The sequence below is a fragment of the Heyndrickxia shackletonii genome (assembly GCF_001420715.1).
GTDB lineage: Bacteria > Bacillota > Bacilli > Bacillales > Bacillaceae_C > Margalitia > Margalitia shackletonii.
Genome location: NZ_LJJC01000004.1, coordinates 3,553,740 through 3,611,410, shown reverse-complemented (window position 1 = coordinate 3,611,410; position 57,671 = coordinate 3,553,740). Strand labels below are relative to the sequence as shown.

Sequence of the window (57,671 nt, the reverse complement as noted above, 5' to 3'; positions counted from 1 at the left end):
TATTACTGAAAATGTAAATCGTTCCTTAATGCTGGTGACTGCACTTAACCCGCATATTGGTTATGAAAAAGCAGCTGAAATTGCAAAATTAGCGTTTAAAGAAGGGACCACCTTGAAGGAAGCTGCAATTAAAACAGGGTACTTAACAGAGGAACAATATAATCAATGGATTGATCCAAGTAAAATGGTAAACCTTAAATAAGGTAGAAAAGCGACACTTCTAGGCATATGGATTTCGTAGGCTTCCACTGAGATAATGGGAACACAGTTCACGAGCCGATGTTTTACCCTCAGGGAGAAGAAGGCATAAAAGTAGGTGCTGGTGCCAAAAATTAAAGGGAGACACTCACGGTGTCTCCCAAGCCATTACTATATTTATTTTTGATTATTGATGGAAGCCTCCGCCTAATTGTTGTTCAGCCATTTGAACAAGGCGTTTTGTAATTTCTCCTCCAACAGATCCATTAGCGCGAGAAGTTGTATCTGCACCAAGGTTAACACCAAATTCAGAAGCAATTTCATACTTCATTTGATCAATTGCTTGTTGTGCTCCAGGAGCTACTAATTGGTTAGAATTGTTGTTACGTGCCATAATTCTGTCATCTCCTCGTTGATTTTTTTTGGTTGGGTTAGCTGGACTTGCACCAGCACACAAATTACTTTGTGACCATCTATGGTATAACCCAATGTTGTTTGCTGCTTGTACTAGTATTATGTTTTTTTAAACATAAAATATACAACAAAATAATTAGGAAATTTATTCCGAATCCATGCCATTTGCAGAATGATTTTATAGAAGATTACACACCATAAAAGAAAAGTGGAAGCATCTCAGCTCTAGCATTCGGATGACGGAGAAAACCGCTAGCCGATAGGCGCTGGTGAAATTTGAAGTGCCAATTTCACTTGAAACTACACAGAGTCTTAAAATGGGGGGATTCCATGCAGTGGTGTGAATTATGTAATGGTGTTTCGGAACTGACGATTCCTTGTATTCAGTGCGGAAAGGAGATGGAGGATCAAGGAAGAATTTATGATTATTATGAAAACTACAGTCCGTATATGGAAATTGATTTGATAAAATTAGAGGATGGTGATCCAACAAGTTCAAAACGCCAGGAATGTGTGCATTTATTTAAATGCAGAGAATGCGGGTTTGATTTTCCAAAAACTATAGCTTATCAGCCCCCGAAATAAAAAAGCAATCGGAAAAACCGATTGCAAGAAATATATATAATAAAAGGGTGGTAGCAAATTAGGAATAATTTTATTAACCTAGATTAATTTCTGTTTCCGGATCAAAGAAATGCGCTTTGTTCATATCTAATGCCAGCTCCACTTTATCTCCAATTCGAATCTCTGTACGGGAATCAACTCTGGAGATAAACTCTTGCCCTTCGATTTGAGAATAAAGCATTGTTTCAGCACCAGTTAATTCGGAAACTTCAATTGTAGCAGTAATTTTAGATCCTGGAGATGCATTAAGGAAAATAGGCTCGTCATGGATGTCTTCAGGTCTGATTCCTAATACAATGTTTTTGCCCACAAAGCCTTTTTCACGAAGCACCTTCATTTTTCCATCTGGAACAGCAACTTTTACATTGCCCGAAATAACAAAGTTGCCATCTTCAAGTTTTCCTTTAAAGAAGTTCATTGCAGGGGATCCAATGAATCCAGCAACAAACATATTAACAGGATTATCATATACTTCTTTTGGAGTACCTACTTGTTGGATTACGCCATCTTTCATGATGACAATTCTAGTTGCCATTGTCATTGCTTCTGTTTGATCATGCGTAACGTAAATAGTAGTAGTGTTCAATCTTTGATGTAATTTTACAAGTTCAGCACGCATTTGCACCCTTAATTTTGCATCTAAGTTTGAAAGCGGCTCATCCATAAGGAATACCTTTGCATCACGTACGATTGCACGTCCTAATGCAACACGTTGACGCTGACCGCCTGATAATGCCTTAGGCTTACGAGATAAATATTCTTCAAGTCCAAGAATGCCTGCCGCTTCTTTTACTCGTTGATCAATTTCAGCTTTTGGTACTTTTCTTAGCTTAAGACCAAATGCCATATTATCGTAAACGCTCATATGTGGATATAGCGCATAGTTTTGGAATACCATCGCAATATCACGGTCTTTTGGTGCGACATCGTTTACCCGTTTCTCATCAATGTAAAAATCTCCATCAGAAATTTCCTCTAATCCCGCTATCATTCGAAGTGTAGTAGATTTTCCGCAGCCGGAAGGACCAACAAAAACAATAAATTCCTTATCTTTAATATGTAGATTGAAGTCTTTTACTGCTGTCACTTTATTGTCGTAAACTTTGTAGACATGATCTAATTTTAATTCTGCCAACTGTCATTCCCCCTCGTTCTTTATGTTAATTTTAAAATTTTTTTGCACCTAATATTGGTACAGTTTCATCTCTGTCTAGTTCCAAGTGAAATTGGCACTTCAAATTTCACCAGCGCCTATCGGCTAGCGGATTTCTCCGTCTCCTCCCTACGATAAGTCAACATCAGCTCGTGAACTAGCTCGCTGTGTTTCCTTTATCTCAGTTGAAGACTACGAAATCCGTACGCTAGAGCTGCGGCGCTTGCACTTTTCTTATTATCTTAAGGTAAGACCTTTCATTTAAAAATGGTCAGATTGCACAAAAATTCGGACTAATTTTTCGGCATCTTTTTATTTCCATGTTCCAACCCTTCATAATCTAAGCAAGCTAAGTAGGTGGTCAATGCACCTGAAAAGCTTTTTAAGTCACTTCCAGTCTTTTCAATAAATTTATCAATCTTATATTGCAAGCTGTTTCGGTGCAGGAACAGTTGTTTAGCTGTTTGGCTAGTATTAGAGTGATTTTCTAAATAAAGTTTAATGGTATTCCATAAATCCTTGTCTTCCTCAAATGCTTCAAAAATTCGTGTAAACAAAAGCTTTCTTGAGGTAGAATCAACATTTTTAAGTGAAAATAATGGAAAAACGTTTGCAAAAGTATGAATTCTTTCCTTCGTCATTTCCTGGAGTGCGAATTGAAATAAATTTTGTTCTAATTGGTACAGTCTTTTTAACTGATAATCCAAAGGTCGAAATTGGCCAAGGAAGAAGTGGATTTTAAAGTAAAAATCACTTTCAAACACTTGAATGGCAGAATATAGATCTTGAACCGACAATGAAAGGGGGTGATTTGTTTCTACTATTATCCCTTCTGTTTGGGAGATGAAAATCGGAATAACAGGGTGTGAAAAAATATTATGGAAAGCTTCTTCAATATCCTTTAATTCAAATGCTTCTTTGTACTCGGAAATAGAATATTGAATAATGCGAAACTCGTCATTTTTTGACTCTTCCGGTATCTCGGTATCTGAACCAAGCAGGAATTCATACCATTCCTGTGCCTTTATTCCTTGATTTAAATGTAACGTACGAGAAAATATCGGAAAAAGGGAGTTCAACAATTCTAATTCTGGTTGTGATATATCAGCTTCGGGAATAGCTATGTAAACATTTTCTGTGTCAATATAAAAGCAATAATAGTGATTTAGCTCTGGAAGTGTTGGCTGCACAATGGCATTTGGATAATGCTTTTTCAATTGTTTAATCATATCAATACCTCATTTTGCATGTCTTAAGAAATATTGTATTAGAAAAAGAAGAAGCTTTCAAAAAATTTAATTTACAGAACAAATCTGCCTGCCGATAAGCGATGGGAGTAAGACGTAGACCATTTTTAAATGGATTAATTGTAAAATTTCTCAATGATAAAAAAAACAACCCTGATTTCAGGATTGTTTCAATACCTTTCTTAGAAGACAAGAAAATATAAGTTAATATACTATAAATTATTTAACAAGTTTAATCCTGTCTAGCTCCAGCGCCTATCGGCTAGCGGATTTCTCCGTCTCCTCCCTACGATAAGTCAACATCAGTTCGTGAACTACCTCACTGTGTTTCCTTTATCTCAGTCGAAGACTACGAAATCCGTACGCCGATGAGCAAGGCGCTTCCGCTTTTCTTACTTTACTTCAGTAGGAGGATCTTCCTCGAATAAATCAACTGCTTCTTCAATATTTGTGGAGTCTTGGCGCATATGGACAGAACCGCCGGACATCCCTTCGTTTATCATCCTATCAACATCTAAATATGCTTTATCTTTTCCTTCATAATGTGTGTCCGGAAGAAACTCCGGGTCCTTAAACATTGACAATGCAACCACATCTCCTTATGAAATATTGTTCCTGCTTAGTTTAAGCATCGGACGGATGGTTGCATTCATCCATTATCATGGTAAATTAAGGACGACAGTAGCTAGCGTATTTCTGCGTTTTCTCCCTGATGGTTTGGGCATCGGAAAATCCTCTTCGCGTCTTCTGTATCTCCGGCTCAGACGAAGAAATTCGCACTTTTAGGCAAGGTGCTTGCGTTTTTCTTATTTATCATATACATGAAAAAGCATAATCTCATGGATTTGTTTTTTTATCTCATCTTCATTATCTGGACTAAATCCTTCTGTTTTCCACTCAATTCTTCCATCTGGGTGGTAAATACCGGTAATCATTTGTTTTTGATAATAAAACGAGAAGGACCATCCAGGTAAGTTCTCATTCATGTATAAGGATTTATATTGGAAATGTTGGATCAAAGATACCAGTCCTCCTATTAATTCTTTTATGATAGCTATATTATAACGTATTAAAAATTGGTCAGCTCATAAAAAAGTCGAATTAACTTTGTCATCTTATTTCTTTCTATTTCCAACTCATCAAACTTCATTGGTTTCGCATTTACCTCAAATATCCAAAGCTTTCCGTTCGTATCCATTCCTATATCCATCGAAAATTCTCCGAAAAATCCAAGATCATGCGAAAGTGACTTTCCGCATTCATCGACAATTCTTTTGAAGTCATGAATTAATCTTTTATGAGTCTTAGGCTGAAAGGGAAATATTTCTCCTCCCTTTGAAACATGGGTCGTGATTCCGTCTGTTTTGGCCATCCTAACTCCGATGCCTGTTATTTTGTACTTGTTTTTTTCAAAATGGGAGAGGATACGAAAATCATATTTTTTCCCGTTCATTAAATCACTGTCAATGGCTTCTTGTGCAATATAAGGTTGTTTCAAACAATGATTTTCTAAGTAACGTATGAGAACAGGCAGTGTTGTGAGATATTCAATCTTTGCATTCGTTCGTATTTGAAATCTGTTATCCTTTTCAACCGTTAATAGTTTTATGCCGTTTCCTTGAGAGCTTTTAGTGGGTTTTAAATACAGTCTTTTGTGGGTGTGTATAAACTGCTGGAAGGCATTGCTGTCTTCTCCAACGAAAATAGTGTCTGGCAGCAATGGTTTTAACTGAGTATTTTTCGAAAAAATTTGATGCATCAAAAATTTATCAATAAATCCAGGGTTGAACAAAATAATATCATTTTTCCTGATCCATTCCACGTGCTGAATAAACGATTCCTCTATCTCTTGTTTTCTATATGAAATTCGATTATAAACTAATTGCGGGTAGGGAAAGGCTGCTTGAATCCATCTTTCTTCCTCCGTGCAATAGCAAATGCCATTGATATAATCCTTTCTGCAATCCTCAAGACTATAGAGAAAGGAAAGACCACCCATTTTCTGTAATTCTTTTTGTATACCGATGTATAATTCACTGTCACCGATCACTTCATTGCGGCGATTTCGACTTATTAATATCCCAATTAGTGGTCCAATCCTCATTTTGTTTGTTTTCATTTTAAAAGAAAAGAAAGGTGGAACCTCATCTTCTAGACATGGAAGAAATTCATCATTTTTACCCCAAAAATATGGTCCATTCTCTTTATCTATATGAACAAATATGTTCTTTTTGGGATGAAAATAAATATTCATAGAAACAATTCCTCAGGTTTTTTCATCGCCTTTTCGGTTAAAAAGACTGCAAAGGATAAAGAAAGCTTTCTCGTTAATACATCAAATTCCTTTAAATGTGGATGCTTAAAGATAGATCTTCCTGGTTTAGAATTTGCTTCGAAGAGCCATATTTCCCCGCTTGTGTCGATTCCAAAGTCATACCCAATTTCCCCAATTATACCTTCCATTTGATTTTCAATAATCACAGCAAGATCTAATGCAGCTTTCTCCAGCTTTTGCTTATAGTTTTGGCATTCTTCAGCATTATCGAATACCTCTTCGATTGTTTTAATACTTCCACCGTTTTTTACATGTGTGGTAGGACTTCCGCTACCTGCAACCTTTGCGGCTATGGCGCTTAATTCCCACTCACCGTCCTTATTTTTATTGACATGGACTCGGAAATCAACCGGATGTTGATTATATCGCATAAGTGAGATTCCTTGCTGTACAACCATTCTTTCAAGATTTTTTTTGCCGAATACTTTTTTCATCAATGCCTCTAATGACTTAAATTTAATTAAATGATTCGTTTGATCATGATATCTGCAATAATATGCTTCTTCTTCGCGGTGATAAAGGATTTGATGTACTCCAAGACCTAAGCTGCCATTCATTGGTTTCATATAGACGTGACCATATTTAGAAAGCATTTGCTCAATTTGTGAGAAGGAAGAAAACGGGAATGTTTCTGGTAAATATTTTTCGGCAATATCGCTTTGTAATAATCTTTCATATACATCTAATTTATTGAAAAAACCGGGATTATACCAAGGAATTAAGTAATCTTGGCTCAGTTTTTCTTTTACCATTTTGGAGGCTTGCAGCCTTTCACTTCTTCGATTAGGTAATCGATCATAAACCACATTAGGGAAAGGTACTCTTCTTGTTTCCCAGCCATCTTTTGTGAAGAAATATCCATCAATCATTCCTTGGTCCCAGTCGATATGCTGTTCCCCAAACAAGAAAGGAACAACACCTACGGAAGATTGCACAGAAAGAAGTTTTTCAAATATAGAGGATCGATCCCCGATTGGCTTTATTTGATATGGTGTAAAGCCAGAAGAAAAAATGCCAATGAGGGGACCAAAAACGATGATATCCTCATTTTCAAATAGATAGATTGATTTTACAAATTCCGGAAGCTGGAGTTTTTGGGCTAATCCTTTACTCATGGAAATAACATTTCGTCCATTTGGCTGCTGTTCACATTTTGCTTCGATGATAGTTGAGCCAAATGCAATTCTCTGAGCTGGGTTGTTCAGGTTCATATTAATGGGAAAATAAACCTTTAAACTTGATTGGTCAAAAAATTCTATGTTGTAGCGGGCAGGCATCGTCATACCTCCTAGTAATCTTCAATAGGTGTTTTGATTTTTGAAGCTAAAAACTGACAATATGCAAGGGGAGCTTCATATAATGTTTCCATTCTATCCGGATTTGTTAAACTAATTATTTTTCTACCTGGCTTCGAATTAATATCTAATATCCATATGGATTGATTCTTCGCAATAATGACATCGATGCCAAGCTCAAACAAGGGATGGAACATGGTTTCTAATTGTTGAGGAAGGATGGATAGTAAATCATTTATTTCATTCTTTAAATAGCTGTGGTTGAACTCGGTTGCATTAGAGCACCATGATTCATAGGAATGTACACTGGCACCGGCAGAAATATTGGTCAATAAGCCATCTTTACTTCCGGTACGAATGGCTCTGCCCTTTTCAATCCACATGCCATTTTCGTCCTTTTGTAATAAAAGCCGAAGATCAAAAGGTGCTCCCGTCTTATTTCGATTATCTAATCTGGGCTGAATAAGGAATATTTGCTTTGTAAGTAACTTTTCCAGCCAAATTTTTGCTTGCTCAAAATTAGTAAATGTTTTTTCAATTACTTGCTCTTGCTTGGTCGTTTGGATTTTTATTGTATTATTGACAAGCTTCAAGGCGTAAACGGCATATCCATGTGCCCCGTTAATTGGTTTTAATATAATTTCATTATGCTGCTTGATTTCTGCAATTACCTTTTCCGGACTGGAGGCTTTCTTTGTAGCTGGTAAATAGGGGGCAATTTCCGGACATTTGATTAATGATTCATATAACCTCCATTTATTAGGAAGTCCGTAACCAAGAAACGTAATATCGCTTCTTGATTTTAACCATGAAACAATGGCTCCGGCTTCTGTTGATTTGCGATCTTCCCCGTAAAAGCAGCGATCATAGAGGAATTCGGGAATTGGATACTCTTTATTGCTCCATTTTTGCAGGTCATTGTCAAAATAAAGACCGCTAACAAGTAATGTATTTGGATTTATCGATAAAGGGGAAAATAGAAAAACGTCGATATTGTAGCGATTTGCTCTTTTGGCAATTTCATCGAAATACGAATTTTTTTCATGTGGAATCAGCGTTAAAATCCCCAATGTTATCATCATGGTTACTCCTTTCTTTCCAAGTGTTTTGACAAAATTGAATAATAGCCTTAGCGGAAGGACGGATCTGACTTTTTTCAGTGCTCAATTGTTTGGATGGTTTCGAGTTTACTTCAATTAGCCATGGATTTCCTGTTGAATCTACTCCGATATCAATCCCTAACTCTACAAATATTTCATCAAAGGCGAGATCGATTACTCTTGAAACTTCAAGCGCTAAGTCCTTCATCAACTGATATGTGAGGAGGGCTCTTTCGTATGTGAAGTGGTTGTGTAAAATATCCATAGGGCGCGACAGTTTTCCGCCTTGTGCAATATTAGAGACAAATTGATCTTCCCCCGATATTCTGCCGACTACAGAGGTAATTTTCCATTCATCATTGTTTATCTTATGGCATAAAAAGCGAAAATCAATTTTTTTATTCTCGAGAGTGATGAGGGGGAGGGATTCCTGGATAATAAAAATTTTTTTCTTAATCCACTTTTGAATGTCTGATGCAGCTTGGATAGCTGATGTATATTGCAATTTTGTTCTTTCAGGTGAATTTGAATTTTCGATAATAATATTGTTGTCTTTCTGAAATACATGAATGATTCCACGCCCTTGGCTTCCGTTAATAGGCTTGATAAATAGATCGTTGTATTGAGACAACCATTCTAGAAAGATTGATTTATCATATAAAGTTGTTTTCGGTAAAAATGCTTTAAGTTGTGTGGCATTTTCAAGTTTTTCATGAGCTTCCCATTTCGAAATAAAGCGGGAATTAAAGAGCATGGATTTGCTTTTTGTCCATTCCGTAAAGGTTTGTCTAAATAATTTTCCGTTTTCTGTCCTTCTTGAATGAATGCGATTATAGATAAAATCAGAATGCGGTAATCGCGCTTTCACCCATTCTCCTTCTTTCATGTAATATCCTTCGTGAGGATATTTTGAAAGGGAGGTAATGAAAACAACAGTACCAACTTGCCTGCCATATTGATGCAGCTCGTTGCTAAAGTCGTGAATAGATCCGAAAAAAGGCGGCAGATCCTTTTTAATCTTCATTTCAGTTAAAACAGTTAAGAAAGGGCCTAAACAAAGCTCATGATTTTTGTAGTATGCCTGTATTTCAAATGTTGCCGGAGGAAGTGCTAATTCTTGATATAGAGTTTGATTCATGATAAGGCTTCGTTCTTTCGTTTCTTTTGCCTGGATTGGTATTAAATCTGCTGAAATACATTTGTCTCCAACACGAATGGAAATGCTTTTTTCAATTGGAATATTAAAATGTTCAATGATATAGAAGGAAATTTGGATAATTGGTGTAAGTTCCTCAAAGTAATTCGATTCTTGCACGGAAACCTGTAATATCATCGCCATTACCTCTTACGCATTTGTTTTTTTGGGCTCTTGCTGATATCGTATGATTTTTAATACTAATTGGTTCATTTCTTTTTTATTGGATTGTGGTAGATTTTTAAAATAAAATTGTTGATTCGTATAGTCTATTTATTCATTTCGTTTCCTTATTTAGTCCTTTGTTTCAAATCGATGCCTAAATTGTTTGCGTGTATTGCACGTAAAAAATGGTAGCAGATTGGATAGAATGCCCATACTTTGTTATAGTGGTAAGAGATCTTAGAGGAGGTTTAATAAATGGCATCAAATATTTATGATCTTGCATATGAATTAGAAAACGCATTAAAGAATAGTCAGGAATACAAAACATTACAAGCAAAATATGAGGATATTCGAATGGATCCAGCAGCGAAAAAGTTATTCGATCAATTTCGCAATATTCAAATGAAGCTTCAGGAAAAACAAATGACAGGGCAAAATATATCGCAAAATGAAGTCCAAGAGGCGCAAAGTGTGGCAGCCATGGTACAGCAAAATCCAAAAATCGTTCAATTAATGGATGCAGAACAACATATGAGCATTGCAATTAACGAAGTAAATAAAATTGTTATGAAGCCGCTTGATGAATTATACGGAAAAATGAGTCAATAAACAACAAATGCGAAAAGCTCCTTGCTTATCGACGTACGGACAATTGTAATGGAAGTGCAAATTTCACCTGTTGGCGCTTTGACTGAGATAAAGGAAGCACAGGGAGGTAGTTCAGGAGAAATGCCCGATAGGCGCTGTAGCTAGACGTAAACAATATTGTAAGAAAGTTTCAGTGTTAATTTCTTGAACTTCTAAAACTTCAATCAATAAAGTAACTATAGACAATCGTTTTATGGTTACTTTTCTTTTTGTCCCCTTTTTTTGCATCTTAACTAATCCATTTCATAAAGTTCTATCCTCCTCTAAAAACACATAAGTTTATACAAACAAGTGTTAGTCATAAGTGGTGGATGCTGCAAACTAAGAGGGGGAACATCTATGATTTATAAACTGCTTGCGCTGAATATTGATAATACTATGTTGAACAGCAATGGGCGTTTAAATAAAGCAACAAAAGAAGCAATCGAATATGCGGTTGAAAAAGGTATTTATGTTTCTATTGTTACTTCGAAAAACTTTTCAACGGCAAGTAGACTGGGAAATGCTTTAAAAGTAAATGCACCATTAGTCACACATCAAGGAGCCTTTATTGCTAATGAAAAGAAAAACCCAATATTAGTAAAAAAAATTAGTGAGAATTCAACCATTGACTTGGTTCGCTTTTTAGAAGCATTTCATTGTCAAATCCGTTTAGTCCATGAAGACTTTACCCTTGGGAATAAAGGAAAAGTGCCCAGCAATTTAATGGGGAAAATTGTCTTTCAATCCTCTACCCGTTATTCCTACTCGGAGCAATATGTTGATTCATTGGTGGAAAAATTGAAAGAGTCACCTGTGTCCCCTCCAAAAATAGAAGTAATTTTCAATGATCTTGAAGATTTACACGATGCCAGGAAAGCAATCGGAGAAATGTTTCATGAAGTGGACTGCATTGTAAATGACGATACAAAGATGGAGATTGTTCCTGTAGGTGTTTCGAAACTGAAAGGGCTTTTGTATGTATGTGATCAATTAAATATCGGTCGTGAAGAAGTGGTTGCCATAGGGTCCGGCTTAGATGATAAGCCGTTAATAGAATGGGCAGGTCTCGGAGTTGTTATGGGAAATGCATCTGCAGAGCTGAAAAAATCAGCGGATTGGATTACACGCTCGAATAATGAAAATGGTGTATCCTATATGATAAAAGAACATTTTCGCAAACAACCGCCAATAGAATTTTTGAAGAAAATGAATGTAATTAAATAATTGTTTGCAGGTGAAGGTAGACAGGTGCCAGCGCGGGGACCTGTTTTTTTTTTTTGGTGGAGGAGTGCAAGTTATTTACGAGGGACAGTTTGATTGGAAATTATACAAACTGTGTTAAAGGTCAACTAACCCTGAAAATGCCAGAGAAAAGTCCCTAGCCCCCGTCAAAAGATTATTTCCCCTATTACAACAATTAAAGTGAATGTTTATTATCTACAGATTAATTACAGACTTTTATGAAAATAATATTTACGAATGAATACTCATTCAGTTATCCTATAATTAGGAGGGGATAAACATGGATGCAGTCTATGAAACCGTTGTTGTGAATTTCAACGAAGATACCGCAACGGTTACATTCAATCGTCCGGATTCATTAAATGCACTAAATTCGGTATTAATTAAAGAATTAAATGAAGCCTTAAAGGAACTATCATTAAATGAAGCTATTAAAATCGTAGTGTTAAAAGGGGAAGGACGAGCGTTTTCTTCTGGTGGAGACATCAAAGAAATGCTGCAGTTAAGTGGGAAAGACCAGTTCTTTTCGATTATGGAGCAGATAAATAGTCTTGTTACAACCGTTTACACCATGCCCAAGCTTACGATTGCAGCTGTAAATGGAGCAGCCGCAGGTCTCGGCTTAAGCTTAGCACTTGCTGCAGATTATGTCATTTGCCATGAAGATAGTAAACTAGCGATGAATTTTATTGGAATAGGTTTAGTTCCAGATGGTGGAGGTCATTTTCATCTGGAAAGACGGATTGGGGAAGAAAAGGCAAAGAAGTTAATTTGGGAAGGCAAAGTATTAAACAGCAATGAAGCGAAGAAAATCGACATCATAGATGAAGTGGCAAAGGACATGAATTCAGCAGTACAAAATCAAATCAAGGCTTGGAAAACAAAGCCTATCCTTGCCATGATCGAGACGAAAAAAATATTCACAGCATTAAACAATCAAAAACTAACAACCATTTTAGAATTAGAAACAAACGCCCAATGGAAAATGAGACAAACATATGATCATCAGGAAGGAATTAAGGCATTCGTAGAAAAAAGACAACCCAATTTTTTAGGAAAATAATAAAATCGACCATTAAGGCCGATTTTTAGCGATGGAATAATAACAGCTTTCCTGAAGGTGAGGTGCATCGATGTGTTTTATCGATTGCCCCTTTTTCAATTAAAATGGTTTCCCCAAGTTTTTTTGCTTCAGCATCATTTGCAGCTTCAAACGTTTCATCCAATAATTTTTCTCCATTTTCCTCAAATACTGTTAATTTGTAGTTAGGCATGGTTGCTCCTCCTAATTGGAAACTTTATCATCATTTTAACATAAATTTTATAATTTTTTACCAATTTAAATATTTCGGTTAAGATAGAATTAAATGGAACCTTTACTAGTTCATTACGTAAAGAACAAATGGATAGCTACATAAAGGAGGATTTTTGGTTTGTCATTAAATATAAATCATGTTACAAAAAAGTTTGGCAATTTTACGGCTGTTAATGATCTATCATTAACCATTCCGAAAGGAGAAATATATGGATTTTTAGGGGCCAATGGTGCGGGAAAAACAACAACTTTTCGTATGATATTGGGCATCCTTACTCCGATTAAAGGTGAGATTACATGGAACGGGAAGCAAATTGATGAAACGGCAAGCTCGCTTGTTGGATATTTACCGGAAGAGCGTGGTCTATACCCGAAACAAACAGTAAAAGATCAGCTTATTTATTTAGCTAGATTAAGAGGAATGGACAAACAAAGTGCGGAAAAAGAACTGAAAAATTGGTTGAATCGCTTCCATGTTCCGGAATATGAAAATAAAAAGGTAGAGGAGCTATCCAAAGGGAATCAGCAAAAAATCCAATTTATTGCCTCTGTCATCCATAAACCAAAGCTATTAATTCTGGATGAACCATTCAGCGGCTTAGATCCGGTAAATGTCGAGCTGCTAAAATCGGCTGTTAACGACCTTAAAAATGATGGAACGACCATTGTATTTTCCAGCCACAGAATGGAGCATGTTGAAGAATTATGTGAAAGTCTTTGTATCATGCACCACGGTAGTCCGGTCGTTCATGGCGGTTTAAAAGAAATAAAAAGGGCTTTTGGAAAGAAAAATGTGACTATCCATGCCGATTTTGATCTTAGCTTTTTGAAGGAACTTGACGGAGTCTTAAAATGGAAAAAGACATCACAAGGAGCCCATTTGCAAATAGCATCAGAAGAAGTATCCCAATCAATCTTTTCCGAAATAACTGGTAAAGGGTTTATCCGTAAATTTGAATTGGAGGAACCTTCATTAAACGATATTTTTATAGAAAAGGTAGGTGCTTCCTATGAATAAATTTTGGATTATGCTTTCCCACACCTATTTCACGAGATTAAAATCTAAATCCTTTATTATTACTTCTATTATTTTACTTGTAGGTGTTCTTTTGTTAGGAAATATGAGCAATATTATCAACTTGTTCACTAGCGGTGATATGGAGAAGAAGATTGCCGTTATAGACGAAACTAACGGTGTCTTTCAGCCATTTCAAGAGCAATTAAAAGCGGTGAATAAAGATATTCAATTGGACAAAGTACAAAAATCAGAAGATGCGCTCCAAAAAAATATTAAAAACGGTGAATTTGATGGATATATGGTTTTAACTCTTGATTCCAATCAAATGCCAAGTGCTGTTTACAAAGCAAAAACCATTACGGATTCCAGTACGATAAATGATGTCAAACAAGCGCTGCAAACCGTTAAAACGACGATGGCTGCAACAAGTTTAAAGTTGAACTCAGATAAGCTAGCACTATTAAATAGCCCAATCTCGTTTCAAAAGGTCAGTCTTGGAGATAATGCAAAATCAGAAAAAGAACTTGCACAAGCCCGAGGTCTTGTATATATTCTATTATTTGCAATCTATTTTTCCGTTCTTTTCTATGCCAATATGGTGGGAATGGAGGTAGCAACAGAGAAATCATCGCGAGTAATGGAAATTCTTATTTCAAGTGCATCGCCTACAAAGCAAATGTTTGCTAAAATTTTTGGCGTCGCGTTATTAGGATTAACGCAAATGGTAGTTTTACTTCTTGTAGGGTATTTTTTAATCAAACAAAATTTAAAAAACATGACGGGTGGATTTTTTGAAGCATTTGGATTTTCCAGTACACCAGTGTCGACTATCTTGTATGCAGTGATATTCTTCTTGTTAGGGTATTTACTTTTTGCTACATTGGCTGCTTTTCTCGGATCCCTTGTTAGTCGCATCGAGGATGCACAGCAAATGATGCTGCCGATGACATTTGTAGTCATGATAGGCTTTTTCATTGCAATGTTTGGATTAAACAATCCAGAATCAGGATTTGTTACGGTTACTTCCTTTATTCCATTTTTCACACCGATGATTATGTTCATGAGGGTTGGCATGCTGGATCTTCCTGTTTGGAATGGAATAGCAGGAATCGTTATTCTTGTCTTATCGATTGCTGTTTTAGGAATGATTGGAGCACGGATTTACCGAGGTGGGGTTCTGCTATATGGTAAATCAAACTCATTGAAAAATATCAAGAAAGCATTACAAATGTCTAAAAACCAATAAAATCAGGAAAAAACACCTTTTGTGGTGTTTTTTTTCTATTAATAACCTTTAATAATCTATAAATTTGTTTATAATAAAAAATAGAGAACATATATTCGAAGGAGGCGGACTATCTTGGAAAATATCTCATTTATCCATTGTGCAGACCTTCATTTGGATAGCCCATTTGTTGGTTTGCAATATATGCCGAAAGAAATTTTCAAAAGAATTCAAGAAAGTACTTTCCTTGCTTTTACCAAGGTAGTGGATGCTGCCATTTCGAAGAAGGTTGATTTTATCATCATAAGCGGAGACTTATATGATGGGGAAGACCGCAGTATTAAGGCTCAAGCAAGATTACGCAAACAGATGGAACGGCTTCAAAGTGAAAATATAGAAGTTTTTATTATTCATGGGAACCATGACCACCTAGGAGGTGCATGGACTACCATTGAGATGCCAGATAACGTCCATGTTTTTTCCTCTGATGTAGAGGTAAAGCATTACATAACAAATAAAGGTGTTAAGGTTCACTTATATGGATTTAGTTATCCGGAAAGACATGTAAGAGATAGGAAAGTGGATCTGTATAACAAAACTCCTGGTGCTCATTTGCACATTGGCATTCTACATGGCCATTGTGAGGGTGGGAGTACACATCATCAGCCATATGCCCCTTTTTCTATCCGTGATTTGCTCGAAAAGGAGATGGATTATTGGGCACTTGGCCATATTCATAAGCAGCAAATTTTACATCAGGATCCGTACATTGTTTATCCGGGAAATATTCAAGGTCGGAATTCAAAGGAACAATCCGTTAAAGGATGTTTTGCTGTCACTTTGTCAAAACATGAAACCACATTAGAATTTATTGAAACCTCTGATATTATTTGGGAATCCATCACCGTTTCAGCGAAAGAGTGCAGTTATTTTCATGAACTGTTTTTAAAATGTAAAGAGGCTATGGATAACATTCGCAAACTGAATCAGGCAATTTTGCTGTGCCTGGAAATCGTAGATACAGAGAATTTAGAGATAAATGCACTCGACAAAATCACAAACGGGGAGTTAATAGAAAGTCTTCAGGATGGAGAAGAACAGGAAGAAAATTTTGTTTGGACTTATCAGGTAAAACAAAATAGCGCCGAAAAGGATGCAATTTTTTTAAGTGAATATCAATCTTTTAAAAATGAATTAGATAGAGCATTAATTGTATTGGATGATAATGCTGTTTTTGAAGAAGCAATTGGGGAATTGTATACACATATCAGAAGCAGCAGGTATTTAGACAACTTTTCTGCGGCGGAGAAGACAGAGCTGTTAAACGAAGCGGGGCAAATGCTGTCACAATTGCTAAGTTCAAAATCATAACAAACAGGAGGTGAAAAACATGAAAATGAAAGAAATCTATATATATGGATATGGAAAGCTAATCGATTTTCATTTTCCTTCCGTTACCTCCCTGCAGGTGATATATGGTGAAAATGAGGCTGGTAAGTCAACGCTGATGTCCTTCATTCATAGTATTCTATTTGGGTTTCCGACAAAACAGCAGTCGGAGCTTCGATACGAACCGAAAAGTAGCGGGAAATATGGCGGAAAACTAGTATTGGAAACGAAAGATTACGGAGAGGTTACGATTGAACGGATTCGGGGAAAAGCTGTTGGAGATGTAACGGTTACCTTTGCGAATGGAACCGTTGGTAGTGATGAACTTTTAAGTCAAATTCTAAATGGGATGGACAGGCGTATGTACCAATCCATTTATTCCTTCAATATACACGGAATCCAAGATGTTGGAAGGATGAAGGGAGAGGACATTAGCAGGTATTTATTAGCGGCGGGTACTTTTGGGACAGATACGCTTATGAATTCGGAGCAGCAACTGCAAAAGGAACTGGATTCACTTTTTAAACCAAATGGACGCAAGCCGGAACTTAATCAATTGCTGGATCAGCTAAAGGAAAAGGACGGTGAACTAAAAAAAGGAAAGAAACAAAATGAATCCTATACCCTTTTAAAACAACAAGCTTGGCAAATGCAACAAGAGATAAAGCAGTTACAGGATCAAATACATACCTATCAACAAAATATTCAAACCTTGAATCAGCTTATTCAAGATTGGCCTCTTTATCAAGAAAGAGAACAAATCAATCAGCGTTTGCAAGAGATAGGGGAGGTAACGTTTCCGATTGATGGATTAAGCCGATTAGAGCATCTTGAAGACCAATTACGTTCCGTCACCAGTTATTTGACAACCATTCAGGAACGAAAGACGATGCTTGAAAACCAACTGGAAGCAGTCATTCCCGATTCTAGATTAATGGAAAATGAAACTGCCATACAGATGATCTTAGAGCAATGGCCGCAAGCACAGGAATGGCAAGAACAAATGCAAAGATTAACATTTGAAATAGAAAAAATGGATGAGCAGATGAAGAGACTGGCGAGGGATATTCATTTTACTGAAATGGATATTGATCAGATTGGTTCCATCGATTTGGGAATTGGAATGAAGGAGCGCATAAAAAAAGCAACAAAAGATTATTTCGCTTTAGGCACCCGTGAAAAGGAATTATCAAAGCAAGCTGAGGCAGAGGAAAAGGCTTTAGGGGATATTGAATGGAAAATGGAATCGCTTGAAAATAGGCTTATTCCGGAGGATGAGTTTCGCAGGCTTTTTGAAGAGCAAAAGAAACATAATCGCTTGGAACAATTACAGATTGAATATCAGCATGTGAAAGAACAAATCCACATGTTGAAAATGGCAAAGGGAAATAATCAATCGTTTGTTCGTGGAATTCGTCTAATAGGATTTATCATACTATTAGTATGCTTAATGGTTTACAGTTTTGTATCTAAACAAAGTTTTCTTGCGATTATCTCCTTAATAGGGATTGTCTTTCTATTGGTTTCTTCTTGGTTGGAGAAAGGAAAGAGAAAGAGTTCATCGAGTGAGCTTTCAAAATTAGTAGAAAGAGAAAAAGATTTATTGGAGCAGTTGGATGAACGAGAAAATAATCTTGAACAATCGGAAAAATACGCAGAACAAATAGAGTTAAGACAGGAATGGAAGGATCTGCTTCTTCAGCTTGAAATGCAGCAAAACCGTGTTGAAAGTGTTCATTTAGCTTTAGAACATTGGAAATTAGATTGTAAAGAAAATGAAGAAATTCTTAACAACATTAAAAAAGAACTGCTGCTTCAACATCATTTTGCAACTGATCAGCTCCCGGATGCTTATGACATACTAATGGAACTTTCTAAGGTAATCCAAAATAAATACCAAAAAAGAAAAAATTTCGATATATTAAAAGCAAAATACGAGGAATGGGAAAGAAAAGTAGAAGCACTCACAAAAACCGAAAAGGAGCATTCATTACCAATCAATGAAGCTATTATTCGCCTAAAAAATGATTGGAACAAAGCAAAAGAAAGCCAAGGAAAATATAAAGAAGGATCAGTAAAGCTTGAAGAACTAAAAAATGATGAACGAAAATGGTCAAATGAAAAAACAGCACTGAATAGTGCAATAGAAGAACTGCTACGGGACGCTCATGCGAAAGATAAGGAGGATTTCCGCAAGAAAGCGAAAGTATACACTGAATACCAGGAACTCCAATCTAATCTTGCAATTCTGGAGAAAAAATTCAATCCAAATACTTTTGCCGATGCTGAAATAGGTTCTTTGGATGAGCTTGAAAAGGAAAAGCAAAAATTCGCTGATCTTGTTCAAACAAACTCCAAAAAACTGGATTCCCTTCATAAGGAGTTTGCACAAGTGAATTATGAAATCACCGTTTTAGAAGAAGGCGGAACCTATACAGAAAAACTCCACGAATTTTATCAATTACGGGATCAATTCAATAGTAAAGCAAGACATTGGGCAAAAGTGGCGATTGCGAAACAATTGTTAAAGTTAACGATGGATCGTTTAAAAAAGGAGCGTTTTCCAAAGGTAATGGAAAAGGCGGAGGTATTTATACGACTGCTTACGAATGAGCAGTATATTCATATACATTTACAAGAAGACGGAAATTTTGTTGTGGAAAGAAACGATCGAATGATCTTTGCGCCAGAAGAGCTAAGTCAAGCGACAGCAGAGCAATTATATGTCGCTATTAGATTTGCACTTGTTGATGTACTAAAAGATGATTATCCGTTTCCTATCATCATTGATGACAGCTTCGTAAACTTTGATCAAAAGAGAACGAACAAAGTTATAGAATTACTAAAAGAAATAAGCAGAACGACTCAGGTGCTGTTTTTTACCTGTCATCAGCACCTTCTGCAAGAATTTTCTCATGAAACAATAATAGATTTAAAGGCTTCTCTGCAAAAAGTGGAGACCATTGGATAATTTTTAAAAAGTAATCGTTATGCAATTTATGGTATACTCGGTTTAAACCTTAAGTAAGGCTCTTTTCTTAAATATAGATGCTTTTGCAAAATGAAAATCTTATAAACTTCCTAATTTGGATTAGAAATGAATATCCATTATAAGAAAAGATGCCCCGAAAATAAGTCTAATTTAGGATTTAAAAATAAAATACGAAAGATAAGAATTTATACGAAAACAATCAAAGAAGAGAGAAACGGGGGTATAAAAGATGACCAAAGGACTTATGGAATTTGAAGTCGGGGAACAATTAGAAATGTTTTTGCTGGTAAAAACTTGTACAAAGGGGATTGCGAGTAATGGCAAACCCTTTTTGTCGCTCGTATTGCAGGACCGCTCTGGTGATATAGAGGCAAAGCTCTGGGATACATCTGACCAGGATGAACAAACCTATAAGGCTGAAACAGTTGTGAAGGTAAATGGGGATGTTCAAAATTATCGCGGGCGTCTTCAACTAAGAATACGTCAAATCCGCCCCGCAAATCCGCAGGATAATGTTCAAGTCTCAGATTTCGTAGAAACGGCACCGCTTAGTCAAGATGAGATGATGAGCCAGATAACCCAATATATATTTGAAATGAAAAACCCGAATCTCCAAAGAATTACGAGACACTTATTAAAAAAATATAATAAGGGATTCTTAGTCTATCCAGCGGCAACAAAAAACCATCACGAATTTGTTTCGGGGCTTGCATACCATGTTGTATCTATGTTAAATCTGGCAAAAGCAATTGCTAATTTATACCCATCGTTAGACAAGGACTTATTATATTCCGGCATCATCCTACACGACCTAGGTAAAGTTATGGAGCTTTCCGGTCCGATTTCCACTACTTATACAGTAGAAGGGAATTTGTTAGGACATATAACCATCATGGTCAATGAAATTGGTAAAGCGGCAGAGGAACTCGATATCCATGGTGAGGAAGTAATGGTGCTGCAGCATTTGGTATTAAGCCATCACGGGAAGCTGGAATGGGGCAGTGCAAAGACTCCGATGATCAAGGAAGCTGAGATACTGCACTATATTGATAATGTCGATGCCAAAATGAATATGTTGGACCGTGCATTAAGACATGTGAAGCCAGGGGAATTTTCGGAAAGAATATTTGCTTTGGAAAATCGTTCTTTCTATAAACCTACTTTTCATAATTAAATAACCTTCAATGAAAAACCGAGTAAAAAGCTTCACTCTTGCTTTTTACTCGGTTTCTTTGTGAATAGGGGGTAAGGCGGACACAGAATCCGTTATTTTCAATAAATGCCCCATATATAAGAGTTTACCGGACACTGATTCCGTTATATGCCAAAAACCACAAGGAAATCCCTGCTTATGAAGCGAATAGCGGAACCAAAGTCCGCGAACATCCGAAATTAAGCCGTTTTGTCACAAATAATGGAACTGGTGTCCGCCTAGCTGAGATAACGGTGAAATTCACCAAAGCTTTTACTCAGTATCAATTTTTTTAAGAGAATTATCCAATAACCTAATCCTATATGCATTAAGTGCAGTTTCCCCTAACTGCTCCAATAAATTATAATTAGCATACGCTCCAACCACTGCACCAATTCCCGGTAGAAGCTGCAGCATTTTAACAAAATCAATATGATCACGATATTCTTCTTGCAACGTCCGCCAATCCACATCCATTAAATGCACTTTTTCTTGTTCCCAATTTTCTATAATCGATAATACCTTCTTACGGTGCTCTTCACTTGAAAATGCCAATTGGAATACATTTAAAATGAACAATCTTTCTTCATATCTTGAGGTATCATAACCATGAATAGCAGCTGCTTCAAATAAAAATTTCATTTTAATAGAAAGCAGTAATGGAAAATCAGCAAGGCCAAGTAAAATCCCTCCGGCACCTGTTCCAGCACCTTCCACAGCTGCTGTTTTTCGGTAGACTGCAAGCTTTTCTTTTATTAGCTTTTCTTTTTCTTCCAAGGATAAAGCAGAAGTGTCACGTTTCTTTGTTAAAAAGTCCGAACCGAAAAGCGTTGTTTGAATCATTTTTTTGATGCTTTCAGTGATCAATTGATGTGCTTTTTCCGGAATAAACTGATTCAATTTTCCTTGAGCTTTTTCGGTTATGCGTTTGACCATGCTTGATCTTTTTGTTATTTTCCGTTTCCAATTTTCTACTTCTGAACGGATTTTTGTTTCATAATCCATAAATGATTCTCCTTCAGAATCTAGTATGGTGCCATGTTAAAAATTCGTATCTATTTTTTTTAACCGAGATGGAATATAAATTTTCACTAATAGCAATACAAATACAATGCCAATAAGCAGTACAAGTACTCCATTTACCCACGAGCTGCTTATTAGGGCAAGAATCCCGAATATTAGCGCTTGAAGCATTAATACAGTTGTAATTACCTTTAGAAAAGAGCTTTTTTTCAGTTCCATAGAAACCGGATAGAGATGTAACCATATTTTCAATTCATGGTAACGCACCATTGGGATAAGCTGAAATCCGGTTAAATATAAAAACACTAGGGCTACCCCAATCATTAAGTAGCGCTGATCACTGAAAAGCAAGATTAGTCCCCCGATGATGGTTAATCGAACGAACAATCCAAAATATTCACTTGTTCTGACAAAGGTTCTCGCAAATAAATATCGATACGTATTTTGTTGCCCATATTTTACTCTATTTAGAATAGGATCTAACCATTTGCGGCGTTTTACTTGCCCTTTTAATTTCGGAACATCCGTAAATAGGTTGGCAAAGCGGTAAAATCCTGTCAATCGCTTTTCTTCCTTTTCAATTAACAAATCCCATTTTATTGTTTTTTCCTTCGCCAAACGATGGAAATATTGATATACACCAATATAGAGTACAATTAATACTCCGACGTACCAAAATGGAGCTTTTTCAACGAGCAAAAACACAAATATTGTGTTTAAAGCGAATCGAATAATCCAATCGAAAATTTCTACTTGTGGATCTCTAAATTTTAATACGTCCCAATGCATGAAAAGATTCCAATATTTTAAAATCCACATGATGATTAAATAAAAGAAAAAGGATCGAAAGCTTCCGCCAGTTGAATGTACATACATCGGCATTAAAACGGCGAGCACCATTAATAAAATATATGACTGAATGACAAAGCTTAGTTTTATCGCTTTGCGAAAGTATGATTGCAGCTTTGTTTCAAGCGGAAGTAAGAAAACTTTATCCGCATTTTTCAGTAACGTATAAATCGGACTAATCGTAATGACAAGACCTAAAATAAGCCCCATCACCCATCCTATTGGGAAATGGTGATCTAATGTTTTTACCCACCTGCTATAATAATATGCCCCGCCGCTCAATGCGAAAATTGCCACAAACAATAAATGATCATTAAAAATGTATTTTAAATACTTACGCATTTCGATGGTATATAATTGCAGCCGTTCTTTCCAAAGGTTATCAATTTTCTTCATCTGAATCTTCCTTCGTTAATTGAATATAAATATCATCCAATGTTGCTCCCGGCATATTAAATTGGTCTCTTAATTCTTCCAACGACCCCTTAGCTCTTATCGTCCCGTTATGTAAAATAATGAATCCATCACAATATCGCTCTGCTGTTGCCAATATATGAGTAGACATTAAAATGCCGGCACCGTTTTCTTTCATCTGTTTCATCAGATCAAGCAGGGATTGAATTCCAAGTGGATCAAGTCCAAGAAAAGGTTCATCAATAATATATAGATCAGGTTCTACCAAAAAGGCGCACATAATCATGACCTTTTGCTTCATCCCTTTAGAAAAATGCGCAGGAAACCAATTCAATTTTTTATTGAGTCGAAATTCCTTTAGTAATGGTGTTATACGTTCGTTATATGTATTTTCATCGATTCCATAAGCCATCGCTGTGATTTTTAAATGTTCGTCCAATGTTAATTCATCGTATAGAATTGGCGTCTCAGGAATATAGGAGAATTGCTTCCTGTATTCGTCAGGTTGATCGCGAAGGGCTTTTCCATTAATGTGAATCGATCCTTTTTTAGGCTCCATCAATCCGATGATATGTTTAATGGTTGTACTTTTTCCAGCACCATTTAAGCCAATTAGCCCAATGATTTCTTTCTGGTTGATGGAAAAAGAAATATCCTTTAATACTGGCTTTTTTGTATATCCGCCAATTAAGTTTTTTACTTCAAGTAGAGACATTTTGTACGTCCTTTCATTCATGGATTATGGCTCTTTTCTTATCCTTTGTTGAATCAAAACTTCCATAAATTTCTCTATTCAAATAGACTCAATACATTTTCAGAAAAGATGCCATGAAACTGTACTGTTTCTGTATCTTATACAAAGAGGTAAAACAATAAATTGTATGAAAACAGCATTGATTATTGATATTGTAACATTATCCAACACTTTAATTAAAAAAGAAAACGGTCATTTTGTGAAAAAGTGTATAACTTCCTTATGATTGCACATTCTATTATCGAAGGGGATTTACAAAACTTATAACGGGGTGGTTGTTAAAGACCGAGATCCGTAATATAAGCTGATTAGGGAAAAGTCATAAAATGACAACAACGGATTTTACACCAACATGAAAAATGAGGTGTTTGTCGTAGATCGCTTACTGTTTTAAAAGTCTAAATAAAAACTTTTAAGCAATAAGGGGATGATCACGTTGAACAAAGGTCATTTACTCCACTAGCTTTATAACACATTCATCGAAAAATGAGGTGTTTATCAAAGGCTGAATAGACGAAAACCTATATCTTTAAATACCCCTTCAGGTGGGACGGGATCCATACGGAAATCCCGTCCCTTCTTTATTTCAAAAATATCCTTGTCTAGTTACAGCGCCTATCGGCTAGCGGATTTCTCCGTCTCCTCCCTACGATAAGTCAACATCAGTTGAAAATGGAAGTGCGATTTTCACTTGTTCGTGAACTACCTCACTGTGTTTCCTTTATCTCAGTCGAAGACTACGAAATCCGTACGCCGATGGGCAAGGCGCTTCCGCTTTTCTAACTTCCAACTTCCGCCACTTCCTAGTATAATAAATAAAAAGCAGAAAGGTGGAATTGCTGTGAGTGATTGTATTTTTTGCAAGATAATTAACGGGGAGCTTCCAAGCGCAAAAGTGTATGAGGACGAACATGTCTTTGCTTTTCTTGATTTAAGCCAAGTAACAAAAGGACATACACTTGTTATTCCGAAAATACATAAAAAGAATGTATTTGAATTAACTCCAGAAATCGCAGGAAATGTATTTAAGGCAGTACCGAAAATAGCAAATGCCCTAAATACTGCCTACGAACCAATTGGAATGAATTTATTGCAAAACAATGGTGAATTTGCTGGACAATCTGTTTTCCACTTCCATATACACCTAATTCCTCGTTATGGGAAAGGTGATGGATTTGGCGCTGTTTGGAAATCTCATCAAGATAATTATAGTTCTGACGATCTGCAAAAAATTGCAGGCGAAATATCTAATCATATTCAATAAAAAAAGCCCGAAATCCTGCCTAAATGCAGGATTTTTACTTTTTATTCCCATTAAAATTCTCTTTCCTGCCTGTTAGGTATATGATAAAATACAAATAAACTTTCGCTGCTGGCAGTGAGTGCACAGCAGGAGAGGGATTAGCAGAGAATAGAATGATGAGGAGAGATGAGAAAAATGAATACAAAGTCACTTGTTAGCATGGCCTTGCTCGTCGGCATCGGTACTGTGCTGCACACCATTATTCCTGGGATTATTTTGGATATGAAGCCGGACATGATGTTAACGATGATGTTTCTTGGAATTATGTTATTTCCTGAAAAGAAAAATGTACTGTTATTAGGTGCTTTAACAGGAATTATATCAGGCTTGACTACCAGTTTTCCGGGAGGACTTGTTCCAAATATTATTGATAAATTAATTACATCCTTTATTTTCTTTGGACTTTATATTTTATTATCCAAAAAAAGCTTTTCTGTTATTAAAGCAATCGTATTTACGGTTATTGGAACTATAATCTCAGGTACTGTATTTTTAACTTCAGCATTACTTCTTGTTGGATTACCTGGACCTTTCTTAGTATTATATATAACTGTTTTAGTAGGAGCATTAATGAATGCTGTTGCGATGGCGATTCTTTATCCAATTGTGCAAACAATATTAAGAAGAACGCACGTCATTAAAAATGCTTAAATATAATCAAATGGCCCTAATTTTTAGGGCCATTTTAATTGAAAATCCACATACAAATAAAACCTAATAAACCAAACAGTATGCCTCCAACAGCCATCAATCTAACTCTTTGTTTTAAAACTCTCTTCGGTGGATAAAAGCCCGGCTGTAAATGTTTTAAAATATTATAGATCATACCAGCAAGTAAAAGAATACTAATTATAAAAAAGAAAAAAGTGATGGCAGCCATCTCCTTCCCCCAGATGCCATTAGTAAGTCCTACCACTACAATATGCTTCACAGTTACATGTAATGAATTATATTCCATAAAAAAATGTTTAACCTATGAAGTCTATATCTAGCATTAACACTGTCTACTAGGGACTTATCCGTGCGGTATGTCATCAACTCATGAACTTCTTCGCTGTGTTTCCGTTGGTCTCGCTAGTGACTAAGAAATCCGTATGCTAGAGTATTTTTGTCATATATTAAACATTTGAATAATTTATGATATTTTTTAGAAGTTAGTTTCGAATCTGTTATAATAGGATATAGAAACAAACAGAGGTGAATAGAATGAATAAAAGGTCTCTAGGTTATGGATTTCTTTTTGGCAGTATTGCAGGTGCTATTACTGCGTTATTAGCAGCCCCAACTTCCGGAAAAGAGCTTCGGGTTCAATTAAAAGAAACGGCGGATGATTGGGCAAGTAACTTACAAGATATCAGATTGAATCTTACCCGTTTAAAAAATTCATTTTCCAAATTATCCGGAGAAGGAAAAGAGATAGCCATAGAAATTATTCACGATATTAAAACATCGATAAATGAATGGCAAAAGGAAATCGAGCCAACAAAGCAATCACTTTTCAATGAATTAAAAGAAATTCAAAAAACCATTGAAGAATTAGAAATAAAGACGAATAAAAATGCCTGAAAAACTCCGTTATAAATGGGGTTTTTTTATTATATTTCTCGTTTCAAAAAATTTTGTCAATTTATATCTTTATTAATTTTTGTTTTATTGGCATAATGTTATTAAAGAGATAAAAGTGGGTGAAATAATGACAGGGGATCAATTTTCAATTAAGGAAGCTATGCTTTTTAGCCAAAGAATAGCTCAATTAAGCAAAGCATTGTGGAAGACAATAGAAAAAGACTGGCAACAATGGATTAAGCCCTATGATTTGAATATCAACGAGCACCACATTTTATGGATTGCTTATCATCTTAAAGGTGCTTCTATTTCTGATGTCGCAAAATTTGGGGTAATGCATGTTTCGACCGCTTTCAATTTTTCAAAGAAATTAGAGGAGAGAGGTTTGTTGCAGTTTTCCAAAAAGGAAAATGACAAAAGAAACACGTATATTCAAATTACAGAAGATGGGGAAAAGATATTATTAGAATTAATGGAATCCTTTAATCCATCCACAAATACCATTTTTCAAGGTGCTATGCCAATTCGAAACTTATATGGTAAATTTCCAGAATTTATTGAACTTATGGCGGTAATTCGAAATATTTACGGGGATGACTTTGTGAAAATATTCGAAAAGTCCTTTAATAATATTGAAACAGAGTTCACGGAGGATGATGGGAAAATCAAAAAATTATCCTTGGAAAATGAACATTCTTAAGAAATATTTTTCAATAAGGTATGCATTAATTCCGAATATATTTTTTGATCGATGCATGCCATTATCACTTCGTGAGGGTGCAGTTTAGGATGTAGCCTTTCTTTGAACTTTACATAAAGCGGAGAAAAGTAGACAAAATTTTCCGCTTTTAATTCTTCATATTCTTTGCTCAAACTCTCACAAAGGTCAAAGAACTGTGCTACATCTTCCTCTGTTAATTGTTTTTCTATGATTAATTGATAGAAACCAAAGCCTTCTTTTTTTGACATTTGTAAAAGCAGTGATTGATAATATTCCATTCTTTTCAATCGTTCTTCGAAATTTTCCATTTCCCAACCTCGTTTAATGTTTTCTTTTGTCTGGCTCTAGCGTCAAGCGTCTAGGGGATTGCTCTCATCTTACGATAAAGCGGAAATCGACTCTCTGTTTCCCGAAGTATGCATCGAAGAATACGAAATTCGTCGCCTAAGATCATAGCGTTTCCTTCTTAATATGTTACATCTTAACCAAAAAAATATATACATTTCAAGTATATTTTACAACTAATATTTGTTTTGTTTTATTGTTTTGATAATTAAAAAAATTAATAAGAGTAATATTGCTTCATATGATGAATATAGTGCAAGAACTGCACATAAGCCTATCATAAATCATTTTCCGTTCTTCGATAAGAGCATTTTCATCTATCTTTTTTGATAAACTTTTGATATCCTAATTTATAGGAGATATGGGGAGGGGTTATGGATGATCTCCATTTTTATTATTTTTGCTGTTTTTATTCTGTATTCCTTTAATAGCTTGACCAATTCTCTTTGTATTCAAAAGGAAATTCCAGAAGACCGTCAGCCGAAAGTTTTTATGACGATTAATATTCTCATAACTATATTGCTGGTATCTTCATATGTAGAAATTATTACTGCATAAATACACCGCTTGAAAATGGTGACTAAAAACATATACATTTCCTTTTTTCTTGGGGATAATAACCTTTTGTACATAAAAAAGTCAGGCTTGAATGCCTGACCCTTTTAAATTAATAATAAAAATAACAAATTCCAATAAATATTCAATGAGTTTTTCTTTGACTTAGCTCCAGCGCCTATCGACTAGCGGACTTCCGGGTCTCCTTCCTACGATAAGTTAACATCAGCAGCGAATTACCTTGCTATGTTTTCTTTAACACAGCATGAAGCCCCTCAGTCCGTACGTCGATGATAATGTGCTTCTGCTTACTTATTAATACACCCAAGATGCACCGATAATGATGAGCAGAATAAATAATACTACCAGCAATGCAAAACCAGCTCCGTATGCGCCTCCGGTCATTGTATAACACCTCCTCTAAATTGATCTTTTTTTATATTTCTTATTTCATATCGTTAAGGCATTCGTCTTATTGACGGCTTTTTCTAACAAAGGAAAGCTGCCCCTACAATGATTAGCAGGATAAAAAGCACGACAATTAAAGCGAAACCGCCACCTGCAAAGTTCATATTTGAATACCTCCTTTTTTTCTTTCCCTTTATGTTATGTGCATTTGACTATTTGGTGTAGAACAAATGCCTATTATTAGTATGAAACTCTAATTTAAAAGCGTTGGTACCGTTCACATCACTGTAAAAGCAAAATAGTGAACATTAGATTTCCATTAGAATTCTGATAATATGTTTCTTTTCTGACAAGATTTGTGTTATAGTATGTTTTGTAGATTTTATGAGGGAAATAGTGGAGGAGCTATTAATTCTATTTTAAGAAATGAAATGTATCATAAGTTGTATTGTGCTTGTATACAAAATATATGCATTTGTACTATAGCCCGTATTCCTTCATAAGTATAAGCGGTTGGGATAGGCTCGAAATCCCTTATTAGTTGTATACACAAGATAAATACAGTTGGGAGTTGTTATTGAATGAAGAAATGGATACTATCCTTGACACTTGCAGCAAGTGTGGTTGGACTGGCTGCCTGCGGCAATAGTGGCAGCGGTAAAGATGTAGTAGTAAAAACAAAGGCTGGTAATATTACTCAAGATGAACTTTACACTGCTTTAAAAGATAAATATGGTGAGCAAGTTCTGCAACAACTTATTTTTGAAAAAGTATTATCTAAAAAATATAAAGTTTCCTCTAAGGATGTAGATAAGCAGGTTCAACAGGCTAAGGATCAACTTGGTGCTCAGTTTGATTCCGCTCTTCAACAATATGGTTATAAAGATGAGAAAGATTTCCGAAATACCATTAAAGTAGGACTTCTTGAACAACAAGCTGCTACAAAAGATGTTAAAGTTACAGATAAGGAAATAAAAGACTATTACGATAAAAATATAAAACCAGATATCAAAGCTCGTCATATTTTAGTTAAAGACTTAAAAACGGCGAATGATATTGAAGCAAAGCTTAAAGCAGGTCAAAAATTTGAGGACTTAGCGAAGAAATATTCTACTGATACGGGTTCAGCATCAAAAGGTGGAGATCTTGGCTGGTTTGGTCCAGGTAAAATGGTGCCTGCATTTGAAAATGCTGCATATGCTTTAAAACTAAATGAAATTAGTAAGCCGATTAAGTCTGATTATGGCTACCACATTATTCAATTAACTGGTAAGAAGAAAAAAGCACCACTTGATGATAAAATGAAAAAGCAAATTGAGCAAGATATTAAAACATCAAAAGTGGATAATACAAAAATCGCGAAAGCAATGCAATCGGAACTTAAAGATGCTAATGTGAAAATTGAAGATAAAGACTTAAAGAGTACATTAGATAACGTATTAAATGCTAATCCATCAAGTACCGGAACTTCTACTAAATAACACATAAAAAAGGGACAAGGATTTCACCTTGTCCTTTTTTGTGTGGGTCAGAGGACTTGATTCCTCATCCCACTTCTTGTTTACGGCGTTCTTTTTCTTCTTGCATTCTATCTATATATTCTTTGCCTTCTTTTTCAATCCATTCCATTTCTTGATCTCGATCCTCTTTTGCTGTTTTCACAGCCATGAAAGCACTAATTACAATTCCTGCTATAACAAAGTAAATCCAAATCGGCAATGACATGTGCTATTCTCCTTCCTACTGTTTGTCCATTTCTACATTATATGAATCCATCATTCTTTTATGTATAAGAGAATAAAAAAATCCCCATATTCGGGGAGATTTCTTCAGACAGGAAGGAATGCTATCTTAAAGATAATATTTTCTATCAGCAAATTTAATTTTATGAGCCCAAGCAGCTCTTTGGCTGACGGATTTCTGCGTATCCTCATCTTTTTGATAAGGGCATCAGGTGAAAATGGAAAAGCTATTTTCACTCGGTAAAATTATATTTCAAATTTTACCGAGTAAAATTTAACATGCTAATTTCACGCATCCGTAAGCAAAGCTGTGGCGCACCGAGCTTTGCTTATTTCGCTGCGAATTCTTCACTTTCTTCTTTAGAATCTTCTGTTTGTTGATAATTTAAAGCCGCCGAACCAAGTGTTTTGGCTGCTACTAGCAAGGATTTTTCATTAATATCAAATCTAGGATGATGATGCGGATATGGTGTTTCGGTCGCCTCGGGTTTCGCTCCAGTAAAGAAGAAGGTACCTTTTACATGTTGTAAGTAATAAGCAAAATCTTCTCCGCCCATTTCCGGTTCCGCTTCTTGAATGGAATGAATATCTTTTACAAGTTTCGCAGAGGCAACCAGAAAGTCTGTTTCCTTATCGTGATTGACTACTGCAGGGTATCCGCGGTCGTAAAGATATTCATACGTACAATCTGAAGCAAAACAAGTACCTTTAATTACTTTTTCTATTTCTTTCTCGATAAAGTCACGAACTTCTTCATTAAATGTACGAACCGTTCCAATGATTTTTGCCGAATCCGCAATCACATTAAAAGCGTTATTGGAAACAAAGGATCCAACAGATACGACGGCTGAATCAATCGGATTTACTCTCCGGCTGACAATTTGCTGTAAATTTAAAACTAATTGTGAAGCAATGACAATCGCATCTTTTGTCTTATGTGGTTGTGCTCCGTGCCCGCCAAATCCTTGGATGGTTATTTCGAAACGATCTGCTGCAGCCATAATAGGTCCCTTACGATAAGTGATTTCACCATAAGGAACGGGAGACCATAAATGAGTTCCAAATATTACATCGACACCATCCAAGCAACCATCCTTAATCATGGAAATCGCGCCACCGGGAGCATATTCTTCTGCGTGTTGGTGAATCATCACATATTCTCCTGAAAGGTCGTCTTTTAATTCGTTCAATACCTTTGCTAAAACTAGAAGGGTAGCAGTATGACCGTCATGACCACATGCATGCATCACACCAGGTACTAAAGATTTATAAGGGACTTCATTCTCTTCCTGGATGGGGAGGGCATCGAAATCTGCGCGCAAAGCAACGGTGCTGCCTGGTTTTGCCCCTTTAATTCTTGCGACAACACCATTTCCTCCAACATTTTCTCTTACCTCAATGCCTAAATCCTTATAAAAATTCGCTATGTATTTAGCGGTATTTACCTCTTTAAAAGATAATTCAGGATGTTGGTGCAAGTACCTTCTAATCTCAACCATTTCATTGTAGGATTCATCCAATTTTGTAAAAAGGTTTTCTAAAGTAGTCAAACTTATCAGCCCCTTTTGGAAGTATTTCTACTATTATATCACTTTGTATAAGTAAAAATATTCTATAAACGAAAATTTCAAGTTCAAAGTATTTTCTAATACTTATATAATGTAGATAAGATATTCATGGAAAAAGAGGTTTCCCATGAGTTGAAAATGTACAAACCTTCGGGAAATCCTCTTTTTATAAAGTAAAAAGAAAGTATAAATTTTTTTATCTCTAAAATTATTTAACTAGGATAAAGTCTGTGTAGCTCCAGCGCTTTTCTAAGTTAAATCAGAAAAATCGCCACAATGGTAGTTACGACTAATCCAATTACAACTGGTAAAAGGTTCCTCCTTGCTAAATCAAAAGGATCGACATTACAGATGGCTGCTGCTGGTATGAGCGCCCAAGGAATGATGGTTCCGCCGCCAACCCAGATTGCTGTTATCTGTCCTAATGCTGTTAAGGTTGCTACACCTGATCCTATAGCATGACCAAAAAGGGCAGCAATTGATCCATTCAAGGAAAGTCCGGAAAATCCTGAACCATCTAAACCGGTAATTACCCCGCCAATTGTAGAAGTGATAGCTCCTACTTCTTTTGATAAAGGAACAATACTGGCTAGTGCACCACCTAAATCGTTGACGATTCCTTGGGAGGCTTTCGGCAAATAGTCACCGATTATCGTTTTAAAACCGGCATCACCTAAATAGAAGAAAGCTGCTATGGGAATGACGGGGCCAAATACTTTAAAACCAAATTGCAAGCCTTCTATTAAATATTTGGTCGTTTTTTCTAATGCCTGTTTCTTATGCCCTGCTGCAGTGATCAGTAGCAGGATGAGGATAGCAGTACCACCGACTAGTGCTGTTGCGTCGCCACCTTGGAGGTTAAAGACAACCATTGCAATGATATCGAGGGCAAATAGAATAGGAACTAGAAAAGCAAAGAAGCGTCTGTAGAATACGGATAGTAAATTTGGATTGAACAGTTCATTTTTCTCACCTGTCCCAACAGTTGTGCCGGATTTCAGGATACCTTTTTTCATATCACGTTTTAAAAGGATAAAAGCTGTAACAGTCGTTACGACACCCATAATCACGACAAGCGGAATACTTGCATGAACAACATCTGAAACAGGTATTCCGGCACCATCCGCTGTAAGCTTCGGTGCACCCTGAATGATAAAATCGCCTGATAAGGCTATCCCGTGCCCGAATAAATTCATTGCTACAGCGACCCCAAGCGCCGGCAAACCAACACGAAGAGCAACAGGAAGCAAAACAGCTCCAATTAATGCAACGGCGGGAGATGGCCAGAAAAATAAAGATATGACAAGCATAACAATCCCAATTATCCAATAGGCAAGAGTTGGCGATTTAATTAATTTTGTAAATGGATAAATCATTACGTCATTTATTCCAGTTTCCATGAGGCTCTTACTCATAGAGACAATGATGGAGATGACGAGAATAATGGAGAGTAATTCGGTGATGGCATAGATAAAGCTATTAAAAACACTGCTAATTGAGGCGGTAAGCGAACCGGTAGCGGTTAATGCGATGAGAAAAATACCTGCAATACAAACAATGGTTGTATCGCGTTTAAAAATCATAAAAAGGATGATAAGCACGATGAAAGCCAAGTAAATCCAATGGATGGATGATATATCAATATTCATTCGTGACGCCTCCTTAATGGATACTTGTAAATTGGGCGATTGCCCTATTACCTATATTCAAGATATGTTGAGATACATATTAAGTGCAGAGGAGGCACAGAATTATTTTGTGTAAATGAAAGTAAATATTGGAATTTACTGCAACATACTATCTTGAAATATCCGACTACAGACGGAGACGAGATATATCGGTTGGACCTTTAAAAGGTTAAATACAAGAGAATATAATAATTGTACAGAGAAATAGAGGATTTTTTCATATTTTTCTCGAAATTTATGTATTGAGATTGAAAAGGCGGCGAAGTATTTTGATTTTTTCTGCGATATTACTTGTAATAGGGATTGCCCTTCTTCTAATAAATATTGGTGTCATTTCCTTGGAAATGAAAGAACTATTTGTCATGTTTATACCGATTTTGTTTGTTTTTGCTGGAATACTGTATTTTATCCAGAGCATCCACAGGAAATCGTCCGGATCTATTTTTCTTTCCTTGTTTTTCTTATTATATGGCTCCCTGTTAGAGTTAAATCATTATGGAATGGTTCATTTTACATATGGAGATTGGTGGAAGCTGTGGCCAATTTTCTTTATCTATTTGGCCATTAAAAAGATTTTCTTTAAGGAAAAAGTTAAATTTTCCATCGAAGCAGATTTTGACGATAAGGATATAGAAGATATAAAGAAATACAAAAACAAATATAAGAAGAAGTATAAAAAAAGCTTTACACTTATCGGAGATATGGAGTTTAACACACAAAATTGGCCCTTGAAATCAATGGATTTGCATAATTTAACTGGAGATTATTATTTTGATTTCAATAAAGCCTTCATACCGGAGGAAGAAACGAAAATTACGATAAAGAGCCGAATTGGGGACGTGAAAATGCTTATTCCGGAGGATATTCCAGTTCGGATTGTTACCAAAGTAACATTGGGGGATATACGTCTTTTTGAACAGAATTCTTCAGGGACGAAACCACATTTAGTATTTGAATCTCCAAATTATCATGATTCCATTAAAAAAATTGATATTTTAATTGAAGTTGGTATTGGGGATATAAGAATTGATCGTGTGTAGGAAAGGGGGAGTATGGTGAGAAGGTTTTTGAGCATCCGTTTTTGGTTTATCCAAAACTTTTTAACGATGGCCGTTATTTGCAGCTTAGTCTATTTTGTCGGCCTGCAATTTTACTTATTAGTTCATCATGAGAGTGTACTCGATACAAAAAAAATCCTCTTCCTTTCCATCTTTATGTTTTTAATATTTGCAATATTAAGCGTATACTTTGGTTATCGCAGCGGAAGATTATTTTTGCGAAAATTAGATGATGTGTTATCCTTTGTCTCTATTTTACGGAGCGGTAAATATTCAGCAAGAGTTGAAAATTATGAACAGGATGAAATTGGACTTATTCTTGACGAAATGAACCAGCTTGCGGCGTACATACAAGATCAAGTCCGTTCTTTGCAAAGGCTTGCAGATGAGAAGACAGAGTTAGTAGATCAAGCGCATCAGGCAGCTGTCATGGAAGAGCGGCAAAGACTAGCAAGAGATTTACACGATTCCGTAAGCCAACAGCTATTCGCACTCGGAATGTTATCCTCCGCTGCACTAAGAACGGTTACAAAAGATCCTGCCCAAGCTGAAAATATGTTAAAGCAAGTCGCGGGTATTTCTGCCAAGGCTCAAGGGGAAATGAGGGCGCTGCTACTGCACTTACGGCCAATAGATTTAAAAGGTGATACATTAGAAGAGGGAATCTATAAATTGGTAAGAGAATTAAAGGAAAAAACAAATCTTGATATTGAAAGTTCGATTAAGGAATTGGAAAATTTGTCAAAAGCAATTGAAGAGCATGTATTTCGCATTGTTCAGGAGGCACTTTCCAATATTCTAAGGCATGCACATGCCACAAAGGTTAGAATTACGTTGGAAGTGCTGAAGGACCATTTGCATTTATATATTAGTGATAATGGGAATGGATTTAGTTTAGAAAGGAAGTCTATGACTTCATACGGACTGCAGACGATGCGTGAACGATGTGAGGAACTGGGAGGGGTTTTTCAAATCCGGTCAAAAGAAAATGAGGGAACATATATTAATATTCGGATACCATTGTAGGGATAGCTTTCGTAATGTGTTTTAAATACCCAATTAGACTTAGTTTCGGGCATTTTTTCTTAAAATCGTTAGGCATTTCTAAGTTGTGTTTTACAAAAACAGAAACAACAAAGTTTAAGAAAAGAGCCTTTCGTAGGGGAGGGGGAAAGTCATGGATAAAGTAAAGGTAATGATAGTGGATGATCATGAAATGGTCAGGCTGGGGATTCGTTCCTATTTATTAACGGAAGAAAAAATTGATCTAGTAGCAGAGGCAAGCTCTGGAAAAGAAGCGGCATTACTTGCCAAAAAACATATGCCACAAGTCATCTTAATGGATTTGCTAATGGAAGAAGGGACTGGTATCGATGCGACGAAGGAAATTTTATCGTTTCTGCCAGACTGTAAAATTATCATTCTCACAAGCTATTATGATGATGAACAAGTTTTCCCGGCAATCGAAGCGGGTGCACATAGCTATTTATTAAAAACCTCTCGTGCGGAAGAGGTTACGGCAGCCATCTTTAAGGCAATCAGAGGAGAGTCTGTAATAGAGCCGAAAGTGGCTCATAAAATGATGAATCGTTTTAGAGGAGCGGCAAAGCTGCCACATGATGAATTAACAGAAAGAGAAATAGAAGTGCTGAAATGCCTGGGGGATGGCATGACCAATCAGGAAATTAGTGATTTCTTATTCATTGGTGTAAAAACAGTGAAAACCCATGTCAGTAATATTTTAAGTAAATTGGGAGTATCTGACCGAACTCAAGCCGCTATTTATGCAAATCGGAATAATATTATATTGGAAAGAAAATAAGAGCCCATTCGGCTCTTTTATCATATCTGGAAGCTTTGTTACTCCTCCTCAGGAATATTATATTGTGTAAAATAGGCAGGACCTGAGAAAATACTTTTGAATTCTGCTTCGGAATCTGCTTTTTGAGCTTCCTCATATGATTTAGAGCGTTTCCAGTCCGAATATGCTTTTTCGTTTTCCCACAAGGTAAATCCCACATAAGTATCCCCTTTTAATGGACGCAGAAGCCGAATGGCTTTGAAGCCAGGGACTTTCTTTACGGATGGAATTCTTGCTTTATAGCGATATTCAAAGACTGGTCTTCCTTCATCTGTTACAGGCACATGGTTAAAAGCAGCCAATCCTTTATTCACTAATTCTCCTAATCCATCAACCACTTCATACTTTCGGGGTACCTCAAATACGGATTTTTCATTTGTTTCATGCAATAATAAAGAATTTTGACCATTCTGCATAAGAATCATATTTTCGTTTGGATATTTTGTTTTAATTTTTTCTAAAAAATCATAGGTTCCAGTCGTAATATAAACATTCATGTTATCACCTCATCATATTTCCTTCACCTGCTTTTCCTATATTATATCCATTCCCTTAGGGAAAAAGTATAAACAAAAGCTTAAGTTTTTATTGTCAAATTTCAGCACCTAACGAAGAACGGAATTCCGGATATCCTCTCTGCGAAAAGACAAAATAATCTCCTGAACTACATTACTGTGTTTCTTTTATCTAAGTCGATGCCCATGAAAGTGAAATTGGCAGTTCTAATTTCACTCATCTGGATGCTAGAACTTTGCGTATCTACTTTTCGGCGAAAAAGTAAAGAATTTATGACAATTATTTCGGTTTACTATACTTTTAGTTATAAAACGTCTATAGTAAAAACAGACTACAAACGGATAATGTTAGAATACATAGAAGAGATTGTACTGCTTGAAAGGTGGGCATTTTGCAGATGACTAAATTAACAAATGATACTCTCATAAAAGCGGCAAGAGGTGAAAAAACGAAGCATGTACCTGTATGGTATATGCGTCAAGCTGGTCGTTCACAGCCTGAATACCGTGCGTTAAAGGAGAAATACTCCTTATTTGAAATTACCCATCAGCCGGAGCTATGCGCTTATGTAACAAGACTTCCTGTGGAACAATACAATGTTGATGCAGCGATTCTTTATAAAGATATCATGTCACCGCTTCCTTCAATAGGTGTAGATGTAGAAATTAAGTCCGGTATTGGACCAGTAATTAATAATCCTATTAGATCCGCCAGCGATGTAGAAAAACTTGGAGAGATTCATCCGGAAGAGGATGTTCCATATGTTTTGGATACTATTAAGCTTTTAACACAAGAGCAATTAACAGTACCGCTAATTGGATTTGCAGGTGCACCATTCACTGTGTCCAGTTATATGATTGAAGGAGGACCTTCAAAAGATTATAAAAAAACAAAAGCATTTATGTATACAGAACCAAAAGCTTGGTTTATGCTAATGGACAAGCTGGCAGAAATGACCATTACATATGTACGTGCACAAATTAAAGCGGGAGCTAGTGCTATTCAAATATTTGATTCATGGGTTGGGGCTTTAAATGTCGAAGATTATCGCACATTTATTAAGCCTGTCATGACAAAAATTTTCTCAGAGTTACGAAAGGAGAATGTTCCTCTCATTATGTTTGGAGTTGGAGCAAGCCATTTGGCATTAGAATGGAATGATCTTCCACTCGATGTTGTCGGACTTGACTGGCGTCTTCCTATCCGTGAAGCCCGTGCCAAAGGAGTAAATAAGGCTGTTCAAGGAAATTTAGATCCGACAGTATTATTAGCGCCTTGGGATGTATTAGAAGAAAGGGTAAAAAGCATTCTGGACCAAGGAATGGAGCTGCCGGGATATATTTTCAATCTTGGGCATGGGGTATTCCCACAAGTGAATCCGGATGTACTTAAACGTTTAACAGCTTTTATTCATGAATACAGTGCAAAGAAAATAAGTGAAATGAGGTAAGAAAGATGGCAAAAAAGAAAATGGGGCTTCTTGTAATGGCGTATGGAACTCCATACAAAGAAGAGGATATTGAACGTTACTATACACATATTCGCCATGGCAGAAAGCCATCTCCCGAAATGTTAGAAGACTTAAGAAGCCGTTACGAAGCTATAGGCGGTATTTCTCCCCTAGCCAAAATAACGGAAGAACAAGCATACGGTTTGCAAAATCGCTTGAATGAAGTTCAAGACGAGGTTGAATTTAAAGCATACATAGGTTTAAAACATATTGAGCCATTTATTGAAGATGCTGTCGGACAAATGCATGAAGATGGAATAGAAGAGGCGGTTTCACTTGTACTGGCTCCTCATTTTTCTACATTTAGTGTGAAATCTTATAATGAAAGAGCGAGTGTTACTGCTGAAAAACTTGGAGGACCAAGTATTACTTCCGTAGAAAGCTGGTACAAAGAACCGAAGTTTATTCAGTATTGGGTTGATAAGGTGAAAGATACTTATCAAAGCATGAGTGAAGAAGAAAGAAATTCAGCTTGTCTAATTGTTTCCGCACATAGCTTGCCGGAAAAAATTCTCCAATACGGGGATCCTTATCCTGAGCAACTGAAAGAAACAGCAAAATTAATTACAGAAAAAGCTGGAATTACGGAATACGCACTTGGCTGGCAAAGTGCCGGAAATACACCGGATCCATGGCTTGGACCTGATGTTCAAGATTTGACGCGCGACCTTTATAAGGAAAAAGGCTATAAAGCCTTCGTATATATTCCGGTTGGGTTTGTAGCGGAACATTTGGAAGTGCTATATGATAATGATTATGAATGCAAAACAGTAACAGAAGAAATAGGTGCAAGCTATTACCGTCCGCCAATGCCGAATGCAAGACCTGAATTTATTGATGTCTTGGCAACCGTTATTTTAAAGCATTTGGAAATGTAAAAAATCACGCTCCCTTTGGGAGCGGATTTTTTATTTCAAAAAAAACATTTCAGTCCCTTGATTCCCTAAATTGGTTGTGCTATATTATTCCTTGTGGAACTAATTGACTGATTCAGTATTTTGGTCATTTCGGAAAAGTGGTGAAATCATTGGCAATTGATCGCAGAAAATTAATTATCGATGCGGCTACTAAATCCTTTTCTTTATTTGGATACAAAGCAACAACCATGGACCAGGTGGCAAAGCTTGCGAATGTTGGAAAGGGAACCATTTATACTTTTTTCAAAAACAAAGAAGAATTATTCTATGAAATCATCACTTCTTTGTTAAAGGAAATGAGAGAGGCTGCGGAACAATTTATGCATTCTGATTTACCGTTTCATGAAAAGGTGGATCACACCCTTTTTAAATTATTGGAATTTCGAAAAGAACATCAACTATACATTAAGCTTTTTCAAGAAGAAAGTGATATAGGAACTCCCGAAGTTCAAGAAGTGATGCTCAAAATTGAAGATTCCATCCTGAATTATATTCAAAATATCATCATGGAAGCAGTTCAGAAAGGAGAAATCAAAGACTGCAATCCGGAGATTACCGCCTTTGTAATCTTAAAATTATATATCTCCTTAATTTTTGACTGGGAAAAGCATCGTGAGCCGCTCGAAAAAGAAGAAATCTCTAAACTATTTAAACTCTACTTATTCCAGGGATTATCAACTTGATGGTCCTAAATTTTTGAAACGTAATGACCAAATGAATATAACGGTCATTAAATACTAATTTTGGAGGTAAAAACGTCATGTTTATTGCTGAATTAAAGAAAATCCTCCGTCATCCAATGCTGTTGATTTCAACTTTAGCTATTACATTTGTACCTATTATGTATGCAGGAATGTTTATATGGTCGTTTTGGGATCCATATGGACACTTGGATCGTTTGCCTGTGGCAGTAGTAAATAACGACAAAGGTGCTGTATTGGACGGAGATCATTTAAAGCTTGGGAAGAAGCTAGCGGATAATCTAAAGGATAGTAAGGATTTTGATTTTCATATTGTAGATAATAAAAATGGATTAAAGGATCTTAAGGATCAAAAATACTACCTTTTAATTGAGATACCGCAAAACTTTTCCAAAAACGCGACTACTTTAATGGATGATCAGCCAAAAAAATTAGAGCTGAACTATATTCCGAATGAAGGGGCCAATTATCTTTCATCAAAAATTGGTGACTCTGCCATGAAAGAAATAAAGCAGTCCGTTTCAAAAGAAGTAACATCTACTTATGCGGAAACATTGTTTAGTAAGATCAAAGAAATGGGAAAAGGATACAACCAAGCATCGAAAGGCGCTTCCTCCTTGTATGATGGAGCAAAAAAACTGGATAACGGATCAAAATCAATCAAAGAAAATCTTGAAACACTAGCATCCAAATCAATAGAATTTCAAAACGGTGTAAATTCAGCTGCCAGTGGTTCTACTGATGTAGCGAATGGTGCATCCGACCTTTCTAAAGGTCTTAGCCAGCTTAAAGACGGAAATGATCAGCTTTTAAAAGGTGTACAGAGCGCAAGTAAAGGTTCTGCTGATCTCGCGGCTGGATCCAAACAACTAACAAGCGGTTTACAAGATGCTGATAACGGTGCAAAAAAACTTGTGTCTAATACAGATAAAATTCATGAAGGCGCTAAAGCTCTTGCGGATAATCTTGGTGCTCTAGGAAATGGAGCAACTAAAACAGCAGATGGAGCAAAACAAGTTCATGATGGAATAACCGCTCTTAAACAGCAATTAGAGCCATTTATGGCGACACTCCCAGATCAACAAAAAACGGTATTGCAAGCAACATTAGATCAATTGGAAAAAGGCAGCAATGATGTAGCAAATGGCGCAGATCAGCTTAGCACATCAACAGGCAAGCTTCAAACTGGTGCAAGTACAATAGCTGATTCGGTTAATAAATTAAACCAAGAAGGAAACAAACCATTGCAAAATGGTTTAGATACCCTTTTAGCAGGTTCCCAGAAGTTAACAGATGGTGCAAATCAATTAAATGCAGGCCAAACCCAGTTGCTTCAAGGAATGACTACATTTAATCAGAAGTTAGCTGATGCCGGCAGCGGTGCAAACGCATTGGCATCCGGAAGTAACCAGCTCAATGCGGGAATTGGGCAATTAGCGGATGGTGCAAACAAAATAAGTGACGGTACATCTAAATTGGCAGATGGATCAAAAGATTTAAACAGTGGTACAAACAAGTTAACGGATGGATCAAAAGAGTTAAAGAATAAACTTCATGACGCCGCAGATAAATCAGGTTCCGTCCATGCTGATCAAAAAACATATGATATGATGGGAAATCCAGTTAAGGTTGATAAAAAAGAAGTCAATAAAGTTCCGAACTATGGTACAGGATTGGCTCCATATTTCTTATCCCTAGGGCTGTTTGTCGGAGCATTATTATTAACGATTGTGTTCAATGTCAAAAACCCTGTTATCGCACCTAAGAATGGATTCCTTATGTTTACTAGTAAATTTGGTGTTATGGCAATAGTGGGTATTATCCAGTCGCTGATCGCAGCAGCTATTGCCATCGGTGGAATCGGTCTTGATGTGAAGAGCATACCAGTATTTATAGGTACTGAAATTGTGACCAGTTTAACCTATATGGCATTGATTCTATGTTTAACCGCTATATTAGGGGATCCTGGGCGATTCTTAGCAATCATTATCTTAATCCTGCAATTAACAAGCAGTGCGGGAACATTCCCACTTGAGTTATTGCCGCCTGCTTTACACCCAGTGCATAATGTATTGCCTATGACATTTTCTTTAAATGCCTTTAAAGCAGTCATTTCATCTGGCGATTATTCAACAGTATGGCATAACTTGGGATTAATGCTTATATACATGATTGCTTTTATGATAATCACCATTGCATACTTCACGGTAAAATATAAAAAATCACATACAGTACAAACAGAAGAAGCAGCATAAAAAAAAGTTAGGGCAGAACGCCCTAACTTTTTTTAATCTAATCCTTTAAGATCTTTTATAATTTCCTCAGCCTGAAAGTCTTTCCCACCTGAATAGTCCTTGATGATTTCCCCTTTTTTGTTTATTAGGTAGAAGCTAGTGCCATGAACAACTTGCGTATCATTTTCAGGCTTCTTTACTAGCTCTTTAAATTTGTCCAATGCAAACTTTTCGACATCTGCCTGTGAATAACCCGTTAACAAATGCCATGTAGAAAAATCAGGCTGAAAATTAGAAGCGTAATTTTTTAAGCGTTTTGGTGTATCTACCTCTGGGTCTACACTAAAAGAAACAAAGTGTACGTCTTTTAAACCCTCTTTCTTCGCTTTTTTCTGAAGCTCGCTCATTTGATAAGTTAATTGCGGACAAATTGTCGTACAGCTTGTAAAAATGAAATTTGCAACCCAAAGCTTCCCTTTCAAGTCCTTCATCCCAAACGGTTTCCCGTTTTCATCGGTGTAGGTGAAGTTTCCGACTGGTTCGCCTTTTTTATTACTTAAAGAACTGCATGCACTAAGACTAATTAAGGAAAAAATCAATAATAACAAAAGAGGTATTCGTAAACGTTTCAATATAGTATCCTCCATCATTTATTTATATGTATTTGACTTCATTATAGATGAAATATAAATTAAAAATTAGTTTATGGTCAAATATTCATGAAATGCTCAAAATTACCCTGACGATTGTTTAGTGAAAAAATTGTCAACACTTATTAACAAAACAGGCACTTTTTATCTCAAATGGAATGTTACCATAAAAATATAGAATTAGGGAGGTATCGTTATGTCTCGAAAAATGCTAATGATTTTATTTACCTGTATTACCGCCATTGCCTTATCTGCCTGCGGAAGCAATCAGTCCAATACATATGAAAAAAAAGTACCGGTAGAATTAAAGGTTGCTTTAAAAGTGCCGGAGAATGCTAATGTCAACGAAAAGGTTCCCTTACAAGCATTGGTAACACAAGGCAAAGAAAAGGTTAAAGATGCAGATGATGTGAAGTATCAAATTTGGGAAGGTGACAATACGAACGATAGTAAATACATAGATGCTAAGAATGATAAGAATGGCAATTATTCTGCCAGCCTTGAATTTGACCATGCAGGGACCTACCAGGTACAAGTTCATGTAACGGCAAGAAATCAACATGTGATGCCGAAAGCGAAAATTACGATAAGTGTAAAATAAGTAAGGGAGGCTGTCTCAATGGTGCCTGACACCTATTAAGACAGTCTTTTTATTTAGACTAAGCGCGGTTATTGTTAATGAAATTAGCCCGAACAAATATGATTTTGTATAAAAGCGTTAAACTGTTTTTCTCATAAGAATTTGGGTAAAATGGAGTATAGTAAAAATTGATAAGAAATGTCTATTGAACTATAATTTTAGGAGGATACATATGAAGTTAACGGTAATAGGTCAGTGGGGTGGGTATCCGAAAGTAAATGAAGCGAGCTCAGGGTATCTACTAGAACATGATCAATATAAATTATTGATTGACTGCGGAAGTGCAGTTCTGTCCAAATTGCAAAATTTTGTACAACCAGAAGACTTAAACGCAGTTATCATTTCTCATTATCATCCAGATCATATTGCTGATATTGGGGTACTGCAACATGCGCTCCTCATCGGAAAATATATGGATAAAAATATACAAACGATTTCTATTTACGGACATCAAGAAGACGAGCATGGCTTCCAAGCTTTAAATTTCCAGGATGTAACGAAAGCTGTGCCATATGATCCGAGCGGGAAGCTGCAAATTGGTCCTTTTTCCATTAGCTTTTTAAAAACAAAGCATCCTGTACCATGTTATGCCATGAGAATAGAGGCGGAGGATCAGGTATTTGTCTATACTGCTGATACATCATATATAGAGTCCTTGAACGCATTTGCGAAAGATGCGGATGTTTTGCTTTGTGAATGTAATTTCTATGGAAACATGGATGGTTCCGGGGCGGGTCATATGACTAGCTATGATGCAGGAGAACTTGCTAATCTTGCCGGTGCTAAGCGATTAGTTTTAACACATTTGCCTCAATACGGTGATTTGGAGCAATTAAAAACGGAGGCAGCCGAGAAGTTTTCAGGTGAGGTGATACTTGCCTATTACGGTCTTGGCATCCAGCTTTAAGAAGATATATTTGAATTTGGAGTGATACATATGTTGTTTATTGATAATAAGGGAATTACTGATCCGCAAATCAATTTAGCCATTGAGGAATACGCATTAAAAAACTTAGATCCAAATGAAACGTATCTTTTATTTTACATAAATCAGCCATCTATTATTATTGGAAAAAACCAAAATACAATAGAGGAAATCAATACAGAATATGTAGATAAAAACGGAATCATCGTTGTTCGCAGGCTGTCAGGCGGAGGAGCTGTTTACCATGATCTTGGCAACCTTAATTTCAGCTTTATCACCAAGGACGATGGAGAGAGTTTCCATAATTTCTTGAAATTTACCGAGCCTGTGATTAACGCATTGAAGAAATTAGGAGTTAATGCAGAGCTCAGCGGCCGAAACGATATTCAAGTTGGTGAAAGAAAGATTTCCGGAAACGCACAATTTTCAACAAGAGGACGCATGTTCAGTCATGGTACATTAATGCTTGACTCCGAGCTTGAAAATGTTGCATCCGCCTTGAAGGTAAAAAAAGACAAAATTGAATCAAAAGGTATTAAATCAGTACGAAGCCGTGTGGCAAATATTTCGGAGTTTTTGGATCAAAAGCTAACGATTGAGAAATTCCGTCAGCTTCTTCTTGAATCTATTTTTGAGGGACAAAATCCAATTCCTGAATATAAGCTTACAGATGAAGACTGGGAAAACATTCACCAGCTTTCTAAAGAAAGATACCAAAATTGGGATTGGAATTATGGCAAATCACCAAAATTCAATCTTCAACATTCTCATCGATTCCCTGTCGGAAGCGTAGATGTCCGCTTAGATGTTAATAAAGGAAAGATTGAAAATTGTAAAATTTATGGGGACTTCTTTGGCGTCGGTGATGTGGAGGACATCGAAAGCAAATTAACAGGAGTTCGCTATGAACGAAACGAAATTGAAAAAGCTCTTGAGGATATCGATGTCAAACATTATTTCGGGAATATAACGAAGGACGAGCTTGTAAATTTAATCTACTAATATTATGACCCTTTCACATTGGTGAGAGGGTTTTTATTTGTTTTTTAGTCCATAACCGTTTTTGTTAAATATAAAAGGGACGCTGTTTCCTAATGTGCAAGTTAGATGTTTATAAAAGCAGCTCTTATGGACAAATTTTTCCGTTTTGGGTTGAAGTATGTACATAAGAAGCGTTCAAAAGAAACACTTTCTCCGGTATGGCGATATATAAAGTCAAATAGTTCTCATGGTGTAATAAGTGAATTAAACTGTGTGCCGATTATCAACAATTAATGCATAAATATGTTCAGGTAAGGCTCCATTCAATTTCAGGATTGGGCCTTTATTTTGTCAAAAGGATTCCATGAATGGCAATGATTTTTTAAAAAGTAATGGATATTTATGCTAAAATGTTGAAAGGATTTAAAATCGTAGTTCTAAAGGAATGAACCACGGAGTGAAAACTATTTTTAGAAAATTAATACAAAATAATCACTAGTGTTTGTAAAATGAAACTTTCATTCGTTGATTGAATTGGGCATGCAAATTTATATAAAAGTATTACAGGAGAGGTGTTGTTTTTAATGCAGAAAACGATATTACTGGTTGAAGATGATCCGGCTATTAGTGATATGGTAAAAAAATATTTAAATAATGAGTCCTTTAGCGTTAAATGTGTTTTTGATGGCGAGGAAGCAGCGAATGCTTTTAAGGATGAGCATTATGATTTAGTTTTGTTAGATTTAATGCTGCCAAAGTTAAATGGTTTGGATTTTCTTCAAATGGTGCGGACAAAGAGTTACATTCCCGTCATTATTATGTCAGCAAAAGATAGCGAAGCGGATAAAGCGTTAGGACTCGGGTTTGGAGCAGATGATTATATTACTAAACCATTTTCGATGGTCGAACTAGCGGCAAGAGTGAAAGCGGCCATAAGAAGATCCACACAGTACATAGTCACTCAAATAGAACGAGATACATCCATAATCAAAGTACATGAGATTGAATTGGATTACGAGAATCATCGCGCGACAAAGAACGGCATGGAGATCAACTTAACATCAAAGGAATGGAAGATTCTTTGTTTGTTTTTTAAAAATCAAAAGAAGGTTTTTACAAAAGAACAGATTTATCGTTCCGTCTGGGAAGATGATTACTATGGTGATGAAAATATTATTAACGTTCACATGAGCCGACTGAGAGAAAAAATCGAGGATACCCCATCGAAACCAGCGTATATCAAAACAATATGGGGGATCGGGTACAAGCTGGGAGAATTTTAAATGATCACTATATTAAGCTGTGTCATTATTGCCCTTCTTATTTGTATAATCTATCAATATCAAACAAAGAAGGGAAGAAACAAGGATCTTGCTTACATAACAAATAAACTTGAACAGTTAAAAGCCTCACAATCAAGGGAGAGAATCCTCCTCACTACTGGTGATAAACAACTCATAGAACTGCTTGATTTGTTAAATCAACTTGTTGATGATCATCAAGAACATGCACGTCAGTATCTGAAAATGAAAGCCTCGATGAAACGAATGTTGGCGAATGTCTCCCATGATCTTAAGACGCCGCTAACAGTGATTGCAGGTTATATTGAGATGCTTCAGAACCAACCTCTAATGAATGAACAAGAAAGAGCGCGTTTGCTGCAACAAGTACATAGTAAAACGTTAGAGCTCATTACATTAATGAATACATTTTTTGACTTGGCTAAGTTAGAGTCAGGAGATCAAGATATTCCGCTTGAAAAAGTGAATGTAACAGAAATCTGTAAAAATAATATTCTATTGTTCTATGAATGGATCCAAAATAAAGGATTAGAGGTGGTTATTGAGATACCTGAAAAGCCTGTTTTTGCTCTCGGTAATGAAGAAGCATTAAACCGTGTATTAACTAACTTGATTTCAAATGGAATTCGCTATGGTGCTGATGGCAAAATGATTGGTTTAAAGGTGTTTTATGATGTAGCGAGGGTCTATGTTGAAGTTTTCGATAAGGGAAAAGGGATCAATGAAATCGAGCAGGAGCGCGTCTTTGAACGAATGTTCACGCTTGAAGAATCAAGAAATAAAGCCTTTCAGGGCAGTGGGCTAGGTTTAACCATTACAAAAAGACTGGTTGAAGAAATGCAAGGAGATATTTCGATACAATCCATCCCATTTGAAAAAACGTCATTTACTTTTTCATTAAAACGTCTTAATAAGTAGCTCACTGTTTTCTTAAGATTTTCGTAAGAATTAAGACAGAAAAAAGCAAGAGTCGATGGCTAGAATGAAAATTGATAGAAAACGAGGAGGGGCATCATGGATTATGTAGTACAGACAAGAAATTTAACAAAGACTTTCCAAGGGCATGATGTTGTGTCCAATGTAACGATGAATATTAGACAAGGTGAGATTTATGGATTTCTTGGACCGAATGGTGCGGGTAAGTCCACAATTATGAAGCTGCTGACCAATATGATTAAGCCTTCACATGGCGAGGTCACCATCTTCGGTGAACCGCTCAAACATGATTCTTTCGATTACTTAAAGAGGATAGGCAGTATGATCGAATACCCTATTTTTTATGAGAAATTGACTGCACGGGAAAATTTAGAGCTGCATTGTGCTTATATGGGATACCATAGCAAACAGGCGATTCGCGATGTTTTGGATCGGGTTGGGCTTGAAAATGTTGAGAATAAGCTGCCAAAAGACTTTTCACTAGGGATGAGACAGCGTCTTTGCGTCGCCAGAGCGATTATCACAAAGCCGGAATTCTTGATTCTAGATGAACCAATTAATGGATTAGATCCTGCTGGGATTAAGGCTATGAGAAAGCTATTTAAAACGCTTAATCAAGAATACGGTATGACCTTACTCATTTCCAGCCACATTATTGGGGAGATTGAGCAGATTGCAGACACGATCGGTGTCATTAAAGGCGGTAAACTGATTGAAGAGGCGTCCATGGAATCGATTAAGGCGAGAAATAAGGAATACATAGAATTGGTGACCAGCAATCAAAAAAAAGCAGCAATGGTGCTACATGATAAATTAGGCATTAATAATTTTAAGGTGGTTGATGATCAAACCATTCGCATCTATGCTGCAGATGTGCCTCAATCAGCCATTTCTAAGACATTAATACTTGAAGACATTAATATTGAGTCTATTGATAAAAAACGTACAACATTAGAAGAGTATTTCGTAAAAAAAGTGGAGTTAGATCAGGTCGTGAGTTAACGTTTTGAGGAAGAGAATAGTATAACGGAGTAATATATTAAGAGGCAAGGAGCCGATCATATTGTTTCATTTAATAAGACTTGAATCAAAAAAGTTTAAATTAGGATGGTTTGTTAAAGGTGCTATTCTTGCAAATATAATCATTCTGAGTATTTTATGTATAATTCCTGTCGTTGAAAAAAGTGAAGGTACCGAAATGTTAAAAGATGTGACAGGAGTTTTTACGATAAGTGGAGCAGGCGTTAGAGGTGTTTTTATCGTATTTGCCGCTGTACTGATTTCAAAAATGATTATTCAAGAGTTTAGGAATCGAACAATGTTTATTATGTTTTCCTATCCAATCAATCGTAAAAAAATCCTGAGTGCAAAATTGATTCTGATCGTTTTGATGACATTCATTGCTATGACAATTTCTCATATAGTGGTGATTTTCAGTTTTATTGGTTTGAATCAAATCTTTCATTTTACTTCTGCAATGAGTTTAACTTCAAGCGATGTTTTGGCGGAGATTATAAAAATCATCATGTTTAGCTTAACGACTGCAGTCGCAGCACTCGTACCGCTATATTTCGGGATGAGAAACTATTCTACACCAGCAACAATTATCTCTTCACTTTTAATTGTTAGTGTGACATGCCAATCGATGGGTCCGAATTTCTCATTAGCAGGTATTATTTATATTCCGCTAGCCTTAGCAATAATTGCTCTTGGTATTGTTGTGTTAGCCATAAGGAAAATTGACCGCATTGATTTAAATTAAGCACTGACTGTTTAGTGGACGGAAGCTTTATTAGAATTACATTGCCCAAGACTGATCAGGAAATTTTTAAAATCAGGCACTATCATTAATTGTAAATAAAACCTTTAAGTAATGTTTTGATTAAACTTTAGACATACATTGATACAAAAAATCGATGGGATGGATGAAAAAGGAGTATAGAAATGGAAATAAGTAGCTTAATCAATATGATATTTGGTGTACTATTGGTAATTATAAGTTTTGTCTCATTGCTTGTAAGTAAACGAAAGGGGAGGAAAAATAAATGGGCAGGATGGGTAATTCTAATTGGTAGCTGTGCAATTATAACGGCTGTCGTTAACTTGGTTGTTCTGCATTAAACTATCAATTTGTATAACCGAATTGCGGATATTATTTTCTTACCTTTCTTAATTAATAAAAATTATACCTTTATAAAGCCGAAATCCATTCTTTCAAAATAAGGATTTCGGTTTTTTTTTAATAAATCAACTTAAATTCAATCGGATAATTTTTGCGCATGACTCGTTTTACTCAAAGAGAATCCCTCCTGCATGACAGTATAGGCTTTCTTACAACAGGAGGGACGCCGATCTTATAATAAGAACAGTGGCTATGGTGGGATAACGTAGCACAAAATGGATCAATCTTTTTTCAAATAGGATTCTATTTAGTTATAGTAATTTTATATGTTTTGAGGTGTTCTAACTATTCTAATACTACACCTCTAAGAGACAGAACGAATGTAAAACTTGGTATTATCCAAAAAAAGAAATCTTTGTTAAAATCAATGAAGGAAAATAGGCGGAGGGGGAATCGATCATGTTTAAAATTTTTATCATTGAAGATGATAAGCAGCTAGTTAGACTTCTTCAGGAGCATTTACATAAATTTGGCTTTGAAACAAAATCAGTTGTGGACTTTGATTCAATTAGATCCGAGTTCGAACAATTTTCACCGCATCTTGTATTGCTGGATGTGAATCTACCTAAATTTGACGGTTATTATTGGTGCAGACAAATTCGTAATATATCAACCTGCCCGATACTGTTTATTTCTGCACGTGATGGAAAGATGGATCAAGTTATGGCTTTGGAAAACGGAGGAGATGATTATATAACAAAGCCATTCGATTACGAAATAGTAATTGCAAAGATTAATAGCCAGCTTCGCCGCGCATATGGCAGCTATGCCGGGTCTCAAAATGAGCGCTCTTTGAGTGTGAATGGATTAAAGCTTGATGTTGAGCGCTTAATACTTTCCGTAGGTGACAACACGGTGGAATTAAGCCATACGGAAGCAAAAATTCTTGATGAATTAATGAAAAAGTCGGAACGAGTGGTAAGCCGTGATCGTTTACTTGAAAAAATATGGGATGACCAAGCATTTGTGGATGATAATACTTTAAATGTCTATATTACTCGTGTAAGAAAGAAATTAGCTTCTTTACAAATTGAAGATGCAATCGAAACGATTCGCGGTCAAGGATATCGGCTTATGCCTAATTGGGGTGAAGCGGAGTGAAACTTTTCTTACGTGAACAGCTCCCGCTTATTCTCTTTTATATCATCCAGCTTTTTATTATCACCATTGTTTATTGGCTTGATGGCTATAGGCATTTAACCATTTCATTATATGCCGCATTACTTAGCGGCTGTTTGCTTATCGGTTATCTTGTATTTCGATACATAACAAACCGTAGTTTCTACCAACGCTTAGAAGATCCGCTTTCCAATATTGATGAATTTATGAATGTCGATCATAGTACTCCATTAGCTGAAAGCCTTCACAATTTGCTTACAAGTCAATTTAGACTTTATAAAACGGACTTGCATGATTATCGGCGGAAGCTTGAGGGACATATTCAATTTATTAACCAATGGGTTCATCAAATGAAAACACCAATTTCGGTTATTCATTTAATGATACAAGATAAAGATGAACCTACCTATACTGCAATAGGGGATGAACTTGACCGATTAAAGAAAGGCCTGGAAATGGTGTTGTATACCTCGCGTCTAGACACGTTTGAGCGGGATTTTTATGTTGAAACACTCCAGCTTGAAAATATTATCCGTTCCGTTACATCCGCACAAAAACGATTATTTATTCGGAGGCATGTCTTTCCAATGATTCAGGTGGATAGTAATCTTCAGGTTGCGACAGATGAAAAATGGCTTTCATTTGTCCTTACTCAGCTTATTACTAATGCAGTGCGCTATACAATGTATGAAAATCGGAAAATCTACTTTCGCGGATATATCCGCGGCATGCATACCATCCTTGAAATACAAGATGAAGGCGTCGGCATCCCCAAAAGTGATTTACCACGTGTCTTTGATCCCTATTTTACCGGCGAAAATGGCCGCAACTTTCAAGAATCAACGGGTATGGGTTTGTATTTAGCAAAGCAAATTTGTGAAAAACTCGGACACCGAATCGAAATTGAATCAACTGTGAACGAAGGCACGACAGTACGAATTATCTTTTAAGTGACAGGCACCATGTGAATATTTCACATGGTGCCTGTCACCACAAATGGACAAATGGCAAGAGTGTCCACACAGGAGAGACACCTTTCTTCAATTTTAAGTTTTTTGTTCTATAAATTATTTTACAAGTATAGTCTTTGTCTAGCTCCAAGTGAAATTGGCACTTCAAATTTCACCAGCGCCTAATCGGCTATCTGATTTCTCCCTCTCCTCCCTACGATAAGTCAACATCAGTTCGTGAACTACCTCACTGTGTTTCCTTTATCTCGAGGTGAGCGACTACGAAATCCGTACGCCGATGGGCAAGGCGCTTCCGCTTTTCTTCTACCTTACAATTTTGTAAGCTAACTGTAAGTTAACGAAATGGTTGTATTTCATGAATCTAGATAAAATGAAGATACAAAATGATACAGGGAGTGATAAGAATGTCGATTCTAGAGGTGAGACATTTAGAGAAGATTTATGAGGGAAAAGTCGCTCATAAAGCATTAAATGATATTAATTTTTCCATTGAAAAAGGGGAGTTTGTCGGGATCATGGGTCCTTCAGGAAGCGGGAAAACAACGCTTCTCAACCTAATTGCAACAATCGACCGCCCGACATCCGGCGAAATCAAGATAAACAGCAAAAATCCGCATGTTTTAAACCGAAAAGATACTGCACTATTTAGAAGACATGAGCTCGGCTTCGTTTTCCAGCACTTTAATTTACTTGATACATTAACGGTGGAAGAAAACATTGTGCTGCCCCTCACACTGGATGGTGAAAGTATTCGAGAAATGAACAAAAAGCTGCAAACTGTCACAAAGAAGCTGGGAATTGACCATATTTTAAAGAAAAGAACTTATGAAATATCTGGAGGACAGATGCAAAGAACGGCAATTGCACGAGCTATCATTCACAATCCCTCTCTTATTTTAGCGGACGAGCCAACTGGTAACTTAGACTCGAAATCAGCGAAGGATGTTATGGAGACTCTAACTGCCATTAATCAAGAAGACGGAGCTACTGCATTAATGGTAACCCACGATGCGGTTGCAGCAAGCTATTGCCACCGTGTGATTTTTATCAAGGACGGCCAATTATACAATGAAATTTACCGCGGGGATAACCGCCAAGCATTCTTCCAAAAGATTATTGATATGCTTGCTTTGCTAGGAGGAGACAGCAGTGACCTTTCCGCAGTTCGTGTATAGAAATGTTGTCCGTAATAAACGGACATACTCTGCCTATTTTCTAAGCAGCGCATTTTCCGTTTTAATTTTCTTTGTGTATGCACTATTTATTTTTCACCCAGATATAAAACAAGGTGTAACTTCTGCTGTTGCAGTTCAGCTAATGACTGCAGCTGAAGTGATTATGTATCTTTTTGCCTTTTTATTCGTCCTATACTCTGTCAGCACATTCCTAAAATCACGGAAGCGTGAATTTGGAATACTAATGATGCATGGCATGACAAGAAGCCAATTAAATCGTATGGTCTTTTTGGAAAATATGCTTATAGGTATTGGGGCAATTATTCTTGGCATTGGTGCAGGTATTATCACTGGAAAATTGTTTTTAATGATCGGATCAAGGATGATTGGGATTGATTCACTATCCTTTTATCTTTCCTTTAAAGCATTATTGCTAACGATATGTGCGTTTTTAATTCTATTCTTTTGTATTTCATTATTTACGACGATTCTTCTAAGAGTAAATAAACTGATAGATTTATTCCAAGCTGGCGAAAAGCCGAAAAAGGAGCCGAAAGCTTCGGTACTACTATCACTGTTTGCAGCTGTTCTGCTGCTCTTAAGTTATTACTTGGCGGCAACAACAACTATGGGGACCATTCTTTTTAGAATTCTCCCAGTCATTGCGATGACTATTGTGGGAACATATTTTTTCTATACACAACTATCCGTATTTGTAATAAAAATGCTGCAAAAAAATCGTTTTTTCTTTTGGAAGAAAACTAATATCATAACGATTTCAAGCCTTGCCTATCGCTTAAAGGATAATGCACGCATGTTCTTTATGGTCACGATCGTTTCAGCGGTTGCGTTTTGCGCGGTAGGAACACTTGCTTCGATGAATATTATGAACAAGCAATTCAAAGATGATTATCCTGCAGCAATCAGCTATACCGCGATGGATGATCAACCAGTACAGCAGCAAAACTTGCAGCAAATCAAAACAGAATTGAACAATAAAGGTATTCCTTATACGACATCAAGCGCTGTAATCAAAAATGTGGAAGTTGCTTCAGAAAATACAGGCTATCGTTATCCAGTCAAGGATATTGATATTATTTCATTCTCTGATTATAAAAATATCGCAAAAAGTGCAGGATTTGATGTTCACGAGAAACCGTTAACTGGAAATGAAGCTTTGGCAATGTTATACTCCCATAATCAAATGGAGTTCAAACCTGTCATGTATACATTGAAACAGGATAAAATTAAACTTAATGCAAAGAAGCTGTCTAAAAATGTGGCGATTCCATTTCGAGCGGGTCTAATAGTCAGTGATGAACTTTATAAAAAACTAAAGCCGGTTAAAACAAATACTTTCACAGGATTCTTTACGAAGGACTTCGAAAAAACGGCTGGCATTGCAAAAAAACTTGCACCAGAGGGCAGCTCTTATTTCTCTGAAAATCATCATTATGAAATACAAGTCAGTGGTACGATGTATCAAAATCAAATGAATATGTTTAAAACGATGTTATTCGTTGCGTTATTAATTGGTGCTGTATTCTTTATTGCAGCCGGCAGTTTCCTGTATTTCCGCCTGTATGCGGATCTGGATTATGACAGACGACAATATTTAACGATTAAAAAGGTAGGATTAACAGATCAGGAATTAAACAAAATTGTTACCCAGCAGCTTGCGTTGCTATTCTTTGTTCCGATTGTCGTAGCATTTGTTCATAGTGCGTTTGCTTTTATGGCATTGCAAAGCTACTACTCATTATCAATTGTTTCTGAGATGGTTATTGTTCTGGCAAGCTTCCTGATTGCTCAATTGATATACTTCTTCCTCATTCGATATCGTTATTTGCGAAACTTGAAGAAGACATTAATTTAGTACTATCGGTCTGTAATTTTGGGGGACAAAAACATTAAATAGAAACCGGAATGGGAATCATTCCGGTTTTTACTTTAAACATAGACTTAAAGAACGCCAGGACCGTTGTGAAAACCACACCTGTAAAAATTTTAATTTGTATAATGTTAGAGGACAGACGTTCCGTTATTGCTGTAAAAAATCGTATTTTCTTCGAATTTGCGGACCTACATTCCGCTATTTGATGAAAATCTTGAAAATTACCAATAAAAATAGCTTATAACGGAACGAGTGTCCGATAATAGCCCAAAACCAAGCAATTTGTCACAGATAAGGGATTTAGAGTCCGCGGAAAGTTCATTGCGGCCCCAGTTTCCCTTATTTACAAAAAATTGTCCGTTTTAACTGCCTTTGCGGCCCCACATTCCGCTATCCAATGAAAATAGCTGTCTTTTGCTTTAACAACGGAATGTGTGTCGGTTCAACTCCCAAAATGCCTTTTTGTCACTGATAACGGAACCACTGTCCGGTCAAAGGCTATTCTACCAATCAAGTTTCGCCTATAAGTTTTTTTATGACATTCCCCCAAGACATCTTGTATCCCTAAAATTCTTTCTATATAATATATTTAGAAAATTAAAATGAATGATTATTCATTCAGAAAGGGGAGGGAATATGGATTTAACAACAAGACTTCACAACACATCAATAGAAAGCGCTGACAAAATTGCTTATTATTTCATGGATCAACCAACTACATATGCCGAGTTGGATGCGGCAGTCACAAAATTTGCAAGCGGGTTGGAACAATTGGGGTTGAAAAAAGGGGACCATATTGCACTTCTTCTTGGTAATTCGCCGCATTTCATTATTGCCCTGTATGGAGCAATGAGACTTGGTGTGACGGTAATTCCGGTTAATCCAATCTATACACCGGAAGAAATAGGCTATATTTTATTGAATGGGGATATAAAAGCAGTAGTAGCACTTGACCTTCTAGTGCCACTTGCTGAAAAAATGGGGGCAATGCTTCCAAAGGTAGAACATTATATTATTTGTGAATCGGATCCGACTAAAAAAGTGGAGCCTCCTGCAAACGATAAATTGAAATCGTTTGCAGAAGTTGTTGCATCAGGGGATTTAGCGTTTCAAGGACCACAAATTTTTGAGGATGATGTTGCTGTCATTCTTTATACATCCGGCACAACCGGAAAACCTAAGGGTGCCATGCTTACTCACAAAAATCTATATTCCAATGCAAGCGACACAGGTATGTATTTAAAAATGAACAATGAGGACCGTGTCATCACTACCTTGCCAATGTTTCATGTTTTCAGCCTTACAGTCGTCGTTAATGCGCCACTTATAAGCGGAGCAACTCTATTAATCGCACCTAAATTTAGTCCAAAAGATATTTTTAGATTAGCAAAAAAATATGAAGCTACTATTTTTGCTGGAGTTCCAACTATGTATAATTTCTTATACCAATATCCAGAAGGAGATCCAAAGGATTTTTCATCCCTGCGCTTATGTATTTCCGGAGGGTCATCACTTCCTGTTGCCTTATTGAAAAACTTTGAAAAGAAATTTAATGTTTTTGTCTCTGAAGGGTATGGTTTATCGGAAGCATCGCCTGTGACAGCCTTTAATCCGCTTGACCGTCCAAGAAAGCCGGGATCCATTGGTACTTCCATCTTAAATGTAAAAAATAAAGTAGTGGATGTGTTAGGGGAGGAAGTTCCGGTTGGGGAAGTTGGAGAGTTGGTAGTTCAAGGACCTAATGTCATGAAGGGCTATTATAAAATGCCGGAGGAAACAGCTGCAACCATTCGTGATGGATGGCTATACACCGGGGATCTTGCAAAAATGGATGAGGAAGGCTATTTCTATATTGTCGATCGTAAAAAGGATATGGTGATAGTAGGAGGGTTTAATGTTTATCCTCGTGAAGTAGAAGAGGTATTATATGATCATCCGGATGTAGTAGAGGCTGCTGTCATTGGTATTCCGGATCCGGAACAAGGAGAAGCAATAAAATGCTTTGTTGTAACTAAAAATAGTGAATTAACTGCACAAGCATTAATGAATTATTGTAAAGAAAGATTAGCAAAATATAAGCTTCCAACAATAATTGAATTTATTGATGAGCTGCCGAAAAATACAACGGGAAAAATATTAAGAAGAGCTTTAAAGGATCAAATCCCATCTAAATAAGGAGAAAAAAATGCAGAATAATAATTCTGCATTCAGACTGTAGACAAACTCGATGAAGATCGAGCTTGCCTACAGTCTTTTTTGTTTTAAAATATAAATAGAAATAATACTTGGGGTGATGAAGATGCTTTCAAAACATAATTCCATTCAACGTGATCAAGTAGAAATGATCGCTTTAGACCAGTTGGTTCCCGAAAATCATTTAGTCCGAAAAATGGAGGCAGTGATTGATTTCTCTTTCATTTTTGATTCAGTGGAAG

58 protein-coding genes and 1 pseudogene (1 of these 59 only partly in view) are annotated in these 57,671 nt (G+C 36.4%); 37 read left to right on the top strand and 22 right to left on the bottom strand.

All coding sequences use genetic code 11. The annotated features are described in order from the left end of the window. Positions 1-202: the 3' end of a class II fumarate hydratase gene (fumC, locus tag AN964_RS17365; protein WP_083489392.1), read on the top strand. 1,184 nt of this gene lie to the left of the window's left edge; only the last 202 of its 1,386 coding nucleotides appear in the window; the start codon falls outside the window, past its left edge; it ends in the stop codon at positions 200-202. A 183-nt stretch (positions 203-385) separates the two neighbouring features. Here the strand turns inward: fumC and AN964_RS17360 are convergent, their stop codons facing one another. Next, positions 386-592, bottom strand: a complete 207-nt coding sequence (locus tag AN964_RS17360; RefSeq protein WP_055740894.1) for an alpha/beta-type small acid-soluble spore protein — start codon at positions 590-592, stop codon at positions 386-388. Between the two features lie 350 nt (positions 593-942). Here AN964_RS17360 and AN964_RS17355 point away from each other — a divergent pair, with 350 nt between their 5' ends. Next, entirely contained in the window at positions 943-1,197 is a 255-nt protein-coding gene (locus AN964_RS17355) for a hypothetical protein (RefSeq protein ID WP_055740893.1), read from the top strand. 73 nt (positions 1,198-1,270) lie between these two features. Here AN964_RS17355 and AN964_RS17350 read toward each other — a convergent pair whose 3' ends face one another. The 8 genes from AN964_RS17350 to AN964_RS17315 form a co-directional block, all read right to left on the bottom strand. Further along, positions 1,271-2,371, bottom strand: a complete 1,101-nt coding sequence (locus tag AN964_RS17350) for an ABC transporter ATP-binding protein (protein WP_055740892.1) — start codon at positions 2,369-2,371, stop codon at positions 1,271-1,273. 311 nt (positions 2,372-2,682) lie between these two features. Continuing rightward, a complete protein-coding gene (locus AN964_RS17345; RefSeq protein ID WP_055740891.1) occupies positions 2,683-3,618 on the bottom strand; it encodes a PucR family transcriptional regulator in 936 nt (311 codons plus the stop codon). Between the two features lie 410 nt (positions 3,619-4,028). Further along, positions 4,029-4,214, bottom strand: a complete 186-nt coding sequence (locus AN964_RS17340; RefSeq protein WP_055741280.1) for a hypothetical protein — start codon at positions 4,212-4,214, stop codon at positions 4,029-4,031. Between the two features lie 228 nt (positions 4,215-4,442). Then, positions 4,443-4,655 carry a YheE family protein gene (locus tag AN964_RS17335; RefSeq protein ID WP_055740890.1) on the bottom strand — a complete coding sequence of 71 codons (213 nt, stop codon included), beginning with the start codon at positions 4,653-4,655 and terminating at the stop codon, positions 4,443-4,445. A 50-nt stretch (positions 4,656-4,705) separates the two neighbouring features. Beyond that, positions 4,706-5,890: a YheC/YheD family endospore coat-associated protein gene (locus AN964_RS17330; protein WP_055740889.1), complete on the bottom strand. Its 1,185-nt coding sequence runs from the start codon at positions 5,888-5,890 to the stop codon at positions 4,706-4,708. Next, positions 5,887-7,248 carry a YheC/YheD family endospore coat-associated protein gene (locus tag AN964_RS17325; RefSeq protein ID WP_055740888.1) on the bottom strand — a complete coding sequence of 454 codons (1,362 nt, stop codon included), beginning with the start codon at positions 7,246-7,248 and terminating at the stop codon, positions 5,887-5,889. Before AN964_RS17325 ends, AN964_RS17330 begins: the two co-directional genes overlap by 4 nt. An 11-nt stretch (positions 7,249-7,259) precedes the next feature. Continuing rightward, entirely contained in the window at positions 7,260-8,345 is a 1,086-nt protein-coding gene (locus AN964_RS17320; protein WP_235950773.1) for a YheC/YheD family endospore coat-associated protein, read from the bottom strand. Next, the gene (locus tag AN964_RS17315) at positions 8,308-9,699 is read right to left on the bottom strand and encodes a YheC/YheD family endospore coat-associated protein (RefSeq protein ID WP_055740886.1); all 1,392 of its coding nucleotides are present in this window, start codon (positions 9,697-9,699) and stop codon (positions 8,308-8,310) included. Before AN964_RS17315 ends, AN964_RS17320 begins: the two co-directional genes overlap by 38 nt. Positions 9,700-9,981: 282 nt before the next feature. Between AN964_RS17315 and AN964_RS17310 the strand changes: the two genes are divergently transcribed. The 3 genes from AN964_RS17310 (at position 9,982) to AN964_RS17300 (ending at position 12,661) form a co-directional block, all read left to right on the top strand. After that, on the top strand, positions 9,982-10,335 hold the full coding sequence (locus AN964_RS17310) for a YlbF/YmcA family competence regulator (RefSeq protein ID WP_055740885.1): 354 nt from the start codon (positions 9,982-9,984) through the stop codon (positions 10,333-10,335). 378 nt (positions 10,336-10,713) lie between these two features. After that, entirely contained in the window at positions 10,714-11,580 is an 867-nt protein-coding gene (locus AN964_RS17305) for a Cof-type HAD-IIB family hydrolase (RefSeq protein WP_055740884.1), read from the top strand. A 298-nt stretch (positions 11,581-11,878) separates the two neighbouring features. Continuing rightward, positions 11,879-12,661 (top strand): enoyl-CoA hydratase, encoded by a 783-nt coding sequence (locus tag AN964_RS17300; protein ID WP_055740883.1) that lies wholly within the window; start codon positions 11,879-11,881, stop codon positions 12,659-12,661. A 25-nt stretch (positions 12,662-12,686) separates the two neighbouring features. Here the strand turns inward: AN964_RS17300 and AN964_RS17295 are convergent, their stop codons facing one another. Beyond that, entirely contained in the window at positions 12,687-12,872 is a 186-nt protein-coding gene (locus AN964_RS17295; RefSeq protein WP_055740882.1) for a YhzD family protein, read from the bottom strand. Between the two features lie 159 nt (positions 12,873-13,031). Here AN964_RS17295 and AN964_RS17290 point away from each other — a divergent pair, with 159 nt between their 5' ends. The 5 genes from AN964_RS17290 (at position 13,032) to yhaM (ending at position 20,711) form a co-directional block, all read left to right on the top strand. Next, positions 13,032-13,931, top strand: coding sequence for an ABC transporter ATP-binding protein (locus AN964_RS17290; RefSeq protein ID WP_055740881.1), 900 nt, complete (start codon positions 13,032-13,034; stop codon positions 13,929-13,931). Further along, positions 13,924-15,177, top strand: a complete 1,254-nt coding sequence (locus AN964_RS17285) for an ABC transporter permease (protein ID WP_055740880.1) — start codon at positions 13,924-13,926, stop codon at positions 15,175-15,177. Before AN964_RS17290 ends, AN964_RS17285 begins: the two co-directional genes overlap by 8 nt. Positions 15,178-15,291: 114 nt before the next feature. Beyond that, positions 15,292-16,527 carry a metallophosphoesterase family protein gene (locus AN964_RS17280; protein WP_055740879.1) on the top strand — a complete coding sequence of 412 codons (1,236 nt, stop codon included), beginning with the start codon at positions 15,292-15,294 and terminating at the stop codon, positions 16,525-16,527. A 19-nt stretch (positions 16,528-16,546) separates the two neighbouring features. Beyond that, positions 16,547-19,516 (top strand): ATP-binding protein, encoded by a 2,970-nt coding sequence (locus tag AN964_RS17275; RefSeq protein ID WP_055740878.1) that lies wholly within the window; start codon positions 16,547-16,549, stop codon positions 19,514-19,516. Positions 19,517-19,766: 250 nt separating this feature from the next. Then, positions 19,767-20,711 (top strand): 3'-5' exoribonuclease YhaM, encoded by a 945-nt coding sequence (gene yhaM, locus AN964_RS17270; RefSeq protein WP_055740877.1) that lies wholly within the window; start codon positions 19,767-19,769, stop codon positions 20,709-20,711. A 291-nt stretch (positions 20,712-21,002) separates the two neighbouring features. Here yhaM and AN964_RS17265 read toward each other — a convergent pair whose 3' ends face one another. From AN964_RS17265 to AN964_RS17255, 3 genes are read right to left on the bottom strand one after another with little or no spacing between them, the layout of a single operon-like run. Further along, positions 21,003-21,734: an EcsC family protein gene (locus AN964_RS17265; protein WP_055740876.1), complete on the bottom strand. Its 732-nt coding sequence runs from the start codon at positions 21,732-21,734 to the stop codon at positions 21,003-21,005. Between the two features lie 36 nt (positions 21,735-21,770). Then, positions 21,771-22,997, bottom strand: coding sequence for an ABC transporter permease (locus tag AN964_RS17260; protein ID WP_055740875.1), 1,227 nt, complete (start codon positions 22,995-22,997; stop codon positions 21,771-21,773). Then, positions 22,984-23,730, bottom strand: a complete 747-nt coding sequence (locus AN964_RS17255; RefSeq protein ID WP_055740874.1) for an ABC transporter ATP-binding protein — start codon at positions 23,728-23,730, stop codon at positions 22,984-22,986. Before AN964_RS17255 ends, AN964_RS17260 begins: the two co-directional genes overlap by 14 nt. A gap of 880 nt (positions 23,731-24,610) precedes the next feature. Between AN964_RS17255 and AN964_RS17250 the strand changes: the two genes are divergently transcribed. Both AN964_RS17250 and AN964_RS17245 read left to right on the top strand, forming a co-directional pair. Next, a complete protein-coding gene (locus tag AN964_RS17250) occupies positions 24,611-25,033 on the top strand; it encodes an HIT family protein (RefSeq protein WP_055740873.1) in 423 nt (140 codons plus the stop codon). Between the two features lie 174 nt (positions 25,034-25,207). Further along, positions 25,208-25,723 (top strand): tryptophan transporter, encoded by a 516-nt coding sequence (locus AN964_RS17245; protein ID WP_055740872.1) that lies wholly within the window; start codon positions 25,208-25,210, stop codon positions 25,721-25,723. Positions 25,724-25,757: 34 nt separating this feature from the next. Here the strand turns inward: AN964_RS17245 and yhzF are convergent, their stop codons facing one another. Beyond that, a complete protein-coding gene (gene yhzF / locus AN964_RS17240; RefSeq protein WP_055740871.1) occupies positions 25,758-25,952 on the bottom strand; it encodes a membrane protein YhzF in 195 nt (64 codons plus the stop codon). 326 nt (positions 25,953-26,278) lie between these two features. Between yhzF and AN964_RS17235 the strand changes: the two genes are divergently transcribed. Next, positions 26,279-26,638: a YtxH domain-containing protein gene (locus tag AN964_RS17235; RefSeq protein ID WP_055740870.1), complete on the top strand. Its 360-nt coding sequence runs from the start codon at positions 26,279-26,281 to the stop codon at positions 26,636-26,638. Between the two features lie 127 nt (positions 26,639-26,765). After that, on the top strand, positions 26,766-27,338 hold the full coding sequence (locus AN964_RS17230) for an HTH-type transcriptional regulator Hpr (RefSeq protein WP_055740869.1): 573 nt from the start codon (positions 26,766-26,768) through the stop codon (positions 27,336-27,338). On the opposite strand, the gene AN964_RS17225 is transcribed toward AN964_RS17230, so the two are convergent. Next, positions 27,335-27,667, bottom strand: coding sequence for a DUF1878 family protein (locus AN964_RS17225; RefSeq protein ID WP_055740868.1), 333 nt, complete (start codon positions 27,665-27,667; stop codon positions 27,335-27,337). The genes AN964_RS17230 and AN964_RS17225 overlap by 4 nt on opposite strands. Before the next feature lie 415 nt (positions 27,668-28,082). On the opposite strand from AN964_RS17225, the gene AN964_RS17220 reads away from it, so the two are divergent. Continuing rightward, positions 28,083-28,262 (top strand): hypothetical protein, encoded by a 180-nt coding sequence (locus tag AN964_RS17220; protein WP_055740867.1) that lies wholly within the window; start codon positions 28,083-28,085, stop codon positions 28,260-28,262. Between the two features lie 312 nt (positions 28,263-28,574). On the opposite strand, the gene AN964_RS17215 is transcribed toward AN964_RS17220, so the two are convergent. Further along, entirely contained in the window at positions 28,575-28,664 is a 90-nt protein-coding gene (locus AN964_RS17215) for a YjcZ family sporulation protein (RefSeq protein ID WP_055740866.1), read from the bottom strand. Positions 28,665-28,747: 83 nt separating this feature from the next. After that, the gene (locus tag AN964_RS25705; protein WP_083489390.1) at positions 28,748-28,831 is read right to left on the bottom strand and encodes a YjcZ family sporulation protein; all 84 of its coding nucleotides are present in this window, start codon (positions 28,829-28,831) and stop codon (positions 28,748-28,750) included. Positions 28,832-29,248: 417 nt separating this feature from the next. Here AN964_RS25705 and AN964_RS17210 point away from each other — a divergent pair, with 417 nt between their 5' ends. Further along, positions 29,249-30,148 carry a peptidylprolyl isomerase gene (locus tag AN964_RS17210; protein ID WP_055740865.1) on the top strand — a complete coding sequence of 300 codons (900 nt, stop codon included), beginning with the start codon at positions 29,249-29,251 and terminating at the stop codon, positions 30,146-30,148. Positions 30,149-30,212: 64 nt separating this feature from the next. Here AN964_RS17210 and AN964_RS17205 read toward each other — a convergent pair whose 3' ends face one another. The 3 genes from AN964_RS17205 to AN964_RS17195 form a co-directional block, all read right to left on the bottom strand. Beyond that, on the bottom strand, positions 30,213-30,392 hold the full coding sequence (locus tag AN964_RS17205) for a sporulation YhaL family protein (RefSeq protein WP_055740864.1): 180 nt from the start codon (positions 30,390-30,392) through the stop codon (positions 30,213-30,215). A 346-nt stretch (positions 30,393-30,738) separates the two neighbouring features. After that, positions 30,739-31,908, bottom strand: a complete 1,170-nt coding sequence (locus AN964_RS17200; protein WP_055741279.1) for a M20 family metallopeptidase — start codon at positions 31,906-31,908, stop codon at positions 30,739-30,741. A 323-nt stretch (positions 31,909-32,231) separates the two neighbouring features. Then, positions 32,232-33,626 (bottom strand): hypothetical protein, encoded by a 1,395-nt coding sequence (locus AN964_RS17195; RefSeq protein ID WP_055740863.1) that lies wholly within the window; start codon positions 33,624-33,626, stop codon positions 32,232-32,234. 308 nt (positions 33,627-33,934) lie between these two features. On the opposite strand from AN964_RS17195, the gene liaF reads away from it, so the two are divergent. The 3 genes from liaF (at position 33,935) to AN964_RS17180 (ending at position 36,545) form a co-directional block, all read left to right on the top strand. After that, entirely contained in the window at positions 33,935-34,705 is a 771-nt protein-coding gene (liaF, locus tag AN964_RS17190; RefSeq protein WP_055740862.1) for a cell wall-active antibiotics response protein LiaF, read from the top strand. Positions 34,706-34,717: 12 nt separating this feature from the next. Next, on the top strand, positions 34,718-35,749 hold the full coding sequence (locus AN964_RS17185) for a sensor histidine kinase (protein WP_055740861.1): 1,032 nt from the start codon (positions 34,718-34,720) through the stop codon (positions 35,747-35,749). Positions 35,750-35,900: 151 nt separating this feature from the next. Beyond that, positions 35,901-36,545 (top strand): response regulator, encoded by a 645-nt coding sequence (locus tag AN964_RS17180; RefSeq protein ID WP_055740860.1) that lies wholly within the window; start codon positions 35,901-35,903, stop codon positions 36,543-36,545. A gap of 38 nt (positions 36,546-36,583) precedes the next feature. Here AN964_RS17180 and AN964_RS17175 read toward each other — a convergent pair whose 3' ends face one another. Continuing rightward, positions 36,584-37,081, bottom strand: coding sequence for an antibiotic biosynthesis monooxygenase family protein (locus AN964_RS17175; RefSeq protein ID WP_055740859.1), 498 nt, complete (start codon positions 37,079-37,081; stop codon positions 36,584-36,586). A gap of 416 nt (positions 37,082-37,497) precedes the next feature. Between AN964_RS17175 and hemE the strand changes: the two genes are divergently transcribed. From hemE to AN964_RS17155, 4 genes are all read left to right on the top strand, one after another. After that, positions 37,498-38,550, top strand: coding sequence for a uroporphyrinogen decarboxylase (gene hemE, locus AN964_RS17170; protein WP_055740858.1), 1,053 nt, complete (start codon positions 37,498-37,500; stop codon positions 38,548-38,550). A 5-nt stretch (positions 38,551-38,555) separates the two neighbouring features. Further along, complete coding sequence (gene hemH / locus AN964_RS17165; RefSeq protein ID WP_055740857.1) at positions 38,556-39,488, top strand: ferrochelatase; 933 nt, start codon at positions 38,556-38,558, stop codon at positions 39,486-39,488. A 149-nt stretch (positions 39,489-39,637) separates the two neighbouring features. Beyond that, positions 39,638-40,210 carry a TetR/AcrR family transcriptional regulator gene (locus tag AN964_RS17160; protein ID WP_055740856.1) on the top strand — a complete coding sequence of 191 codons (573 nt, stop codon included), beginning with the start codon at positions 39,638-39,640 and terminating at the stop codon, positions 40,208-40,210. A 77-nt stretch (positions 40,211-40,287) separates the two neighbouring features. Next, the gene (locus AN964_RS17155) at positions 40,288-42,483 is read left to right on the top strand and encodes a YhgE/Pip domain-containing protein (protein ID WP_055740855.1); all 2,196 of its coding nucleotides are present in this window, start codon (positions 40,288-40,290) and stop codon (positions 42,481-42,483) included. Positions 42,484-42,515: 32 nt separating this feature from the next. Here the strand turns inward: AN964_RS17155 and AN964_RS17150 are convergent, their stop codons facing one another. Continuing rightward, the gene (locus AN964_RS17150) at positions 42,516-43,094 is read right to left on the bottom strand and encodes an SCO family protein (protein WP_083489389.1); all 579 of its coding nucleotides are present in this window, start codon (positions 43,092-43,094) and stop codon (positions 42,516-42,518) included. Positions 43,095-43,308: 214 nt separating this feature from the next. Between AN964_RS17150 and AN964_RS17145 the strand changes: the two genes are divergently transcribed. The 14 genes and pseudogenes from AN964_RS17145 to AN964_RS27145 form a co-directional block, all read left to right on the top strand. Beyond that, on the top strand, positions 43,309-43,713 hold the full coding sequence (locus AN964_RS17145; protein WP_055740854.1) for a FixH family protein: 405 nt from the start codon (positions 43,309-43,311) through the stop codon (positions 43,711-43,713). A gap of 211 nt (positions 43,714-43,924) precedes the next feature. Continuing rightward, a complete protein-coding gene (locus tag AN964_RS17140) occupies positions 43,925-44,659 on the top strand; it encodes an MBL fold metallo-hydrolase (protein ID WP_055740853.1) in 735 nt (244 codons plus the stop codon). Between the two features lie 30 nt (positions 44,660-44,689). Further along, positions 44,690-45,679, top strand: a complete 990-nt coding sequence (gene lplA / locus AN964_RS17135) for a lipoate--protein ligase (RefSeq protein WP_055740852.1) — start codon at positions 44,690-44,692, stop codon at positions 45,677-45,679. Between the two features lie 563 nt (positions 45,680-46,242). Continuing rightward, on the top strand, positions 46,243-46,941 hold the full coding sequence (locus AN964_RS17130) for a response regulator transcription factor (protein ID WP_055740851.1): 699 nt from the start codon (positions 46,243-46,245) through the stop codon (positions 46,939-46,941). Next, positions 46,942-47,877: a sensor histidine kinase gene (locus AN964_RS17125; RefSeq protein ID WP_055740850.1), complete on the top strand. Its 936-nt coding sequence runs from the start codon at positions 46,942-46,944 to the stop codon at positions 47,875-47,877. Between the two features lie 96 nt (positions 47,878-47,973). Continuing rightward, positions 47,974-48,897, top strand: coding sequence for an ABC transporter ATP-binding protein (locus AN964_RS17120; protein ID WP_055740849.1), 924 nt, complete (start codon positions 47,974-47,976; stop codon positions 48,895-48,897). A 61-nt stretch (positions 48,898-48,958) separates the two neighbouring features. Then, positions 48,959-49,657 carry an ABC transporter permease gene (locus tag AN964_RS17115; RefSeq protein WP_055740848.1) on the top strand — a complete coding sequence of 233 codons (699 nt, stop codon included), beginning with the start codon at positions 48,959-48,961 and terminating at the stop codon, positions 49,655-49,657. A gap of 182 nt (positions 49,658-49,839) precedes the next feature. Continuing rightward, on the top strand, positions 49,840-50,016 hold the full coding sequence (locus tag AN964_RS26475; RefSeq protein ID WP_161809274.1) for a hypothetical protein: 177 nt from the start codon (positions 49,840-49,842) through the stop codon (positions 50,014-50,016). A 460-nt stretch (positions 50,017-50,476) separates the two neighbouring features. Beyond that, positions 50,477-51,178, top strand: coding sequence for a response regulator transcription factor (locus tag AN964_RS17110; protein WP_055740847.1), 702 nt, complete (start codon positions 50,477-50,479; stop codon positions 51,176-51,178). Then, positions 51,175-52,146, top strand: a complete 972-nt coding sequence (locus AN964_RS17105; RefSeq protein ID WP_055740846.1) for a HAMP domain-containing histidine kinase — start codon at positions 51,175-51,177, stop codon at positions 52,144-52,146. The genes AN964_RS17110 and AN964_RS17105 overlap by 4 nt, the downstream gene beginning before the upstream one ends. Positions 52,147-52,571: 425 nt before the next feature. Beyond that, positions 52,572-53,342: an ABC transporter ATP-binding protein gene (locus AN964_RS17100; protein ID WP_055740845.1), complete on the top strand. Its 771-nt coding sequence runs from the start codon at positions 52,572-52,574 to the stop codon at positions 53,340-53,342. Further along, complete coding sequence (locus AN964_RS17095; protein ID WP_055740844.1) at positions 53,317-55,218, top strand: ABC transporter permease; 1,902 nt, start codon at positions 53,317-53,319, stop codon at positions 55,216-55,218. Before AN964_RS17100 ends, AN964_RS17095 begins: the two co-directional genes overlap by 26 nt. Positions 55,219-55,872: 654 nt before the next feature. Beyond that, entirely contained in the window at positions 55,873-57,411 is a 1,539-nt protein-coding gene (locus tag AN964_RS17090) for a fatty acid--CoA ligase family protein (RefSeq protein ID WP_055740843.1), read from the top strand. A 124-nt stretch (positions 57,412-57,535) separates the two neighbouring features. Next, positions 57,536-57,671 (top strand): annotated as a pseudogene (locus AN964_RS27145) (IS5/IS1182 family transposase); the annotation flags it as partial.

Bases quoted from the DNA above. Each gene is read 5' to 3' on its own strand.
- AN964_RS17360 (WP_055740894.1), bottom strand. From the start codon at position 592: ATGGCACGTAACAACAATTCTAACCAATTAGTAGCTCCTGGAGCACAA.
- AN964_RS17355 (WP_055740893.1), top strand. From the start codon at position 943: ATGCAGTGGTGTGAATTATGTAATGGTGTTTCGGAACTGACGATTCCT.
- AN964_RS17345 (WP_055740891.1), bottom strand. From the start codon at position 3,618: ATGATTAAACAATTGAAAAAGCATTATCCAAATGCCATTGTGCAGCCA.
- AN964_RS17340 (WP_055741280.1), bottom strand. From the start codon at position 4,214: ATGTTTAAGGACCCGGAGTTTCTTCCGGACACACATTATGAAGGAAAA.
- AN964_RS17330 (WP_055740889.1), bottom strand. From the start codon at position 5,890: ATGAATATTTATTTTCATCCCAAAAAGAACATATTTGTTCATATAGAT.
- AN964_RS17325 (WP_055740888.1), bottom strand. From the start codon at position 7,248: ATGCCTGCCCGCTACAACATAGAATTTTTTGACCAATCAAGTTTAAAG.
- AN964_RS17320 (WP_235950773.1), bottom strand. From the start codon at position 8,345: ATGATAACATTGGGGATTTTAACGCTGATTCCACATGAAAAAAATTCG.
- AN964_RS17315 (WP_055740886.1), bottom strand. From the start codon at position 9,699: ATGATATTACAGGTTTCCGTGCAAGAATCGAATTACTTTGAGGAACTT.
- AN964_RS17310 (WP_055740885.1), top strand. From the start codon at position 9,982: ATGGCATCAAATATTTATGATCTTGCATATGAATTAGAAAACGCATTA.
- AN964_RS17305 (WP_055740884.1), top strand. From the start codon at position 10,714: ATGATTTATAAACTGCTTGCGCTGAATATTGATAATACTATGTTGAAC.
- AN964_RS17300 (WP_055740883.1), top strand. From the start codon at position 11,879: ATGGATGCAGTCTATGAAACCGTTGTTGTGAATTTCAACGAAGATACC.
- AN964_RS17295 (WP_055740882.1), bottom strand. From the start codon at position 12,872: ATGCCTAACTACAAATTAACAGTATTTGAGGAAAATGGAGAAAAATTA.
- AN964_RS17285 (WP_055740880.1), top strand. From the start codon at position 13,924: ATGAATAAATTTTGGATTATGCTTTCCCACACCTATTTCACGAGATTA.
- AN964_RS17275 (WP_055740878.1), top strand. From the start codon at position 16,547: ATGAAAATGAAAGAAATCTATATATATGGATATGGAAAGCTAATCGAT.
- yhaM (WP_055740877.1), top strand. From the start codon at position 19,767: ATGACCAAAGGACTTATGGAATTTGAAGTCGGGGAACAATTAGAAATG.
- AN964_RS17265 (WP_055740876.1), bottom strand. From the start codon at position 21,734: ATGGATTATGAAACAAAAATCCGTTCAGAAGTAGAAAATTGGAAACGG.
- AN964_RS17260 (WP_055740875.1), bottom strand. From the start codon at position 22,997: ATGAAGAAAATTGATAACCTTTGGAAAGAACGGCTGCAATTATATACC.
- AN964_RS17255 (WP_055740874.1), bottom strand. From the start codon at position 23,730: ATGTCTCTACTTGAAGTAAAAAACTTAATTGGCGGATATACAAAAAAG.
- AN964_RS17245 (WP_055740872.1), top strand. From the start codon at position 25,208: ATGAATACAAAGTCACTTGTTAGCATGGCCTTGCTCGTCGGCATCGGT.
- yhzF (WP_055740871.1), bottom strand. From the start codon at position 25,952: ATGGCTGCCATCACTTTTTTCTTTTTTATAATTAGTATTCTTTTACTT.
- AN964_RS17235 (WP_055740870.1), top strand. From the start codon at position 26,279: ATGAATAAAAGGTCTCTAGGTTATGGATTTCTTTTTGGCAGTATTGCA.
- AN964_RS17230 (WP_055740869.1), top strand. From the start codon at position 26,766: ATGACAGGGGATCAATTTTCAATTAAGGAAGCTATGCTTTTTAGCCAA.
- AN964_RS17225 (WP_055740868.1), bottom strand. From the start codon at position 27,667: ATGGAAAATTTCGAAGAACGATTGAAAAGAATGGAATATTATCAATCA.
- AN964_RS17220 (WP_055740867.1), top strand. From the start codon at position 28,083: ATGATCTCCATTTTTATTATTTTTGCTGTTTTTATTCTGTATTCCTTT.
- AN964_RS17215 (WP_055740866.1), bottom strand. From the start codon at position 28,664: ATGACCGGAGGCGCATACGGAGCTGGTTTTGCATTGCTGGTAGTATTA.
- AN964_RS25705 (WP_083489390.1), bottom strand. From the start codon at position 28,831: ATGAACTTTGCAGGTGGCGGTTTCGCTTTAATTGTCGTGCTTTTTATC.
- AN964_RS17210 (WP_055740865.1), top strand. From the start codon at position 29,249: ATGAAGAAATGGATACTATCCTTGACACTTGCAGCAAGTGTGGTTGGA.
- AN964_RS17205 (WP_055740864.1), bottom strand. From the start codon at position 30,392: ATGTCATTGCCGATTTGGATTTACTTTGTTATAGCAGGAATTGTAATT.
- AN964_RS17200 (WP_055741279.1), bottom strand. From the start codon at position 31,908: ATGGTTGAGATTAGAAGGTACTTGCACCAACATCCTGAATTATCTTTT.
- AN964_RS17195 (WP_055740863.1), bottom strand. From the start codon at position 33,626: ATGAATATTGATATATCATCCATCCATTGGATTTACTTGGCTTTCATC.
- AN964_RS17185 (WP_055740861.1), top strand. From the start codon at position 34,718: ATGGTGAGAAGGTTTTTGAGCATCCGTTTTTGGTTTATCCAAAACTTT.
- AN964_RS17180 (WP_055740860.1), top strand. From the start codon at position 35,901: ATGGATAAAGTAAAGGTAATGATAGTGGATGATCATGAAATGGTCAGG.
- AN964_RS17175 (WP_055740859.1), bottom strand. From the start codon at position 37,081: ATGAATGTTTATATTACGACTGGAACCTATGATTTTTTAGAAAAAATT.
- hemE (WP_055740858.1), top strand. From the start codon at position 37,498: ATGACTAAATTAACAAATGATACTCTCATAAAAGCGGCAAGAGGTGAA.
- hemH (WP_055740857.1), top strand. From the start codon at position 38,556: ATGGCAAAAAAGAAAATGGGGCTTCTTGTAATGGCGTATGGAACTCCA.
- AN964_RS17155 (WP_055740855.1), top strand. From the start codon at position 40,288: ATGTTTATTGCTGAATTAAAGAAAATCCTCCGTCATCCAATGCTGTTG.
- AN964_RS17145 (WP_055740854.1), top strand. From the start codon at position 43,309: ATGTCTCGAAAAATGCTAATGATTTTATTTACCTGTATTACCGCCATT.
- AN964_RS17140 (WP_055740853.1), top strand. From the start codon at position 43,925: ATGAAGTTAACGGTAATAGGTCAGTGGGGTGGGTATCCGAAAGTAAAT.
- lplA (WP_055740852.1), top strand. From the start codon at position 44,690: ATGTTGTTTATTGATAATAAGGGAATTACTGATCCGCAAATCAATTTA.
- AN964_RS17130 (WP_055740851.1), top strand. From the start codon at position 46,243: ATGCAGAAAACGATATTACTGGTTGAAGATGATCCGGCTATTAGTGAT.
- AN964_RS17125 (WP_055740850.1), top strand. From the start codon at position 46,942: ATGATCACTATATTAAGCTGTGTCATTATTGCCCTTCTTATTTGTATA.
- AN964_RS17120 (WP_055740849.1), top strand. From the start codon at position 47,974: ATGGATTATGTAGTACAGACAAGAAATTTAACAAAGACTTTCCAAGGG.
- AN964_RS26475 (WP_161809274.1), top strand. From the start codon at position 49,840: ATGGAAATAAGTAGCTTAATCAATATGATATTTGGTGTACTATTGGTA.
- AN964_RS17110 (WP_055740847.1), top strand. From the start codon at position 50,477: ATGTTTAAAATTTTTATCATTGAAGATGATAAGCAGCTAGTTAGACTT.
- AN964_RS17100 (WP_055740845.1), top strand. From the start codon at position 52,572: ATGTCGATTCTAGAGGTGAGACATTTAGAGAAGATTTATGAGGGAAAA.
- AN964_RS17090 (WP_055740843.1), top strand. From the start codon at position 55,873: ATGGATTTAACAACAAGACTTCACAACACATCAATAGAAAGCGCTGAC.